The 46,880-nt window shown below is 72.8% G+C and carries 52 protein-coding genes (1 of these 52 running past the window's edge); 25 read left to right on the top strand and 27 right to left on the bottom strand.

The window, feature by feature from the left end; all coding sequences use genetic code 11:
* From MKK68_RS06290 to MKK68_RS06280, 3 genes are all read right to left on the bottom strand, one after another.
* Window positions 1–1,241 (bottom strand): mannose-1-phosphate guanylyltransferase/mannose-6-phosphate isomerase (locus tag MKK68_RS06290; RefSeq protein ID WP_244029309.1); only part of this gene is annotated, 1,241 nt, incomplete at its 3' end.
* Between the two features lie 157 nt (window positions 1,242–1,398).
* Window positions 1,399–3,198, bottom strand: a complete 1,800-nt coding sequence (locus MKK68_RS06285; protein ID WP_244029307.1) for a nucleotide pyrophosphatase/phosphodiesterase family protein — start codon at window positions 3,196–3,198, stop codon at window positions 1,399–1,401.
* A gap of 146 nt (window positions 3,199–3,344) precedes the next feature.
* Window positions 3,345–4,016, bottom strand: a complete 672-nt coding sequence (locus MKK68_RS06280) for a metal ABC transporter permease (RefSeq protein ID WP_244029305.1) — start codon at window positions 4,014–4,016, stop codon at window positions 3,345–3,347.
* A 222-nt stretch (window positions 4,017–4,238) separates the two neighbouring features.
* Here MKK68_RS06280 and MKK68_RS06275 point away from each other — a divergent pair, with 222 nt between their 5' ends.
* The 9 genes from MKK68_RS06275 to MKK68_RS06235 all read left to right on the top strand — a co-directional run bounded on the left by MKK68_RS06275 (window position 4,239) and on the right by MKK68_RS06235 (window position 12,286).
* Complete coding sequence (locus MKK68_RS06275; RefSeq protein ID WP_244029303.1) at window positions 4,239–5,555, top strand: LarC family nickel insertion protein; 1,317 nt, start codon at window positions 4,239–4,241, stop codon at window positions 5,553–5,555.
* Window positions 5,552–6,382: an adenine nucleotide alpha hydrolase gene (locus tag MKK68_RS06270; protein WP_244029301.1), complete on the top strand. Its 831-nt coding sequence runs from the start codon at window positions 5,552–5,554 to the stop codon at window positions 6,380–6,382. The genes MKK68_RS06275 and MKK68_RS06270 overlap by 4 nt, the downstream gene beginning before the upstream one ends.
* A complete protein-coding gene (gene larB, locus MKK68_RS06265; RefSeq protein ID WP_244029299.1) occupies window positions 6,379–7,059 on the top strand; it encodes a nickel pincer cofactor biosynthesis protein LarB in 681 nt (226 codons plus the stop codon). Before MKK68_RS06270 ends, larB begins: the two co-directional genes overlap by 4 nt.
* A 32-nt stretch (window positions 7,060–7,091) precedes the next feature.
* Window positions 7,092–8,207, top strand: coding sequence for an aldo/keto reductase (locus tag MKK68_RS06260; RefSeq protein ID WP_244029297.1), 1,116 nt, complete (start codon window positions 7,092–7,094; stop codon window positions 8,205–8,207).
* An 82-nt stretch (window positions 8,208–8,289) separates the two neighbouring features.
* Window positions 8,290–8,892: a HupE/UreJ family protein gene (locus MKK68_RS06255; RefSeq protein WP_147859046.1), complete on the top strand. Its 603-nt coding sequence runs from the start codon at window positions 8,290–8,292 to the stop codon at window positions 8,890–8,892.
* Between the two features lie 178 nt (window positions 8,893–9,070).
* Window positions 9,071–9,631, top strand: coding sequence for an iron transporter (locus tag MKK68_RS06250; RefSeq protein ID WP_405042906.1), 561 nt, complete (start codon window positions 9,071–9,073; stop codon window positions 9,629–9,631).
* Between the two features lie 2 nt (window positions 9,632–9,633).
* Window positions 9,634–10,014 carry a cupredoxin domain-containing protein gene (locus MKK68_RS06245; RefSeq protein ID WP_244029295.1) on the top strand — a complete coding sequence of 127 codons (381 nt, stop codon included), beginning with the start codon at window positions 9,634–9,636 and terminating at the stop codon, window positions 10,012–10,014.
* A 3-nt stretch (window positions 10,015–10,017) separates the two neighbouring features.
* On the top strand, window positions 10,018–11,421 hold the full coding sequence (locus MKK68_RS06240; protein ID WP_244029293.1) for a 4Fe-4S binding protein: 1,404 nt from the start codon (window positions 10,018–10,020) through the stop codon (window positions 11,419–11,421).
* A 40-nt stretch (window positions 11,422–11,461) separates the two neighbouring features.
* Entirely contained in the window at window positions 11,462–12,286 is an 825-nt protein-coding gene (locus tag MKK68_RS06235) for an FTR1 family protein (RefSeq protein ID WP_147859047.1), read from the top strand.
* A gap of 102 nt (window positions 12,287–12,388) precedes the next feature.
* Here MKK68_RS06235 and rplS read toward each other — a convergent pair whose 3' ends face one another.
* The gene (rplS, locus tag MKK68_RS06230) at window positions 12,389–12,784 is read right to left on the bottom strand and encodes a 50S ribosomal protein L19 (RefSeq protein WP_147729513.1); all 396 of its coding nucleotides are present in this window, start codon (window positions 12,782–12,784) and stop codon (window positions 12,389–12,391) included.
* A gap of 284 nt (window positions 12,785–13,068) precedes the next feature.
* Between rplS and MKK68_RS06225 the strand changes: the two genes are divergently transcribed.
* The 4 genes from MKK68_RS06225 (at window position 13,069) to MKK68_RS06210 (ending at window position 16,034) form a co-directional block, all read left to right on the top strand.
* On the top strand, window positions 13,069–13,635 hold the full coding sequence (locus MKK68_RS06225) for a NifU family protein (protein WP_147729514.1): 567 nt from the start codon (window positions 13,069–13,071) through the stop codon (window positions 13,633–13,635).
* Between the two features lie 189 nt (window positions 13,636–13,824).
* Complete coding sequence (tsaB, locus tag MKK68_RS06220; protein ID WP_147844002.1) at window positions 13,825–14,514, top strand: tRNA (adenosine(37)-N6)-threonylcarbamoyltransferase complex dimerization subunit type 1 TsaB; 690 nt, start codon at window positions 13,825–13,827, stop codon at window positions 14,512–14,514.
* A 115-nt stretch (window positions 14,515–14,629) separates the two neighbouring features.
* Window positions 14,630–15,151, top strand: a complete 522-nt coding sequence (locus MKK68_RS06215; RefSeq protein ID WP_147844003.1) for a GNAT family N-acetyltransferase — start codon at window positions 14,630–14,632, stop codon at window positions 15,149–15,151.
* 7 nt (window positions 15,152–15,158) lie between these two features.
* On the top strand, window positions 15,159–16,034 hold the full coding sequence (locus MKK68_RS06210) for a lysophospholipid acyltransferase family protein (protein ID WP_147729195.1): 876 nt from the start codon (window positions 15,159–15,161) through the stop codon (window positions 16,032–16,034).
* 6 nt (window positions 16,035–16,040) lie between these two features.
* Here the strand turns inward: MKK68_RS06210 and MKK68_RS06205 are convergent, their stop codons facing one another.
* Both MKK68_RS06205 and MKK68_RS06200 read right to left on the bottom strand, forming a co-directional pair.
* Window positions 16,041–16,340 (bottom strand): addiction module antidote protein, encoded by a 300-nt coding sequence (locus MKK68_RS06205; protein ID WP_147729194.1) that lies wholly within the window; start codon window positions 16,338–16,340, stop codon window positions 16,041–16,043.
* Entirely contained in the window at window positions 16,337–16,597 is a 261-nt protein-coding gene (locus MKK68_RS06200; RefSeq protein ID WP_409567179.1) for a type II toxin-antitoxin system RelE/ParE family toxin, read from the bottom strand. The genes MKK68_RS06205 and MKK68_RS06200 overlap by 4 nt, the downstream gene beginning before the upstream one ends.
* Before the next feature lie 148 nt (window positions 16,598–16,745).
* On the opposite strand from MKK68_RS06200, the gene miaB reads away from it, so the two are divergent.
* From miaB to MKK68_RS06165, 7 genes are all read left to right on the top strand, one after another.
* Window positions 16,746–18,128, top strand: coding sequence for a tRNA (N6-isopentenyl adenosine(37)-C2)-methylthiotransferase MiaB (gene miaB, locus MKK68_RS06195; RefSeq protein WP_147729193.1), 1,383 nt, complete (start codon window positions 16,746–16,748; stop codon window positions 18,126–18,128).
* Window positions 18,129–18,198: 70 nt separating this feature from the next.
* Window positions 18,199–19,281, top strand: coding sequence for a PhoH family protein (locus MKK68_RS06190; protein WP_244029322.1), 1,083 nt, complete (start codon window positions 18,199–18,201; stop codon window positions 19,279–19,281).
* Window positions 19,281–19,787 (top strand): rRNA maturation RNase YbeY, encoded by a 507-nt coding sequence (gene ybeY, locus MKK68_RS06185; RefSeq protein ID WP_147729656.1) that lies wholly within the window; start codon window positions 19,281–19,283, stop codon window positions 19,785–19,787. Before MKK68_RS06190 ends, ybeY begins: the two co-directional genes overlap by 1 nt.
* A 36-nt stretch (window positions 19,788–19,823) precedes the next feature.
* Window positions 19,824–20,996 (top strand): CBS domain-containing protein, encoded by a 1,173-nt coding sequence (locus MKK68_RS06180; protein ID WP_147859051.1) that lies wholly within the window; start codon window positions 19,824–19,826, stop codon window positions 20,994–20,996.
* On the top strand, window positions 20,993–22,654 hold the full coding sequence (gene lnt, locus MKK68_RS06175) for an apolipoprotein N-acyltransferase (RefSeq protein ID WP_409567177.1): 1,662 nt from the start codon (window positions 20,993–20,995) through the stop codon (window positions 22,652–22,654). Before MKK68_RS06180 ends, lnt begins: the two co-directional genes overlap by 4 nt.
* Window positions 22,651–23,895, top strand: coding sequence for an MFS transporter (locus MKK68_RS06170; RefSeq protein ID WP_409567176.1), 1,245 nt, complete (start codon window positions 22,651–22,653; stop codon window positions 23,893–23,895). Before lnt ends, MKK68_RS06170 begins: the two co-directional genes overlap by 4 nt.
* Window positions 23,896–24,017: 122 nt before the next feature.
* Entirely contained in the window at window positions 24,018–24,590 is a 573-nt protein-coding gene (locus MKK68_RS06165) for a YgjV family protein (protein WP_147844555.1), read from the top strand.
* A gap of 57 nt (window positions 24,591–24,647) precedes the next feature.
* Here the strand turns inward: MKK68_RS06165 and MKK68_RS06160 are convergent, their stop codons facing one another.
* Both MKK68_RS06160 and MKK68_RS06155 read right to left on the bottom strand, forming a co-directional pair.
* Window positions 24,648–25,076, bottom strand: a complete 429-nt coding sequence (locus MKK68_RS06160; RefSeq protein ID WP_244029318.1) for an aspartate 1-decarboxylase — start codon at window positions 25,074–25,076, stop codon at window positions 24,648–24,650.
* Window positions 25,077–25,215: 139 nt separating this feature from the next.
* Window positions 25,216–26,646: an RsmB/NOP family class I SAM-dependent RNA methyltransferase gene (locus MKK68_RS06155; RefSeq protein WP_244029291.1), complete on the bottom strand. Its 1,431-nt coding sequence runs from the start codon at window positions 26,644–26,646 to the stop codon at window positions 25,216–25,218.
* Window positions 26,647–26,724: 78 nt separating this feature from the next.
* Here MKK68_RS06155 and MKK68_RS06150 point away from each other — a divergent pair, with 78 nt between their 5' ends.
* Together MKK68_RS06150 and MKK68_RS06145 are read left to right on the top strand one after the other, a co-directional pair.
* Window positions 26,725–26,976 carry a DUF1674 domain-containing protein gene (locus tag MKK68_RS06150; RefSeq protein ID WP_147859053.1) on the top strand — a complete coding sequence of 84 codons (252 nt, stop codon included), beginning with the start codon at window positions 26,725–26,727 and terminating at the stop codon, window positions 26,974–26,976.
* Between the two features lie 78 nt (window positions 26,977–27,054).
* Window positions 27,055–27,363, top strand: coding sequence for a cupin domain-containing protein (locus MKK68_RS06145; RefSeq protein WP_147844212.1), 309 nt, complete (start codon window positions 27,055–27,057; stop codon window positions 27,361–27,363).
* 20 nt (window positions 27,364–27,383) lie between these two features.
* On the opposite strand, the gene MKK68_RS06140 is transcribed toward MKK68_RS06145, so the two are convergent.
* Both MKK68_RS06140 and bluB read right to left on the bottom strand, forming a co-directional pair.
* Window positions 27,384–27,899 (bottom strand): L,D-transpeptidase, encoded by a 516-nt coding sequence (locus tag MKK68_RS06140; protein WP_147844213.1) that lies wholly within the window; start codon window positions 27,897–27,899, stop codon window positions 27,384–27,386.
* Between the two features lie 173 nt (window positions 27,900–28,072).
* Complete coding sequence (bluB, locus tag MKK68_RS06135) at window positions 28,073–28,720, bottom strand: 5,6-dimethylbenzimidazole synthase (RefSeq protein ID WP_244029289.1); 648 nt, start codon at window positions 28,718–28,720, stop codon at window positions 28,073–28,075.
* Window positions 28,721–29,134: 414 nt separating this feature from the next.
* Between bluB and MKK68_RS06130 the strand changes: the two genes are divergently transcribed.
* Complete coding sequence (locus MKK68_RS06130) at window positions 29,135–29,509, top strand: DUF2794 domain-containing protein (RefSeq protein WP_147727234.1); 375 nt, start codon at window positions 29,135–29,137, stop codon at window positions 29,507–29,509.
* A 285-nt stretch (window positions 29,510–29,794) separates the two neighbouring features.
* Here MKK68_RS06130 and MKK68_RS06125 read toward each other — a convergent pair whose 3' ends face one another.
* From MKK68_RS06125 to MKK68_RS06115, 3 genes are all read right to left on the bottom strand, one after another.
* On the bottom strand, window positions 29,795–30,562 hold the full coding sequence (locus MKK68_RS06125) for a Bax inhibitor-1/YccA family protein (RefSeq protein WP_147844215.1): 768 nt from the start codon (window positions 30,560–30,562) through the stop codon (window positions 29,795–29,797).
* A gap of 273 nt (window positions 30,563–30,835) precedes the next feature.
* Window positions 30,836–33,406: an ABC transporter permease gene (locus MKK68_RS06120; protein WP_147859054.1), complete on the bottom strand. Its 2,571-nt coding sequence runs from the start codon at window positions 33,404–33,406 to the stop codon at window positions 30,836–30,838.
* A complete protein-coding gene (locus MKK68_RS06115) occupies window positions 33,406–34,098 on the bottom strand; it encodes an ABC transporter ATP-binding protein (RefSeq protein ID WP_147725813.1) in 693 nt (230 codons plus the stop codon). The genes MKK68_RS06120 and MKK68_RS06115 overlap by 1 nt, the downstream gene beginning before the upstream one ends.
* Window positions 34,099–34,305: 207 nt before the next feature.
* Here MKK68_RS06115 and MKK68_RS06110 point away from each other — a divergent pair, with 207 nt between their 5' ends.
* Window positions 34,306–34,956: an arylesterase gene (locus tag MKK68_RS06110; RefSeq protein ID WP_147725795.1), complete on the top strand. Its 651-nt coding sequence runs from the start codon at window positions 34,306–34,308 to the stop codon at window positions 34,954–34,956.
* Window positions 34,957–34,958: 2 nt separating this feature from the next.
* Window positions 34,959–35,498, top strand: coding sequence for an RNA 2',3'-cyclic phosphodiesterase (gene thpR, locus MKK68_RS06105; RefSeq protein WP_244029287.1), 540 nt, complete (start codon window positions 34,959–34,961; stop codon window positions 35,496–35,498).
* 8 nt (window positions 35,499–35,506) lie between these two features.
* Here the strand turns inward: thpR and coaA are convergent, their stop codons facing one another.
* The 14 genes from coaA to MKK68_RS06035 all read right to left on the bottom strand — a co-directional run.
* Complete coding sequence (coaA, locus tag MKK68_RS06100) at window positions 35,507–36,517, bottom strand: type I pantothenate kinase (RefSeq protein WP_244029285.1); 1,011 nt, start codon at window positions 36,515–36,517, stop codon at window positions 35,507–35,509.
* Window positions 36,514–36,837, bottom strand: a complete 324-nt coding sequence (locus MKK68_RS06095; protein WP_147725798.1) for a phosphoribosyl-ATP diphosphatase — start codon at window positions 36,835–36,837, stop codon at window positions 36,514–36,516. The genes coaA and MKK68_RS06095 overlap by 4 nt, the downstream gene beginning before the upstream one ends.
* A 191-nt stretch (window positions 36,838–37,028) precedes the next feature.
* The gene (gene hisF, locus MKK68_RS06090; RefSeq protein WP_244029283.1) at window positions 37,029–37,805 is read right to left on the bottom strand and encodes an imidazole glycerol phosphate synthase subunit HisF; all 777 of its coding nucleotides are present in this window, start codon (window positions 37,803–37,805) and stop codon (window positions 37,029–37,031) included.
* Between the two features lie 11 nt (window positions 37,806–37,816).
* Entirely contained in the window at window positions 37,817–38,302 is a 486-nt protein-coding gene (locus MKK68_RS06085; RefSeq protein WP_147725800.1) for a DUF29 domain-containing protein, read from the bottom strand.
* 37 nt (window positions 38,303–38,339) lie between these two features.
* On the bottom strand, window positions 38,340–39,086 hold the full coding sequence (gene hisA, locus MKK68_RS06080; protein WP_147725801.1) for a 1-(5-phosphoribosyl)-5-[(5-phosphoribosylamino)methylideneamino]imidazole-4-carboxamide isomerase: 747 nt from the start codon (window positions 39,084–39,086) through the stop codon (window positions 38,340–38,342).
* Window positions 39,087–39,130: 44 nt separating this feature from the next.
* The gene (gene hisH / locus MKK68_RS06075; protein WP_147725802.1) at window positions 39,131–39,793 is read right to left on the bottom strand and encodes an imidazole glycerol phosphate synthase subunit HisH; all 663 of its coding nucleotides are present in this window, start codon (window positions 39,791–39,793) and stop codon (window positions 39,131–39,133) included.
* 22 nt (window positions 39,794–39,815) lie between these two features.
* A complete protein-coding gene (locus MKK68_RS06070) occupies window positions 39,816–40,295 on the bottom strand; it encodes a DUF2628 domain-containing protein (RefSeq protein WP_147725814.1) in 480 nt (159 codons plus the stop codon).
* Window positions 40,296–40,382: 87 nt separating this feature from the next.
* Complete coding sequence (gene hisB / locus MKK68_RS06065; protein ID WP_147842693.1) at window positions 40,383–40,970, bottom strand: imidazoleglycerol-phosphate dehydratase HisB; 588 nt, start codon at window positions 40,968–40,970, stop codon at window positions 40,383–40,385.
* Window positions 40,971–41,058: 88 nt separating this feature from the next.
* Window positions 41,059–41,934 carry an S-methyl-5'-thioadenosine phosphorylase gene (locus MKK68_RS06060; RefSeq protein ID WP_147725804.1) on the bottom strand — a complete coding sequence of 292 codons (876 nt, stop codon included), beginning with the start codon at window positions 41,932–41,934 and terminating at the stop codon, window positions 41,059–41,061.
* A 263-nt stretch (window positions 41,935–42,197) separates the two neighbouring features.
* Complete coding sequence (locus MKK68_RS06055) at window positions 42,198–43,109, bottom strand: cytochrome c1 (protein ID WP_147725805.1); 912 nt, start codon at window positions 43,107–43,109, stop codon at window positions 42,198–42,200.
* Between the two features lie 20 nt (window positions 43,110–43,129).
* Window positions 43,130–44,416 carry a cytochrome b gene (locus tag MKK68_RS06050; RefSeq protein ID WP_147725806.1) on the bottom strand — a complete coding sequence of 429 codons (1,287 nt, stop codon included), beginning with the start codon at window positions 44,414–44,416 and terminating at the stop codon, window positions 43,130–43,132.
* Between the two features lie 17 nt (window positions 44,417–44,433).
* Window positions 44,434–45,006: a ubiquinol-cytochrome c reductase iron-sulfur subunit gene (gene petA / locus MKK68_RS06045; RefSeq protein ID WP_147842694.1), complete on the bottom strand. Its 573-nt coding sequence runs from the start codon at window positions 45,004–45,006 to the stop codon at window positions 44,434–44,436.
* A gap of 214 nt (window positions 45,007–45,220) precedes the next feature.
* Window positions 45,221–46,657: an MATE family efflux transporter gene (locus MKK68_RS06040; protein ID WP_244029281.1), complete on the bottom strand. Its 1,437-nt coding sequence runs from the start codon at window positions 46,655–46,657 to the stop codon at window positions 45,221–45,223.
* A gap of 98 nt (window positions 46,658–46,755) precedes the next feature.
* Window positions 46,756–46,880 carry the end of an ABC transporter ATP-binding protein gene (locus MKK68_RS06035; protein ID WP_147859056.1) on the bottom strand. The gene runs 1,759 nt beyond the window's last position, so the window shows 125 of its 1,884 coding nt (coding positions 1,760–1,884); its start codon lies beyond the right edge, outside the window — the gene reads right to left on this strand; it ends in the stop codon at window positions 46,756–46,758.

Below are 46,880 nucleotides of genomic sequence, written 5' to 3'. Positions count from 1 at the left end.
GCCGCGGCCTTCAGCACCACCCAGTACATGGGGCGGTGTCGATGCTTCTGCAGCGACGGGCGCCCGCCCGGCGTCACCATGATGCGCTTGACCTGGAAGAGCTCGCCGATGTCGACCCTCTGGTACCAGCCCCAGGGCCGGTACATCCGCCGGTGCGCGTCGGCCTCCGGATGGGACCGGGCCCGCAGCACCCCGACCAGCTCCTTGAACCGTCCCGACTGCGCCTTCGCGGCGACCAGCACCGCGTCGGGGGTCGCCACCACCACCACGTCGTCGAGGCCGACCACCGTGGTCAGCCCCTCGCCCTCGCTGTGCACCAGACTGTTGGTGGTGCCCAGCACCTCGACCCGGCCGCGCACCGCGTTGCCGGCGGCGTCCTGCGGCAGCACCTGCCAGACCGCGTCCCAGGTGCCGACGTCCGACCACGGGAACGATACCGGCAGCACGCCGGCGCGCGTCGTGCGCTCCATCACCGCGTAGTCGATCGAGATCTTGGGCGCCTGCCCGAACGCCGCCGCGTCCAGGCGGACGAAGTCGAGGTCGACGCCGGCCCGCTCCAGCGCCGCGCGGGCGGCGGAGAGCACCGCGGGCGCGTGCGCCTCGAGCTCGGCCAGCATCAGGTCGGCCCGGAACAGGAAGTAGCCCGAGTTCCACAGGGCGCCCTCCGCGATCAGCGCGGCGGCGCCCTCCGCATCCGGCTTCTCGACGAAGCGCGCCACCGCGAAGGCGCCCTCGGCCTCCGGCAGCGCCCCCCCGCGGCGGATGTAGCCGTAATCGGTCGCCGGGCGCGTCGGCTCGATGCCGAGCGTCATGGTGTAGCCGGCCCGCGCGCCGACCGCCGCCGTGCGCACGGCGGCGGCGAAGGCCGGCACGTCGCCGATCACGTGGTCGGCGGCCATGATCAGCACCACCGCCTCCGGGTCTGCCTTGGCCGCGTGCAAGGCCGCCACCGCCACGGCGGCGGCCGAGTCGCGCCCCTCCGGCTCCAGGATGATGTCGGCGGACATCCCGGCCTGGGCCAGCTGCTCGGCGACGATGAAGCGCGACTCGGCCGCCGCGATCACCGCCGGCCGGGCGAAGACCGCCGCGTCGCCCACCCGCCGCGCGGTGGCCTGGAACGTCGATTCCGACGCGTCCACCAGCCGCGCGAACTGCTTGGGCATGCTCTCGCGCGATACCGGCCACAGCCGCGTGCCCGAGCCGCCGCACAGGATCACGGGCAGGATGCGGACGGTGCTCATCGGACGACTCCTGTTCCTGGGACCGGGCCGCACGGCCCGGTCTCGGCGAACCCACGGTAGCGCCCGCGCCGCCGCGAGGCGACTCGATGCCGGTCCGGCCGGCCGCGAATCCGTCGTGATGGCAAACGCCCGGCGTCGGGCGCCTCGGCCGGCGGCCTCACTCCAGCCCGAACGTCCGCCCCGGGAACCCGGCCGCATCGAAGTAGCGCTGGTCCCCGACCTGCTGGAAGCGCAGCACCGTGGTCAGGCCCGCCGGCGACGGTTCCGAGCGGAGCGTGCCGGCCTGCGCCTGCGGCACCGGCGCCTCCCGCATCGCCTCCCGCATCGGGCGGCCGATCAGGCGGCCCTTGGCGGGGATCTCGAGCTTGAGCAGGGCGGCGAGCGTCTGCCCGACATCGGCGTTGCTCACCGGCAGCGGGTCGACGAAGCCGGCCTTGAAGCTCGGGCCGATCGCGGCCATGAAGTTGTGGGTGTCGGCCCGGCTGAAGCTGCCGTGCATGCCCTGGCCCTGCTGCAGCGCCGTGTCGGCGACCTCGACGACGCAGGTCTCCGGGTTGGCGCAGCCGGTGCTGTACGAGCGGAAGTTGACGACGATCGCCGGCGTCGGCGTCGCGGCCTCGCCCTTCAGGTTCACCGCCGAAAGCGGCAGCGTGCCGGGGAAGCGCCCGAGCGCGTCGTCGACGAAGAGGCCGCTGACGTAGTCCTGCGCCAGGAGCGCCGCGATCGTGCGCGCGGCGAGCGCCGTGTCGCCCTTCGGCAGGTAGACGAGGTCCGAGCCGCCGTTGACCGCGACGACGAGGTCCGGCGCCTTCGGGTCGGGGCCGAGCAGGGCGTTGCCGAGCTTCGGCCGCTGGCCGGCGAGGACGGGGGCGGCGCTCGCATCGGGCTCGTGCAGCGGCAAGCCGAGGGCGGCCGCGAGGTCGAGCGCGAGGAAGCCCGGCGGCAGCTGCCCCGCGGGCACGCCGGGAAGCGCGGTCTTCGCCGACGGGCTCGTCGCGCTCTCCTTCGAGATGGTCGAGAAGCCGTGGTCGGCGGCGACGACGATGTCGGTGGTGTCGGCCAGCCCGAGCGCGTCCAGCGCCCGGCGCAGCGCCGCGAGGTTGTCGTCGGCGTTGCGGATGCCGGCGAGCGAGGTCGGCCCGTTGATGCCGGGCACGAGCTTGCCCAGGCTGTCGCCGTGGTTGTGCTGCACGGCGTCCGGATCGCGCGACCAGTAGACCAGCACGAACGGTTTTCCGCGGGCCTTGAACAGCGGCAGCACGACCTTCGTGGCGACGTCGACGAAGTAGGCCTGCTGCGCGACGTTGGCGACCAGCGTGCCCGGCGTCGTCGCGTCGCCGGCCTTGCCGTTCTCCCCGCGCGAGGGGGCGGCCAGCGGCAGGCCGCCGGCCGCCAGCAGGCCCCGCATCTCGGCGCTGAAGTGGATGCCGCGCGCCGAGCCGGTGTCGTCGTCGACGATGATCGTCGGGGCGCCGTCGCGGCTGGTGTTGTCGAAATTGAGGGTCGGCCCGAGCTTGCCGATCGCCGCGGTGCTGATCCCGGCCTTGGCGGCGGCCCGCAGCACCGTCTCCTCGTTGAGCCAGTCGCCGTTGAAGAAGCCGTTCATCTCGCCGAGCACCGCATCGTTCTCGACGAAGGGCGTCACCGTCCCGTTCTGCGCCGCGACCGGCTTGCCGACGTAGATCGTGTTCGAGAAGTCGCCGGTGTCGCCGAGGTGGTGGCCGGTCGCCATCGCCGAGCCGTTGGCGGTGGTGAAGGTCGGGAACAGCGAATGGCTGTTGGCGAGGTTCACGCCCTGGTCGCGCAGCGCCGCCATGGCGGGCGCGGTCTCCGGGGTGACCATCCCGGCGCGCATCCCGTCGGGGACGAACAGGATCACGTTGCGGGGGCGCTCGGCCGCCGCGGCGGCGGTGCCGAGCAGGCCGGCGACGATGACGCCGTTGAGGATCGCACGCATCGCCGTCGTCTCCTGAAGCGCCGGCTGGAACGCGGCTCGGGGCCGCTTCTCCCCACGTCCCCATGACGTCCGTGTGACGACGAACGCGGGCGGGGCGGCGGGCGGGTCGGAATCCCCGGCCCGCCCGCGCGATCGGGGCGCGACGCCTACATCGGCGGTGTCAGCCCGTCCTTGCCGACGGCGACCCGGCGGGCGCTCAACGCGCTGCCGTCGCGGGCCGCGGTGACGAAGGCCTTGGCGCCGGGCTTCAGGACCGCCCGGTCGGCCGGCTCGAAGGTCACCACCGGCACCTGGAGCGGCACGACCACCGTCTGCGCGCCGTCCTTGTAGGTCACGGTCAGCGTGCGCTCCCCGCCGCCGGCGGCGCTGGCCGACACGGTGCCGTTGGTCATCGCGCTCTTCACCCGGGGGGCCGGGGCGTCGGCCTTGACCGTGCCGTTGGTCATGGCGCTCTTCACCCGGGCGCCGCCGGCGGTGGTGTCGGGGATCGCGTCCCAGCCGTAATGGCCCTCGCCGGTGCCGCGCATGGCTTCGGGGAACAGCACGACCTCGATCGCGGTGCGCGGGCTCTCGCCCTTGGTGGCGGCGCCGATGAAGGTGCCCTCCTTCACGTCGTCGAGGCTGGCCTTGACCACCGAGACGAACTTGGTGTCGTCGCCGAGCGCGATCGTCTCCGACACGCCGTCGATGGTCTTCAGGGTGATCGCGCCGGGCGCGACCGCCTCGATCGTGCCGCGCAGGCGCTCGACGACCGGGGCGGCCTGGGCGCCGCCGATCGACAGGAGGCCGGCGAGGGCGAGAAGCGGGAGGCGTGTCATGAGGGTCCTGTCGTTGGGAAGGCCCGACCATCCGGCACGATCGTCCGAAAGCCTGCGGCTGCGGCCCGACCGCTATCATGCCGGCGCCGGGCCCGGCACCCGCTGGCCGGCGCGGCCATCCGCCTCGCCGGGGCTCGGCCGCGGGGCCTTGCCGCGAAACCTTTCCGGCCGATCTGGTGTTCGAACCGACGGGCCTTTCGCCCGCTCCACCATCGGACAGGCATGCAGATCCACCTCGACGCGGTCGGCGGCATGGCCGGCGACATGTTCGTCGCCGCCCTCCTCGACGCCTTTCCCGAGCACGCCGAGGGCGTGTCGGCGAGCGTCCGCGCGGCGAGCCGGGCGGGCGTCGCCTGCCGCGTGCTGCCGCACAACGACGGCGTGCTCCAGGGCAGCCGCTTCCTGGTCTCCGGGCCCGGCGAGCCCGGTCCCGCGCCGCAGGGCGCGGACCGGCACGCGCACGGCCATCACGCGCACGGCCCCCACCATCACGATCCTGCGCACGGCTCGTCGCACGCCCACGCCCACGCCCACGCGGGCGACCACGGTCACGATCACCGCCCGTGGTCCGAGATCCGCGTCGCGCTCGAACGCGCCGATCTCGAAGCGGCGGTGCGCGGGCACGCGCTCGCGATCTTCGGCCACCTCGCCGAGGCGGAGGCGCGCGTGCACGGCATCGCGGTCGAGCAGGTGGCGTTCCACGAGGTCGGCGCCTGGGATTCGATCGCCGACATCGTCGCCGCCGCCCACCTCGTCGCCGCGCTCGGCGCCACGCGATGGAGCGTCGGCGCCCTCCCCCTCGGCTCCGGGATGGTGCGCACGCAGCACGGCCTGCTGCCGGTACCGGCCCCGGCGACCGCGCTGCTGCTCGACGGCTTCCCGACCCGCGACGACGGCGTGCCGGGCGAGCGGGTGACGCCCACCGGCGCCGCGATCCTGCGCCATCTCTGCGGCGGGGCCGGATCGGCGCCGAGCGGCCCGCGCCGTCTCGGGCGCTCCGGCGTCGGCTTCGGCACCAGGCGCCTGCCCGGCCTGAGCAACTGCGTGCGGGTGCTTGCCTTCGATGAAGCGGCGCCGGAGACGCATCCGGACCATCGCACGATTGCGGTGATCGAGTTCGAGGTCGACGACCAGTCCGGCGAGGACTTGGCCATGGGGCTCGACCGCCTGCGGATGCGGGACGACGTGCTCGACGTCGTGCAGATGCCGGTCTTCGGCAAGAAGGGCCGGATGATGGTGCATGTCCGCCTGCTCGCCCGCGCCGACGCCCTCGATGCCGTGGTCGCCGCGTGCTTCTCCGAGACCGCGACGATCGGCCTGCGCCACGCGCTCGTCGCCGGCCGCGCCCTGCCCCGCCGGGCCACGACCGTCGCGGTCGAAGGCCGGGACGTGCGGGTCAAGCTCGCGGAGCGGCCGGGCGGGCCCACCGCCAAGGCCGAGGCCGACGACGCCCGGTCGCTTGGCGGCCACGCCGCCCGGGCCGCCCTGCGCCGCGAGGCCGAGCGGATCGCCCTCGAGAGCCCGGAGCTGACGTCGTGAGCGCCCTTTCCACCCGGCTCGAGGCCGTCCTGCGCGAGATCGGGTCCGTCGCCGTGGCGGTGAGCGGCGGCGTCGACAGCCTGACGCTGGCGGCGCTCGCCCATCGCGTGCTCGGCGCCGACGCCGCGCTGATGGTGCATGCCGCCTCCCCCGCCGTGCCGGCGGAAGCCACCGCCCGCGTCCGCGCCGAGGCGGCGCGCGCCGGCTGGAGCCTGCGGGTGATCGAGGCCGGCGAGTTCTCCGATCCGGCCTATCGCGCCAACCCGGTGAACCGCTGCTTCTTCTGCAAGACCAATCTCTACGGCGCGATCCGCGGCGTCACCGACCGGCCGATGGCCTCGGGCGCCAACCTCGACGACCTCGGCGAGTACCGGCCCGGCCTCGACGCCGCGGCCGGCTACGGCGTCCGCCACCCCTACGTCGAGGCCGGCCTCGACAAGGCGGCGGTGCGGCGGCTGAGCCGCGATCTCGGCCTCGGCGCGGTGGCCGAGCTGCCCTCCGCCCCCTGCCTGTCGAGCCGGGTCGAGACCGGCATCCGCATCGAGCCGGAGGTGCTGGCCTTCATCCACGCGGTCGAGCGCCGCGTCGGGGCCGCGCTGGCGACCCGGGCGGAGCCGGGCCGCGCCGTGCGTTGCCGCGTGCGCGCCGCGGGGATCGTCGTCGAGCTCGATCCGGCGAGCCTCGCGGCGCTCGATGCCGGCGGCCGGGACGCGCTCGAAGGCTGGATCGCCGCGCAGGCACCGGGACGCCTCGCCGCGAACGCGATCCGCTTCGAGCCCTACCGCACCGGCAGCGCCTTTCTCGTCGGCGGCGGGGCCCGGGCATGAGCGTTTCCGACGAGTTCACCCTGGATTTCGCCCGCGCCGACCGGATCGGCCTCGAGGAGGCGGTGTTCTGCGCCGGCAAGTCCGCCGCGCAGATCGACGCGATCCTCGCTGCCGCGGCCGAGCGGGAGGCGCGCTTCCTCCTGACCCGCCTCGACGCGGACAAGCACGCCGCCCTGCAGGCGGCCCACCGCGTGGCGCTGGATTACTGCCCGGTCTCGCGCACCGCCGTCTTCGGTGCTGCCCGTCCGGTCGAGGGGCCGGCCCGCATCGCCGTGGTCGCGGCCGGCACCTCCGACGTGCCGGTCGCCCGCGAGGCGCTGCGGACGCTGGCCTACCAGGGTTGCGCGGCGACCCTCGTCGCCGATGTCGGCGTCGCCGGCCTGTGGCGGCTGACGCGCCGCCTCGACGAGATCCGCGCGCACCCGGTGGTGATCTGCGTCGCCGGCATGGACGCGGCGCTGCCCAGCGTGCTCGGCGGCCTCGTCGCCGGCGCGGTGATCGGCGTGCCGACCTCGGTCGGCTACGGCGTCGCCGAGGGCGGCCGCACGGCGCTCGACGCGATGCTCGCGAGCTGCGCCCCCGGTCTCGCGGTCGTCAACATCGACAACGGCTACGGCGCGGCCTGCGCCGCCCTGCGCCTGCTCCACACCGCCGAACGCCTCCGGGCGGCCGGCTGAACCGATCCGTCGCCCGAACTCAGGAGAATCCCATGGAACGCCGCAGCTTCCTTCAGAGCGCCGTCGTCGGCGCGGGCCTCGCCGCAGCCGGCGGCAGCACCGCCACCGCGGCCGTCGACCCGACGGCCCTGCCCGGCAATCGGCCGTCCGATCTCGCGAGCCTCCCCCTCGTCACCGATCCGGGCGAGCGCCGCGGGGAGATGCTCTATCGCGCCTTCGGGCGCCATTCCGACAAGATCTCGGCCATCGGCATGGGCGGGTTCCACCTCGGCAAGAGCGCGGTAACGGACGACGAGGCGACGCGGCTGATCCACCAGGGGATCGAGCGCGGCATCACCTTCATGGACAATTGCTGGGACTACAACGAGGGCCGCTCCGAGCTGCGCATGGGCGCGGCGCTGCAGGAAGGCAGCCGGCGCGACAAGGTGTTCCTAATGTCCAAGATGGACGGGCGCACCAAGGAGGAGGCGACGAAGCAGATCGACGCCTCGCTGCACCGCCTGCGCACCGACCGAATCGACCTCGTCCAGCACCACGAGATCCTGCGTTACGACGACCCGGACCGGGTCTTCGCCGAGGGCGGCGCGATGGAGGCCTTCGTCGAGGCGAAGAAGGCGGGCAAGCTGCGCTACATCGGCTTCACCGGGCACAAGGACCCGCGCATCCATCTGCAGATGCTGGAGGTCGCCCACGAGCGCGGGTTCCAGTTCGATTCGGTGCAGATGCCGCTCAACGTCATGGACGCGCATTTCCGCTCGTTCGGCCACCTCGTCCTGCCCTACCTCGTGCAGAACGGCATCGCCGCGCTCGGCATGAAGACCTTCGGCGACGGCGTCATCCTGAAGAGCGACGCGCCGATCAAGCCGATCGAGTACCTGCATTTCGGCCTCAACCTGCCGGTCTCGGTGCTGATCACCGGCATCCAGAGCCAGCGCGACCTCGACCAGGCGTTCGAGGCGGTGAAGACCTTCCGGCCGATGGACAAGGCGGCGGTCGCCGAGCTGCTCGGGCGCAGCCGCCCCTACGCGCTCGAAGGCAAGTACGAGCTGTTCAAGACCAGCGCGACCTTCGACGGTACCGCCAAGAACGCGGCGTGGCTCGGGGAGGACGTCCCGGGGGTGAAGACCCTCGCCCCGACGATGGAGTGATTTTTGCCAGGGTGTCGGTGACCCCTGGCGCCCGCCGCCTATCCATCCGATGATCGACCCGACCAGACCGTCAGGACACCCCATGAAGCGTCTCGCCGCCCTCGCTCTTCCCGCCCTCGTCCTGCTGCCGCAGGCCGCGCTCGCCCATCCCGGCCACGGCGAGGCCGCGGGCCTCGTGCACGGCTTCCTGCACCCGGTGAGCGGAGCCGACCACGTCCTCGCCATGGTCGCGGTCGGGCTGCTGGCGGCCCTGCGCGGCGGCCGGGCCCTGTGGGCGCTGCCCGCGGCCTTCCTGGCGCTGATGGCGGCGGGCGCCGGGCTCGGCATGGCGGGCGTCGAGGTCTCCGGCCTCGGCCTGCCGGTGGCCGAGACCGGGATCGCCCTGTCGGTGGTCGCCTTCGGCCTCGCGGCCGCGTTCGGCCTCCGGCTTCCGGTCGCCGCGCTCGGCGCCCTCGTCGGCGGCTTTGCCGCGTTCCACGGCTATGCCCACGGCGCGGAGATGCCCGAGACCGCCTCCGGCCTCGTCTACGGCCTCGGGTTCCTCGCCGGCACCGCCCTGCTCCACGCCGCCGGCCTCGGCCTTGGCCTGGCGATCGCGGCCGGCACCCGCCGTACGGTCATGGCTCCCATGCTCGGCGGCGCGGTGGTCGCCTCCGGCGTCGTGCTGCTCGCAGGGCATTTCTAAGTCGAGACCTCCGGCGGGGCAGGCACCCGCCGGAGTTCGAGCTTCCGAGATCTATGATTCATCTTTCAAGCCGGCTGATTTTCACCAACCTGGACTTTATAGTTCCCAGTTTGGAACGATTATGATTTGAGCATGTGACGAACAAGCCTCTTCCAATTTCGGCGCGGCCGGGTATGCGATGCATCCCATGCGCGCGCTCCGTCTCACCCTCCCCCTGCTCGCCGGCCTGGCCGGCCTCACCGCCTCCGCGGTCGCCAAGGAGATCCCCGTCGGGCCCCACGTGACCCAGAACGGTCTCGAGGTCGCGGCGGTGTACCTGCAGCCGATCGAGATGGACCCGCCCGACATGATGCGCGCGGCGGCGCAGTCCGACCTGCACCTCGAGGCCGACATCCGCGCCGCCAAGGACAACCGCAACGGCTTCGCCGAGGGCGACTTCGTGCCGTCGCTGACCGTGACCTTCGAGGTGGTGAAGCTCGACGGCGACAAGCCCACCGACCAGAAGGTCTCGGGGCCGCTGATGGGCATGGTCGCCAACGACGGCCCGCATTACGGCGACAACGTCAAGCTGTTCGGGCCGGGCCGCTACCGCCTCAAGCTCACCGTGGCGCCCCCCGGCCCGCACGCCCATTTCGGCCGCCACGTCGACAAGGAGACCGGGGTGGCCGAGTGGTTCAAGCCGTTCGACATCACCCAGGACTTCACCTTCGCCGGCATCGGCAAGAAGGGCGCGTACTGAGGATGCGGGCCGCGACCGGTCTTCCCGCCCGCTGGGCGCTGCTCGCCCTCGCACCGCTTCTCCTGGCGCCGCTTCTCCTGGCGCCTCGGGCCGCGCGCGCCGACGACATGCCCGTGATCAAGGTCGAGATGAAGGACGGCGTGATCCTGCCCGCGATCATCGAGGTTCCGGCCAAGACCCGCTTCAAGCTGGAGATCTCGAACACCGGAACCTCGCCGGTGGAGTTCGAGAGCCTCGAGCTGAAGCGCGAGAAGGCGCTCGCCGCCGGCTCGACCTCGTCGATCATCTTCCGCACCCTCGATCCTGGCAGCTACGACGTCTTCGACGACTTCCATCCGGAGGCGAAGGCGACGCTGGTGGCCAAGGACTCGTTGGCGAAGTAGCCGGTGGCCGGCGCGACCCTCAGCCCCGGCCGGGAGGCCTGGATCGACGGACGCCTCGCCGACTTCGGCGACTGGCTCCGCCGGCACGGCGGCGTGCTGCGCACCATCCAGTGGGCGGTGGTCGGCATCTACGTCGTGCTCGTGGCCGTGCCTGCCTTCCTGCCGCTGCCCGACCGCGGCGCCCATCTCTGGTCGAACCTGACGCTGGCGGCGCAATTCGCGTTCTGGGGCATCTGGTGGCCGTTCGTGCTGCTCAGCATGGTCATCGCCGGGCGCGCCTGGTGCGGGGTGCTGTGCCCCGAAGGCACGCTCACCGAGTTCGCCAGCCGGTGGAGCCTCGGCCGCGCCGTGCCGCGCTGGATCACCTGGGGCGGGTGGCCGTTCCTGGCGTTCGCCGGCACCACGGTCTACGGCCAGATGGTCAGCGTCTACGGCTACCCGAAGCCGGTGCTCGCCGTGCTCGGCGGCTCGACCGTGGCGGCGATCCTCGTCGGCGCCGTGTACGGGCGCAACAAGCGGGTGTGGTGCCGCTACCTCTGCCCGGTCAACGGCGTGTTCGCGGTGCTCTCCAAGCTCGCGCCGGTGAGCTTCCAGGTCGACGGCGCCGCCTGGAGCGCCTCGCCGAAGCCGAAGCCGGGGCAAGGCTTCAACTGCGCGCCCCTCGTGGCGGTGAAGACCATGCGCGGCTCGGGCGCCTGCCACATGTGCGGGCGCTGCAGCGGCTATCGCGGCGCCGTGCGGCTGGCCCGCCGTTCGCCCAACCACGAGATCGTCCACGTGGCCGGCGACGAGCCCTCCCTCGACCAGACCGTGCTGATCCTGTTCGGCATGATGGGCCTCGCCGTTGGCGCGTTCCAGTGGTCGTCGAGCCCCTGGTACATCGACGGCAAGCAGTGGCTCGCCACCTGGCTGATCGAGCGCGGCGTCACCTGGCCGCTGGAGACCTCGGCGCCGTGGTTCGTGCTGACGAACTACCCCGAGCACAACGACGTGCTCACCCTCCTCGACGGCGCGATGCTGCTCGCCTACATCGTCGCCGCCTGCCTCGGCATCGGGCTCGCGCTGACCGGCCTGGTCGCGCTCGCGACCCGCGCGGGCGGGCCGTGGTCCACCGCCCGCTTCCACCACCTGACGCAGGCGCTGATCCCGATCGCCGGCTGCGGCGTCTTCCTCGGCCTCTCGGCGCTCACGGTCACCTTCCTGCGCGGCGAGGGCTTCGTCCTGCCCTTCGTCGACGAGGTCCGCGCCGGCCTCCTCGGCGGGGCCAGCCTGTGGAGCCTCTGGCTGGCCTGGCGGATCGCCGGCCTGTCGGCCGGCGGCCCGCGCCGGGTCGCCACAACCCTGTGCATCGGTGCCGCCGCGGGCCTCGCGGTGGCGAACTGGGCGCTTCTGTTCTGGATCTGGTAGCGCGCGAGCGCCCCATCAACGCGAAAGCCGGGATATCCGCATGATCGGAGCCTTCGTCATCGCCTTCCGCGAGGTCATCGAGGCGGGCCTCATCATCTCGATCGTGCTGGCGGCCACCCGCGGCATTCCCGGGCGCGGCCGCTGGGTCGCGCTCGGCATCGTCGGGGGCCTGGCCGGCGCCGCCCTCGTCGCGCTGTTCGCCGAGAAGATCTCGGACGCGTTCGAGGGCGCGGGGCAGGACCTGCTCAACGCCGCCGTGCTCATCGTCGCCGTGCTGATGCTGGTCTGGCACAACACCTGGATGGCGGCCCACGGGCGCGAGCTCGCGGGCGAGCTGCGGGCGGCGGGCGAGGCCGTCCGCTCCGGGCAGCGCACCGCGGCGGCGCTGGCGCTGGTCGTCGGCGCGGCGATCCTGCGCGAGGGCGCGGAGCTGGTGCTGTTCCTCTACGGCCTCGTCGCCTCGGGGGCGTCGGGGGCCGACCTGCAGGCCGGGGCGCTCGCCGGCGTCGGCGCAGGCGCCCTGCTCTCGGGCATCAGCTATTTCGGCCTCGCCGCGATCCCGAGCCGCTACGTGTTCTCGGTGACGAGCGCGCTGATCATCTTCCTCGCCGCCGGCCTCGCGGCGCAGGCGGCGCAGTTCCTGTCGAACGCCGGCATCGTCACCGGGCTCGACCAGATCCTGTGGAACTCGTCCGGCCTGATCCCGGAGAACGGCTGGCCGGGCCGCGTGCTGCACGCGCTCGTCGGCTACACCGACCGCCCGACCGCGCTCCAGGGCATCGTCTACGTCGGCACGATCCTGGTGATGGTCGGGCTGATGCAGGTGACCGCCTCGAGCAAGCGCCGGGCCCTGCGCACCGCCTGAGCGCCTCGGCCGGCACGCAACCGCGGCAACGAAAAGCCCGCCGCGATCGGATCGCGGCGGGCTTTTCTCGTCGCGTCCGCTCCCCGTACGGGGAGGCGCGGACTACTCGGCGGCGGCCGGCGCGGCCTTCGCCTTGCCCTTGTTCTTGTCGGTGCGCTCGGCGATGCGGGCGGACTTACCGCGGCGATCGCGCAGGTAGTACAGCTTGGCCCGGCGTACCTTGCCGCGGCGCACCACCTTGATCGAATCGATCAGCGGGCCGTGGACCGGGAACAGGCGCTCGACGCCCTCGCCGTAGGAGATCTTGCGGACGGTGAAGCTCTCGTTGAGGCCGCCGCCGGAGCGCGCGATCACCACGCCCTCGTAGGCCTGGACGCGGGTGCGCTCGCCTTCCTTGACCTTGACGTTCACGATCACCGTGTCGCCGGGCTGGAAGTCGGGGATGGTCTTGTTCAGTCGAGCGACTTCTTCCTGCTCGAGCTGCTGGATGATGTTCATGAATAGCTCCGGCCGTCGCGCCGCGCTGCCCCGGATGGGCTTGCGGGCGTCAGGATTTCGGCATCCTGTTTTGAGTTGGCGCCGCGATACACCAAGCCCACGCGCTTGTCGATTGCCGGCCGCGCCCGTCGATTGCCGGCGGCGATTGCCCATTGCCGGCGGGGCCCGTCGATTGCCCGCCCCGGTTGAGAAAATCCGGTCCGCGGTCCACATGGAGGATGGCGCGAGACGCGCCGTTCCCGGCCGGCCTTGAACCGGCGCAGCGGACGAGGATCCTGTCAGACATGTTCATCCAGACCGAAGCGACCCCGAACCCCGCCACCCTGAAGTTCCTGCCCGGCCGGGTGGTGCTGCAGGAGGGCACCTTCGAGGCCAAGGACGCGGACGGCGCCGCCCGCTCGCCCCTGGCGCAGCGCCTGTTCGACGTGCCCGGCGTCGCCGGCGTGTATTTCGGCCACGACTTCATCTCGGTGACCAAGGCCGACGGCGTCGACGAGTGGCCGCAGGTCAAGCCGGCCCTTCTGGGCGCGATCATGGAGCACTTCCAGTCCGGCGCGCCGGTGATGGCGGAAGGCTCCGCGCAGGCCGACGACGACGCCGAGGAATTCTACGACGCCGCCGACCACGACACCGTGGTGACGATCAAGGACCTGCTCGAGACCCGCGTGCGCCCGGCGGTGGCGGGCGACGGCGGCGACATCACCTTCCGCGGCTACAAGGAAGGCGTCGTCTACCTGGAGATGAAGGGCGCCTGCTCCGGCTGCCCGTCCTCGACCGCGACGCTCCGGCACGGCGTGCAGAACCTGTTCAAGCACTTCCTGCCCGAGATCCGGGAAGTCCAGGCGGTCTGAGACCGGCGCTTCGAAATCGCGGCGCTTCGGGTGCGCGCCCAGCCGGCACCCGAAGCGCCTTTGCAACACCTTCTCCCGAACCGCGCGCCGACGGCCGCCCCGCACTGACGGGCGCGGCCGTTTTGGCTTAGGCTCGCGGCTTCCTTCAGAGGGCGGACGGGAGCGAAGCCCCGGCGAACGGGAGTGGGCGTGCATATCCTGGCCATCGACACGGCACTCGAGCTCTGCTCGGCCTGCGTCGCGACCGAGGCGGCCGACGGGTCCGTCGATCTGCTCGCGCAGGAATCCATGACGCTCGCCCGCGGCCACGCCGAGGCGCTGCTGCCGCTGGTCGAGCGGGTGATGGCCCGGTTCGAGGCCGGGTTCGAGGGCCTGTCCCGCGTCGCCGTCACCGTCGGCCCCGGCAGCTACACCGGCCTGCGCGTCGGCCTGTCGGCGGCCCGCGCCGTCGGCCTCGCCGCCGGCATTCCCGTGGTCGGGGTCACCACCCTCTCGGCGCTGCTGGCGCCGCAGCTGGCGCTGAACGGCGACGGCCTGATCGCCGCCGCGATCGATGCCCGCCACGGTGCGGTCTACCTCCAGGCGATGAGCGCGGGCGACGGCATCGTCGTGCCGCCGACGCACCTGCGCCTCGAGGAGGCCGCCGACCGGCTCGGGGCCGGCCCCGTCACCCTCGTCGGCTCCGGTGCCGCCCTCCTGGCGGCCGTGCTCCGGGCCCGCGGGATCGCGGTCGACGTCGCGGGCGCCGGCGGGCCCGACATCGCCTGGGTCGCCTCGCTCGGCCTGGTCGCCGACCCGGCCCAGGCCCTGCCCCGGCCGATGTACCTGCGCGGGGCCGACGCCCAGCCGCAGGACCACGCGCGGATCGCCCGCCGATGACACGCAAGCCTCATCGCTCGGACCGTTCCAGCGGACTTCGGCCGCCGGCAAGCGCGAAGGCGCGCCGCCGATGCGGCGGATCGCCCGCGATGCGGCGGCATCGAGGGCCACAGGCATGAGCCGCCCGGTCTCGCCCTTCTGGCCGCTGGAATGGTGGCTCGCCTGGTGGGAGGCCTGGGGCCCCGAGCCCTACGTCGCGCCCTTGCGCGAGGCCGACCAGGCGCGCACGCTCGCCCGGCTCCACGCCACCGCCTTCGCGCGGCCCTGGGACGCGCACGAGTTCGAGCGGATGCTGTGCGAGCGCGCGACGCAGGGGCACGCCCTGTGGCGGGCCGGCGCGATGCAGGGCTTCATCCTGTCCCGCAAGGTCGCCGACGAGGCCGAGATCCTCACCGTCGTGCTGGCGCCCTCCGCCCGCGGCGGCGGCCTGAGCCATCGGCTGCTGCGCGAGCATCTCGGGCACCTGGCGCTGATCGGCGTCGCGCAGGTCCACCTGGAGGTCGACGAGGGCAATGCGCCCGCGCTCAAGCTCTACGCCCGGCACGGGTTCACCCGGGTGGGCACGCGGACCGGCTACTACGCGCAGGCCGACGGCAGCCGCGCGACCGCGCTCACCATGCGCGCCGACCTGACGTGAGCGCCCGGTGACGCGCGTCGGGGTGGCCCTGCGCCTGGTCGTCTGCGCGCTGGCCTTCGCGCTGCTCGCCGGTCCGCACTGGCTGGCCCTGCGCTTCGGCGAGCGCCGCGGATGGGGCCTCGCGCCGGCGCTGTTCCACCGGGTGTTCCTGGCCCTGTTCTCGGTGCGCGTGACGCAGAGCGGCACCCCGCCCCGCCCCGGCGAGGCCGCGCTGGTGCTCGCCAACCACGTCTCCTGGCTCGACATCATCGCCGTCGGCTCGCTGCGGCCGCTCTCCTTCGTGGCGAAGTCCGAGATCGCCGGCTGGCCGGTGATCGGCACGCTCGCCGCCCTCCAGCGCACGGTGTTCATCGACCGGGCGCGGCGCGGCGCGACCGCGACCGTCAACGCCGCGATCGGCGACCGGCTGGCGCGGGGCGAGCTCGTGGTGCTGTTCGCCGAGGGCACCACCGGCGACGGCACCCGCCTGCTGCCGTTCCGCTCCTCGCTCGTCGGCGCGGCGCGGGCCGCGATCCAGGCGCGAGGGGCCGACGGCGGCCTCGACCGCATCCGCCTGCAGCCCCTGGCGATCACCTATCCGCGCCGCAACGGCCTGCCCGTGGGCCGGGCCGAGCGCCCCGAGATCGCGTGGTACGGCGACATGGACCTCGCCCCCCATCTCGCCCTGTTCTTCGAGCGCGGGCCGATCGACGTCCACGTGGTCTGGGGCCAGCCGATCGCCTTCGAGGCCGGCACCGACCGCAAGGCCGTCACGGTCCAGGCCGAGGCCGCCGTCCGCGCCGCGATGAAGGGCCCGGGGGCGATGCAGGGCCACGCGGGGGTGCCGGGCCACGCGCCCGCCCGGCCGCTGCCGGGCCTCACGGACGGCACGGCGGCCGCCTGAATCCCGTCAGGCCGGTTCGGTCGCGTGCGGCACGGTCGCCGTCAGCCGCAGGTTCATCGCCCTCAGGACGCGCACCGTCGTATCGAGGCTCGGATTGCCCTCCTCGGAGAGGGCCTTGTACAGGCTCTCGCGCGACAGGCCGGAGGTGCGGGCGATCCGCGTCATGCCGCGGGCGCGGGCGGCGACGCCGAGCGCGTGGCGGAAGAGCGCCGTGTCTCCTTCCTCGAAGGCCGCGGTGAGGTATTCCGCCAGCGCCTCGTCGGTCTCGAGATAGTCTGCCGAATCGTAGGGCTGCGTCTCGGTCATCCGCCGTCTCCATCCTTCAGATCTGCGGCCAGCGCCCTGGCCCGCACGATATCCCGTTGCTGGCTGCCCTTGTCTCCGCCGCAGAGCAGAACGATCAGGGCTTCGCCGCGACGGATGAAGTACAGTCGGTAGCCAGGTCCGTAATCGATGCGCATCTCGCTCACCCCGGAGCCGACCGGCTTCGCGTCGCCGGCATTGCCCAGAGCGAGACGGTCGATCCGGATCGCGATCCGCGCCTTGGCACGCGGATCCCGCAAGGCGCCGAGCCAAGCATCGAAATCAGCCGTGCGTCGGACCGGAATCCTAAATGTTCGTATTCTATAGGATACGGACTGGCAAGCGCTCGGACCGGGTCGCGACGGCGGGCCGGATCTATGATAGAGGCGTGCCGCCTCGGCCGCAGAGATGTTCGCGCGCCGTATCCCAAGGAACCCGGGACCCGACGCGGTGTCGAAAAAAGCCTTCGTCAAATCCTACGGCTGCCAGATGAACGCCTACGACGCCGCCCGCATGGCGGACGTCCTGGCCGAGCAGGGGTTCTCCGCCACCGACGCCGTCGAGGAGGCGGACGTGGTGGTGCTCAACACCTGCCACATCCGCGAGAAGGCGGCCGAGAAGGTCTATTCCGAGCTCGGCCGGCTGCGCGTGCTCAAGGACGCGCGGAAGCTCGAAGGCCGCGACACCCGCATCGTCGTCGCCGGCTGCGTCGCGCAGGCGGAAGGCTCCGAGATCCTGCACCGCGCGCCCGTGGTGGACGTGGTCGTCGGGCCGCAGAGCTACCATCGGCTGCCGGACCTGCTCGCCCGCTCGCATGCCAGGCGCGTGGTCGACACCGAATTCCCCGTCGAGGACAAGTTCGACCACCTGCCGGCGCGCCGCACCGCGGGCGTCTCCGCCTTCCTCACGGTGCAGGAGGGCTGCGACAAGTTCTGCGCGTTCTGCGTGGTGCCCTACACCCGCGGCGCCGAGGTCTCGCGTTCCGTCGCCGCCGTCGTCGCGGAGGCGGAGAAGCTCGCCGCCGGTGGGGTCCGCGAGATCGGCCTCGTCGGCCAGAACGTGAACGCCTATCACGGGCTCGGGGCCGACGGCGGCGCGGCGACGCTGGCCGATCTGATCCGCGCGGTGGCGCGCGTGCCGGGCATCGCGCGGATCCGCTACACCACGAGCCACCCCAACGACATGGGCGACGACCTGATCGCGGCCCATGCCGAGATCCCGGCGCTGATGCCCTACCTGCACCTTCCGGTGCAGTCGGGCTCCGACCGGATCCTGTCCGCGATGAACCGGCGCCACACCGGGGACGCCTACCGGCGGATCATCGACCGCGTCCGCAGGGCCCGCCCCGACATCGCCCTGTCCTCGGACTTCATCGTCGGCTTTCCCGGCGAGACCGACGCCGAGTTCGCCGACACGATGCGGCTCGTCTCCGACATCGGGTTCGAGAGCGCCTATTCCTTCAAGTACAGCCCGCGCCCCGGCACGCCGGCCGCCGAGCGCAGCGACGCGGTCCCGGAGGACGTGATGACCGGCCGCCTGCACGCGCTGCAGGCGCTGCTCGACGCGCAGCGCCACGCGTTCCAGCGCGCGGCGGTGGGGCAGGTGGTCGAGGTCCTGGTCGAGAAGGCCGGCCGCAGGCCCGGCCAGGTCGCGGGCAAGACGCCGCACCTGCTCGCCGTTCAGTTCGACGCCCCCACCTCCCGTATCGGGCAGGTCGTGCCCGTGCGCATCGTCGAGGCGGGGACCAACAGCCTGTTCGGCGCGGCGATCGAGGCCGCGGCGGCCGCGTAGGGCGGCGGGCCGGGCGATGAAGGGAGTGTTCGTGGCGTCATTCGACGGAACGGCCGGGCGCAGCGGCCCCTTGCGCGGGCGCGGGCCCGCCGCGCGGCCGCTCGGCCCGGGCTTCGGCCACGACGAGCCGGTCGAGGTCTCGCTGACCTTCGACGACAACCGCCTCGCGAGCCTCGTCTTCGGCCAGTACGATCAGAACGTCGCGCATATCGAGCGCCGGCTGGAGGTGACGGCCACCGCGCTGGGCAACCACGTCGTGCTCAAGGGCTCGCCGGACGCGACCGAGCGTGCCCGCCGGGTGTTCGAGAAGCTCTACGCCCGCGTGCGGACCGGCGGCAGCGCCCTGACGCTGGGCGACGTCGACGGCGCGATCCAGGAGGCCACCGTCCAGGGCCAGCTGTTCCCGGCGGCCGCCATCGCCGCCGAGCCGGACCGGCCGCATTTCGAGCAGATCGCCACGCGCAAGCGCGGCGCGGTCCGCGCCCGGAACGCGGCACAGGACGCCTACATCAAGGCCCTGCGCGCCAACGAGCTCGTCTTCGCCGAGGGTCCGGCCGGCACCGGCAAGACCTGGCTCGCCGTCGGCCACGCGGTCTCGCTGCTGGAGCAGGGCCACGCCGAGCGGCTGATCCTCTCGCGCCCGGCGGTCGAGGCCGGCGAGCGCCTCGGCTTCCTCCCCGGCGACATGCGCGACAAGGTCGACCCGTACCTGCGCCCGATCTACGACGCGCTCTACGACTTCATGGAGGCGCGCCACGTCGACCGCGGCCTGCAGACCGGGGTGATCGAGATCGCGCCGCTGGCCTTCATGCGCGGGCGCACGCTCACCAACGCGATCGTGCTGCTGGACGAGGCGCAGAACACCACCTCGATGCAGATGAAGATGTTCCTGACCCGGCTCGGCGAGAACTCGCGGATGATCGTCACCGGCGATCCCTCCCAGGTCGACCTGCCGCCGGGGCAGAAGTCGGGGCTGGTCGAGGCGGTGCGGGTGCTCGACGGCGTCGAGGGCATCGGCCGCATCAACTTCCGGGACAAGGACGTGGTCCGCCACGACCTCGTGCGCCGCATCGTCACCGCCTACGAGGGCGCGGCCCACGGCGAGGCGGATGCCGACCGCAACCCGAACCCGCGGCGGCGGCCGCTCGCGTGATGGGGCACGCGATCGACATGGTGGTCGAGGTGGCGATCGAGGACGAACGCTGGAGCGGCGCGGTCCCCGACCTCGAAGCCTTCGTGATTCGCGCCGTCGAGGCCGGTCTCGCCGCGGCCCCCGAGCCGCCCGCCGGCCCGGTCGAGGTCAGCGTCCTGCTCGCCGACGACGCCACCGTGCAGGCGCTCAACCGGACCTGGCGGGGCAAGGACCGGCCCACCAACGTGCTGTCGTTTCCGTCCTCGCCGCAGCCCGCCCATGCCGGCGTCGCGGTGCCGCTCGGCGACGTCGTTCTTGCGTACGACACGTTGGTGCGCGAAAGTGCCGAGCAGTCGAAGCCGCTCGTCCACCACCTCGCGCATCTCCTGGTTCATGGCACCCTCCACCTGCTCGGTCAGGACCACGAGACCGGCGACGCGGACGCGGAGGCCATGGAGGCCCTGGAGGTCGCGGCGCTCGCGACCCTCGGCGTGCCCGACCCTTACGCGGACTCCGCGGCCGGCTGAGCGACGACGTCCCAACCGATCCCAGACACGAGAGACATGACCCACGATCGAAGTCGCGGCGCGGCCCAGGCCGCGCTCAGTTCCAACGAGGCGGAATCGGGTGCGCGCGAGCCCTGGTACGACCGCCTCCTCCAGGTGCTGCACCTGAAACCGCGCGATTCGCTGCGCGGCGACATCGAAGAGGCCCTGGCCGAGCCCGATTCGGGTGAGAACGCGTTCTCGCCGCTCGAGCGCGCCATGCTCAAGAACGTCCTCGGGCTGCACAAGGTGCGCGTCGACGACGTGATGATCCCGCGGGCCGACATCGTCGCGGTCTCGGTCGAGACCAGCCTCGGCGACCTGCTGAAGCTGTTCCGCACCGCCGGCCATTCCCGCCTGCCGGTCTACGGCGAGACGCTCGACGACCCGCGCGGCATGGTCCACATCCGCGACTTCGTGGACCACATCGCCGCGCGGGCCGAGGCCGCCCCGCGCCGCAGCGCCGCGGCCGCCGCCAACGGCGCGACGCCCGCCCCCGCCGAGGCCGAGGCGGCCAAGGATGCGCTGAAGGACGCGCAGAAGCCCGCCCCGCGGGTGCGCCGGGCGCCCGCCCGCGCCCTGCGCACGCTCAACCTCGGCAACGTCGACCTCACCGCGACGCTCGCCTCCACCCGCATCCAGCGGCCGGTGCTGTTCGTGCCGCCCTCGATGCCGGCGATCGACCTGCTGGTGCGGATGCAGGCGACCCGCACCCACATGGCGCTCGTCATCGACGAGTACGGCGGCACCGACGGGCTGATCTCGATCGAGGACCTGATCGAGATGGTGGTCGGCGACATCGAGGACGAGCACGACGTGGTCGAGGGCCGCCTCGTCCAGCGCCTCGAGGGCGAGGCCGAGGTGTTCGTGGCCGATGCCCGTGCGCCGCTGGCGGAGGTCTCCGAGGCCACCGGCGTCGACCTCGTCGCGGCGGTGGGCGAGATGGCCGAGGAGATCGACACGATCGGCGGCATGATCGTGACGCTGGCCGGCCGCGTGCCCTCGCGCGGCGAGCTCATCGCCGGCCCCGGCGACCTCGAGTTCGAGGTGCTCGACGCCGACCCGCGCCGCCTCAAGCGCCTGCGCTTCCAGCGCGGGCCCGCACGCATCGCGGCCTCCGCCGTGCCGCTCGCCCTGCCCCCGCCCGCCGCGCCCCCTGCCGTCAACGCGATCGAGACGCCCGCACCGTGACGCCGGCTCCCGAAGCGCCCCCAGCAGCCACGCTGCCGGGCGGCGCGGCCGCGCGCCTGGCCAACGGCGTCATGCTGCTGCGCGGCTGGCGCCGGCTCGCCCTGAGCTTCCTCGCCGGCAGCGTCGGCGCGCTGGCGATGCCGCCCTTCGGCCTCCTGCCCGCGCTGGCCGTGTCCCTCGTCGTCGCGGTCTGGCTGGTGGACGGGGCGGCGGGCTCGCGCAGCACGGTCGCCGCCCGGCTCCGCCCCTGCGCGCTGGTCGGCTGGGCCTGGGGCTTCGGCTACCTGTTCGCCGGGCTGTGGTGGCTCGGCTCGGCCTTCCTCGTGGAGGCCGACGAGTTCCTGTGGGCGCTGCCGCTCGGCGTCGTCGGCCTGCCGCTGGCGCTCGGGCTGTTCTACGCCGCGGGCTTCGCCGTCGCCGGCCTGCTCTGGGTCCGCGGCCCGGCGCGCATCGCCGGCCTCGCCTTCGGGCTGGCGGGCGCCGAGTGGGTGCGCGGGCACGTCTTCACCGGCTTCCCCTGGAACACCCTCGGCATGGCGCTCGGCCAGAACCTCTGGCTGATGCAGTCGGCCTCCCTCGTCGGGCTCTACGGCCTGACGCTGCTCGCCGTCCTCGTCTGCGCCGCGCCGGCGACGCTCGCCACCGGCTCGCATCCGCGCAGCCGCCTCGGCCCGACGGCCGCCGCCGCGATCGTGCTGGCCGCCATGGCGCTCCACGGCGCGGAGCGGGTCGGGCCCGATCCCGACCCCACCGTCGCCGGGGTGCGCCTGCGGCTGGTGCAGCCGAACTTGCCTCAGGACGCGAAGTTCCGCCCCGAGAACCGGCAGGACATCGTCGACCGCTACGTCGAGCTGAGCCGGCGCCCGCCGGAGGCCGGCGAGGCGGCGCCGACGCACATCCTCTGGCCGGAATCGGCCTTCCCGTTCCTGATCCAGCGCGATCCCGCGGCGATGGCGCAGGTCGGCGCCGGGCTGGAGCCCGGCCAGCACCTGATCACCGGCGCGGCCCGCGCCGAGGAGCCGCTGCCCGGCGAGCGCCTGCGCTACTTCAACGCGATCATGGCGATCGAGCCCGGCGGCCGCATCGTCGACAGCTACGACAAGGTCCACCTCGTGCCGTTCGGCGAGTACCTGCCCGCGCCCCTCGACGCGGCCCTGCGGGCGGTGGGCCTGCGCCAGTTCGTGGCCGTGCCGGGCGGCTTCTCGGCCGGGACGCTCGCCGGCCAGCGCATCCTCAACGTGCCGGGCCTGCCGCCGGTGGCGGCGACGATCTGCTACGAGGCGATCTTCCCCGGCGCGATCCTGCCGGCCGGCGCCACCGCCGCCGATCGGCCCCCCGGCCTGATCCTGAACGTGACCAACGACGCCTGGTTCGGCGACACGCCTGGCCCGCGCCAGCACCTGGCGCAGGCCCGCCTGCGCGCCGTCGAGGAGGGCCTGCCGCTGGTGCGCGACGCCAACACCGGGATCTCGGCGGTGATCGACGCGCACGGGCGCGTCGTCGCGCAGCTGCCGATCGAGCAGGAGGCGGTGCTCGATGCCGACCTGCCCGTCCGCATCCTCGGCGGCACCCTCTACGGCCGGGCCGGCGACTGGCCCTTCGCGGCGATGCTCGCCGCCTGCCTCGCGGGCGCCCTCCGGGCCCGGCGGCTCGCGTGAGGGCGGCGCGGCGCATCCCGCCCCTCCTGCTGACCTGCGGCCTGATGGCGGTGGCGTTCAACCTGCGCCCGGCGCTGAGCACCGTCGGGCCGCTGCTCTCGTCCATCCGCGCGGCGACGGGTCTCTCCGCGGCGGGGGCCGCGGTGCTGACCACCCTCCCCGTCCTCTGCCTCGGCCTCGCCTGCGCGCTGACGCCGCTGATCCTGCGACGGCTCGGCGCCGACCGCGGCGTGCTCCTCGGCATCGTCGTGGTCGCGGCCGGCCTGGCCCTGCGCGGCCTCGGCGGTGTCGCGGCGCTGTTCGCCGGCACCGCGGTCGCCGCCTTCGGCATCGGGCTCGCCAACGTGCTGCTGCCGGCCGTGGTCAAGCGCGACTTCCCCGGCCGCGCCGGGGCGATGACCGGGCTCTACACCATGACGCTCTGCCTCGGGGCCGCCGCCGGCGCCGGCCTCGCGGTGCCGCTGGAGCAGGCGATCGGCCGGGGCTGGCCGCTGGCGCTCGCGGTCTGGGCGCTGCCGGCGGTCGTCGCCGCCCTCGCCTGGGCACCGTTAAGCCGGGCCGTGCCGGAGCGGTCGTCGGCGGCCGCGCCGGGCCGGCTCCTGCGCGATCCGCTGGCCTGGCAGGTCACCGCCTTCATGGGCCTGCAATCCTCGCTCGCCTACGTGCTGTTCGGCTGGCTGCCGGCGATCCTGCAGGGGCGCGGGCTCCCGGCGCTGGATGCCGGCCTCGTCGCCTCGGTGGTGACGCTGCATCAGGCGCCGGGCGCCCTCGTCGTGGCGATGCTGGCCGCGCGCGTGCGCGACCAGCGCGGCTGGATCGTCGCGGTGCTGGCCGCGACGCTGACCGGCTTCCTCGTCCTCGCCTTCGGACCGGAGAGCCTGCGGTTCCCCGCCTCCGGGCTCCTCGGCCTCGGCATCGGCGGCTGCTTCGGGCTGGGCTTGAGCCTCCTCGTCCTGCGCACCCGCGACGCCGCCTCGGCCGGCGCTCTCTCGGCGATGGCGCAGGGGATCGGCTACGTCTTCGCCTCGCTCGGCCCCCTCGGCTTCGGCCTCGCCCACGACGCCACCGACGGCTGGGTCCTCCCGGCCGCCCTGTTCGCGACGATCATCGCGGCGGCGGGCGTCGCCGGGATGGGCGCCGGGCGCGACCGGGCGGTCGGCGCGGCGGCCCGAGCCGCCGGCACGGCGTGGAGGCTTCCGGCCCCCGTCGGAGGGTCCCGCCCGCGCCGCCCCACGCGGTGATCTGCGGTTGCGCCGCAGCGACGGGGGCGGGCACCCGAAATGCCCGTTAACCGACCGGTTACCATGACGACCTAGCGCCTGCCGCCAGTGCGGCGCGCTTCCGCGCCGACCGGGCGCGGACCATGACCCTGATGACGTTGGCCCTGAGCGGATGGGCCGCGGCGAAGCCGCATCTCGACCTCTTCGGAACCCTCGGCCTGCTGCTCGGCTTCGCCGCCGGGATCCTGCCGCATCGGCGCGGGATGCTTCTCGCCTCGGCCGGATGCGCCGCCGCCTTCGGCCTGCACTACCTGCATCTCGGCGCGCTCACCGGCACGGCGATGTGCGCCATCGCCCTGCTGCAGAACCTCGTCTCGGCGCAGGCGATCGGGCCCGCGGGCCGTGCCGCCTGGGTGGCACCACTCTTCGCCGCGACGACGCTGGTCGCCGCCGGGACGACGCTGGCGACCTGGTCCGGCTGGCCGTCGGCCTGCGCCGGGCTCGGCGCCCTCCTGGCGACGGCTGCCCGCCTCCAGGGCGATCCGCAGGGCATGCGGCGCCTCTTCCTCGGCGCCAGCCTGTGCTGGGCCGTCCACAACGGCCTCGTCGGCTCGGTCTTCGGGCTCACCTGCGACCTGCTGACCCTGTCGGGGCTGGCCCTGTCGCTGGTCCGGCATCAGCGGCGCCCGGCGCCGCGGGCGCTCCCCGCCACCTGAGGCCGCGCCGCGGCGGGCGACGCCGCTTCCCTCCTCCGTCCCGAGGGGGCGCGACGCTCACGCCACGCGGATGTGGGTCGCCACCCGCGGCGGCTCCTCGGCGCCCGTCTCCGCTTCGAGGATGCGCATGTCGAGCCAGCCCTCGTCGTCGCGGAACACGTCGTAGACGACCCGGTCGACCACGGCGTTGCCGTCGCCGAAGATCAGCACGCGCGGCTTGTGGGCGATCACGTCGTCGACGCCGCCGTAGCTCGCCGAGGCGATGATGACCTCGTCCCCGACCTGGCAGGTGCGGGCGGCGGGGCCGTACAGCACGTAGGTGCTGATCCGCGCCCCCGACATCTTGTTCCAGATCTCGACGAATTCGAGCGGGTCGAGCCCCGCCTCGCGGCAGAGGTCGGCATCGAGCGTGATCGAGCCGTGATAGTTCAGGTCGGCGCCCGTCACGCGGATGCCGTGCAGCTTGGCCCGAACGAAGCTCTGCATCATGCTCCCCCGAGCCGGGCGACGTCGGCCCGGCGATGCGCGGCCGCACCTCCGAGACGGGGCGGTCGCGTCGCGCTTCCTACGGCGGCGCATGCCTGCGTGGCAATCGGCCGGTCGGGACGCTCCCCTGCCCCCCGCGCTACCCCTTGTGCCGCAGCCGGCTCGCGAAGAAGCCGTCGAGGCCGCCGCGCCGGATGTCCGAGCCTTCGAGGTCGGCCGGGAGCGTGCGCAGGTCGCCGTCGGCGTTGATCACGCCGTCGAGGCCGCCGACCTCGTCCGCCCGCACCGGCACCCGCTCGAAGGCGCCGTTGCGCTTCAGGAAGGCGGCGACCTGGCGCTCGCCCTCCTCCTGCTCCAGCGAGCAGGTGCAGTAGACGAGGCGCCCGCCCGGCCGCACCAGGGTCGCGGCCTTGTCGAGCAGGCGCGCCTGGAGGAGGTGCAGGCGGATCAGGTCGGATTCGGTCTTGGTCCAGGCGACGTCCGGATGGCGGCGGATCGTGCCGGTGGCCGAGCACGGCGCGTCGAGCAGCACCGCGTCGAACGGCTTTGGGGGCTCGAAGGCGAGCGCGTCGCCGACGACCACCTCGGCGGTCAGCCCGAGCCGGGCGAGGTTCTCGGACAAGCGCTCCAGGCGCGGGGCCGAACGGTCCAGCGCGGTCACCACGGCGCCCCGGCTCGCGAGCTGCGCGGTCTTGCCGCCCGGCGCGGCGCAGAGGTCGGCGATGCGCTCGCCGGGCTGCGCGCCGAGGAGCCGCGCGGGGATCGCGGCGGCGGCATCCTGCACCCACCACGCGCCATCGGCGAAGCCGGGAAGCTCGGAGACCGGCACCCGCAGGTCGCCGAGCCGGAGCGAGCCGGTGGGCAGCGCCGCCGCGCTGAGGCGCTCGGCCCAGTCGCCGGCCTCGCCCTTCAGCGTCAGGTCGATCGCGGCGCCGGCCAGGTGCGCGCGGGCGATGGCGGCGGCTTTCTCCGGCCCGTAGGCCTCGCGCCAGCGCGCGGCCAGCCAATCCGGGGTGTTGGCCTCGAGCGGGTCGTCGCATTCGGCCAGGATCGCCTCGCGCTCGCGCACGACCCGGCGCAGCACCGCGTTGACGAGGCCGGCGAGATGCCGCGCCTGCGGATCGGCCTTGGCCAGGCGCACCGCGAGGTCGACCGCGGCATGGTCGGGAACGGCGAGGTCGAGGATCTGGGCGGCGCCGGTGGCGAGCAGCGCGACGAGGCGCGGCTTGTCCTCGGGCAGGCCCTGCTCCATCCGCGCGGCGAGCGCGCGCCGGAGGAAGCCGAGGCGGCGGAAGGTGACCGTGGCGATGGCCCGCGCCAGACCGGCATCGCCGGCGTCGAGCCCCGCGACGCGGGACGCCTGGGCCAGCGCATCCTCCAGGGCGAGGGCGCGGTTCTTGCCCAGCAGGTCGGCGACGACGGCGTGCGCCACCCGGCGCGCGGCGAGGCCGGCGACGTCCGCCTCGACCGCCTCCGGTGCGGATTTCGGCGGCGATTTCGGCCCCGGGCGCGGACCCTTGGTCGCGCCCGCCGCCCGCGCCGGCCCGGACGCGTTGCGCCCTCTGCCCATGGATGCCACTTCTCGAAAGACCCTTCGTGCCGGCGTGCTGCCGCCGGACCCCGATGCCCTCCCACTTGAGCGAGTCCGATGCAAGGTGAAACCAGCCGCGACGGGACCGACGAAGCCCGGACCGAACACGTCGAGGACGGCGGCGGGACCGCCCCCCGTCCCCTCACCCCGGCGGCCGCGCGCGCCCTGGCGGAGGCGGCCGAGCGCCGCAGGGCGATCGACGCGCGGGCCGCCGCGGTCTCGGCCGCCCCCGAGCGCCTCGGGCGCGGCGGCCTGGAGCCGGTCCGCTACGACGACTGGGAGGTGAAGGGGCTCGCCGTCGACTTCTGACGTCGCGCCTCGCCGGCCGGAACGACCGTGCCGGCCCGCTGTTGGGCTCGCGAAGCATACGGCGAGACGAGGGACCCGATGACGACCAAGGTATCGAGCAAGGATGCGCCGAGCGGCGCCGACGGCGAGATCGCGCTCGCGAAGGGCGCGCTGGTCGCCATGCGGATGTGGCGCGACGAGCCGCCGACCGACGACAAGCCGAGCACCACCTCGGAGCACGAGACCGTGGGCTACGTGATCGCCGGCCGGGCCAAGCTGGTGCTCGAGGACCGGACGGTCGCGCTGGAGCCCGGCGATTCCTACTGCGTGCCGGCCGGCATCGCGCACACCTACCACATCCTGGAGACCTTCACGGCGATCGAGGCGACGGCCCCGCCCGCCGCCTGATCCCGCGGGCTCCGGGGCGTTCAGCGCGTCACGTAGACCGGGGTGCCGACCGAGACGCGGTCGTAGAGGTCGACCACGTCCTGGTTGTACATCCGGATGCAGCCGTAGGAGGCCCAGGTGCCGACCGAGCTCGGGCGGTTGGTGCCGTGGATGGCGTATTCGCCGCCCGACAGCGTCATCGCGGCGGCGCCCATCGGGTTGTGCGGCGAGCCGCCGGCGATCAGGTTCGGCAGGCGCGGGTTGTCGCGCTTGACTTCGCTCGGCGGCGACCACGCCGGCTGCACGTACTTGCCGTCGATCGCCTTGGTGCCGAACCACTGCTTGCCCGGCTTGCCGACCGCGACGGGGTAGCGGATCGCGGTTCCGTCGCCGTTCACGAGGTAGAGCCGGCGCTGCGAGACGCTGATCACCACCGAGCCCGGCATCACCCCGTCCGAGAACGGCACCACCTCGCGTGCCAGGGCCGGCGCCCCCGCGACGAGACCGGCCAGCAGCGCGCCGCCGAGGCTCGTGGACACGTACTTCCTGACCGACATCTTGGGATCTTCCTGCAGAGCGTGACCGTTCGCTGCAGCAATAATCCACGGCCAAGCTCGGCGTTCCAGCTCATCCTGCGACGACTGCGGGCTTGCTCACCGTCTTCGGGGAAGACGGTAAAAAGCGCCGGGCTTCATCGTGATAAAGGCGATCGTCCGTCGAAAGACCTGCTTTACCGCTCGATCAGATCCAGCGCCGTCGCGTCCTGGGACTGCCAGCCGTGGCGGACGAGCTCGGGGTCGGCATGCTCCTCGACGGGCCAGCCGACGCAGAGGTAGGCGACGAGGTGCCAGCTGCCCGGCACGTCCAGCAGCGCCGCGATGCGGGCCGGCTCGAGGATCGAGACCCATCCGGTGCCGAGGCCGTGGGCGCGGGCGGCGAGCCAGAAGGTCTGCACGGCGCCGACCACGGAGTAGCGCAGCATCTCCGGCATGGTCGCGCGACCGAGGCCGTGGCCCGCCTCGGTCGCCTCGTCGCAGAAGACCGCCAGGTGCACCGGCGCCTCGCGCAGGCCCGCGAGCTTCAGGGCGCGATACTGCGCCTGGCGGGCGTCGGCGTAGCGCAGGGCCGCATCGGCGTTGCAGCGCTCGAAGCTCGCGACCACGCCGGCGCGGCGCTCGGGGTCGGCGACGCGCACGAAGCGCCACGGCTGGCTGTTGCCGACGGAGGGGCTGCGATGGGCCGCCGCCAAGCTCTGGCGGAGCAGGGCCTCGTCCACCGGGTCGGGCCGGAAGCGGCGCACGTCGCGACGCCACGCGAACAGGTCGTCGAGCGCCTGCCGGAAGTCGTCGTCGAAGCGGGGCGGGCGGGGGTCGGTCATGGTCGGTCCGCCTCATAGCGGGTTTTGCGCCTTCCCGCTGCCCGTGGGCCCCGGGGAGATCGAACGGGCCGGGCGGGCACAAAAAAAGGCCGCCCTCGCGGGCGGCCTGAAGTCCTTGGGTCTCGAAACCTCTGGGATGTCGCGTCGTGGGATCCGGTGACGCCCGAGGGCTGGGGAGCTCGGGATTCGGGCATCGACGGGCACGACCCGACGAGGGTTCGGCCTTCGTTGTCGCGCCGCAACGCGGCTCGGGAAAGGCGTGATCGGGGCGAAAGCGCGGCATTTGTTTCTTGGGCGTGTCCCATCCGCAACGAATCGGATCGCCGCCGCGGGACTCTTGCGGGCCGGCCACCCGAGGCCCATCCTCAGCGGCTGACGGCAAGACGACGGCGGCAGGCCGACGGCGGAGGAACGATGACCGAGCGGACGAGCGGCGAGATCCGGACAGACGATTCGACGGCCCGCGTGGTCCCCTTCCCGAGCCCATCCACCGCACCGCAGATCGCGTTCGATCGGCACGAGCTGCGCACGATCTTCAACCTCTACGGCCGCCGGGTCGCGGAGGGGGAGTGGCGCGACTACGCCCTCGACTTCCGCCGCGACAAGGCGGTGTTCTCGATCTACCGCCGCACCTCCGAGATGCCGCTCTACCGGATCGAGAAGGACCCGAAGCTCGCGCGCCGCCAGGGCGCCTACGCCGTGGTCGCCGCGACCGGCGTGGTGCTCAAGCGCGGCACCGACCTCGCCCGCGTGCTCGCGGTGCTGGAGAAGCCCCTGCGGGCCGTGTGAAGCGTTCGGATTTCTGCGCGGCGATCCTTCGTCCGGTGCCGTCTTGGCCGATGGTACGCTCGCTGCGCGCCCGGATCGCGGCGCGGGGGGGCCTTCCCCCGAGCAGGCGATCGGCCTCGCACATCTTCAGATTCCTTTTCCGGACCCTCCCCGTCATCCCGGGGCTGCGCAGGGCGGACATTGCCCGCTGGGGGAAGTGGCGCGGCGTAAGCGTAGCTCCCCCGGAACGAAGAAGGCCCCGGCGTTTCCGCCGGGGCCTTCTTCGTTCGTCCGGTCCGTCTTCGCTCAGCGGCGGTCGCCGAGGAGCGAGAGCAGGAACTGGAACATGTTGATGAAGTCGAGGTACAGCGTCAGCGCGCCGTTGACCGACATCTTGGCCGCCGCTTCGCCGTCGAAGCCGCTGGAGAGATACATCTCCTTCAGCTTCTGGGTGTCGTAGGCGGTGAGCCCCGCGAAGATCAGCACGCCGAGCACCGAGACGGCGAACTGCAGCGCCGACGAGGCCAGGAAGATGTTGACGATCGAGGCGATGATGATGCCGATCAGGCCCATCATCAGGAACGAGCCCATCCCCGAGAGGCTGCGCTTGGTGGTGTAGCCGTAGAGGCTCAGCGCGCCGAAGGTCGCCGAGGTGATGAAGAACACCCGCACCACGCTGGCGCCGGTGAACACCAGCAGCAGCGTCGACATCGAGGCGCCCATCACCGCCGCGAAGGCGAAGAACATCGTCCGCGCCGACGAGGCCGACATCCGGTCCATCCGCATCGAGAAGACCAGGATGAAGGCGAGCGGGGCGAACATCAGAACCCACTTGAGCGGGCTGTTGTAGAGCGTCTGGCCGAACGGGGTCAGGGCCAGGCGGCCGGTCGCGGTCGCGGTGGTGGCGGCCATGTTGAGGCCGAGCGCGACGAGGCCGGAGATGCCGAGCCCGACGACCATGTTGTTGTAGACGCCGAGCATGAAGGTCCGCAGGCCCTGGTCGAACGCGACCTGGGTGCCGGCCTGCGACGGCGCCTGGGCGCCGTAGCGGAAGGGAGAGTTGTCGAATGCCATGGGAGTGACCTCGGAAGGCTCGCTCGTGCGTGGTGTTTGAGACGAGGCCCACGCAGGGGACCTCTGGCGCCATCGAGCGCCTCGTGTCGGAATATGTTGCTTTCGGCCGCCCCGCACAAGAGCCCGGCAGAGCTTGAAAAAGCGCTTTCGATGAATCCCCGCGGGTGAAATTTGTTCACGAAGTCTGGGATTAAAGTTCGCTGCTACTTCGCCGACGGCTCCCGATGCCGTCGTTCACGATCGCGGCAAGCTCACGCGGGGGATACGCAACGGTCACGACTGCCGCAGGTACGGTGCAGGCTTCTGGCCGAGGATGCGCCAGGTCCCGGCGAGCCCCAGCACCACGGCGAGCACCACCGCGGCCGCGGCCGCCGCCAGCGCCCCCGACAGGTCGAGGACGAAGTCGAGGCGCATCACCCGGGTGACGATCACCCAGCCGGCGAGCGTGCCGGCGAGCAGCCCGAACAGGGCGGTGACGAGGCCGAGCGCCCCGTATTCGAGGCCGTAGGCGGCCAGCAGCCGTCCGCGGGTCGCGCCGAGCACCTTCAGCACCACGGCGTCGTAGAGCCGCGCCCGGTGCCCCGCGGCGATGGCGCCGGCCAGCACGAACAGGCTCGCCAGCACCGCCACCGCGCTCGCGCCGCGGATCGCCAGCACCAGCCGGCCGACGAGGTCGCCGACGGCATCGAGGGCGTCCTTCACCCGTACGCTGGTGACGGAGGGGAACGCCTTGGCGACGTCGCGCAGGATCCGGTTCTCGACCGCGCCGTCGGTGCCCCCGGGCAGGGTGAGCGTCGCCAGGTCCGAGTGCGGCGCGCCGCGGAAGGTGCCGGGGGAGAACACCATCACGAAGTTGATGCCGAGGTTGCGCCACTCGACCTTGCGCAGGTTGGCGATGGTGGCGGTGAGGTTCCGCCCGAGCACGTTGACGGTGACGCGGCTGCCGACCTTGAGGCCGAGGTTTTTCGCGAGATCCGCCTCGAACGAGACCAGCGGCGTCCTGGCTTGCTCCGCGTTCCACCACGTGCCTGCGGTGAGCGTCGAGCCCTCGGGCACGTCCTCGGCGTAGGTGATGCCCCGGTCGCCGTCGAGCACCCAGGCGGCGTCCTCCGGCGGGCGGATCTTCTCGGCCGGGACGTCGTCCAGCGCCACGATGCGCCCGCGCATCATCGGCACCCGCTCGATCTTGGCGCTGGGCGCCTGGCGCGCGAGGAAGTCATGGAAGGCGCCCGAATCGGCGGCCGGGATGTCCAGGAAGAACAGGTTCGGCGCGCGCGCCGGCAAGGTCGCCGAGATGGTGCGGCGCACGTTCACGTCGATCAGGCTCAGGGTCACCAGCAGGGTCACGCCGAGGCCGAGGGAGAGGACGATGGCCGGCGTCAGGGCGCCGGGGCGGTGGAGGTTGGCCAAGGCCATCCGCGGCGCGGCCCGCCGCGGATGCGGCAGCCGGCGGGCGAGCGCCATCACGCCGACCGCGACCAGCCGCAGCAGGCCGAAGGCGAGGCCGGCGGCGGCGATGAAGATCAGCGCCACGCGCCGGTCGAAGGCGGTGCCGACGGCGAGCCCCACCAGGGCGGCGAGCGCCAGCGCCAGGGTCGCCCGGTAGCGCGGGCGGATGCCGCTGGCTGCCGGGTCGACGGCGTCGCGAAACAGCCCCGAGACCGGGACGTCGTGGGCGCGCCCCAGGGGCGTGATCGCGAAGGCCAGGGCCGTGAGGAGCCCGTAGGCCGCCGCCTGGAGCAGCTCGAGGGGCGCCAGCGTCGGGTTCAGCGGCAGGGGCAGGCTGTCCCGGAACAGCGCGTCGAGGGCGAAGGGCAGCGCGGCGCCCACAGTGAGCCCGATCGCCGTGCCGAGCCCGGCGATCAGCATCACCTGCGTCAGGTACAAGGCGACGACCTTCGAGCCCGGCGCACCGACGCTCTTCAGGGTCGCGATCGAGGGGCGCTTGCGCTCGACGAAGGCGTTGACGGCGTTGGCGACGCCGACCCCGCCGACGATCAGCGCGGTGAGGCCGACCAGCGTCAGGAACTGGGTGAAGCGCTCGATGCTCTTGGAGAACCGCGGGTCGGCATTGGTGCGCGCCCGCATCTCCCAGCCGGCCTGCGGAGCGGCCGCCGCGATCCGGGCGGCGGCGGCGTCGAGGCCCGCATCGTCGGCGCCAGGCAGCAGCAGCCGGTAGCTCCAGCGGTTAAGGCTTCCCGGCTGGACCAGGCCGGTGCGGCGCAGCGCATCTTGCGACACGATCAGCCGCGGCCCGAAGCCGATGCCGCCGGCGATCTTGTCGGGCTCCGAGACGAGGGTCGCGCGGATGGCGAAGGGCCGGCCGGCGAGCGTGATCCGGTCGCCGACCTTGAGGTCGAGGCGGGTCAGCAGCGCCGGGTCGGCGAGCGCGCCGTCGATCCTGTCACGCTCGGCCAGCAGGTCGGCGAGGGGCGCCTGCGGCTCGGTGACGAGCTCTCCGGCGGTCGGGTAGCCGGCATCGACCGCCTTCAGCTCGACCAGCGCCGCGCCCTCGCCCGCCACCGCCATGGCGCGGAGCGAGGCGACCACGTCGACACGCCCCTGCGCGTCGAGCACCGCGCGCTCCGGCTCCGTCGCCTCGCGGTTGATCAGGCTGTAGCTGAGGTCGCCGCCGAGGATGCGCTTGCCCTCGCGGCCGAGCCCGTCCGACAGCGAGCGCGAGATCGAGGCGACCCCGGCGATCGCCGCGACGCCGAGCGCGATGCAGGCGAGAAACACGGCGAAGCCGCGCAAGCCCCCGCGGAGCTCGCGCAGCGCGAGGCGCAGGGTCAGCGGCAGGCGCGAGGCGGGCGTCGGCCGGGGCTGGGAGAGGGTGCCGTGCATCAGGCCGCCACCGGCTCCTCGATCCGCCCCGAGCGCAGGCGCACGGTGCGGTCGCAGAGGCGGGCGAGCCCCGGATCGTGGGTGACGAGGACGAGCGTCGCGCCGCGGTCGCGCTTCAGCGCGAACAGCAGGTCGACGATCTGGCGGCCGGTCGCCTCGTCGAGATTGCCCGTCGGCTCGTCGGCGACCAGGATCGCCGGGTCCGGTGCCACGGCGCGGGCGATGGCGACGCGCTGCTGCTCGCCGCCCGAGAGCTGGGCCGGGTAGTGGTGCAGCCGGTGGCCGAGGCCGACGGCTTCGAGTTCCCGCCGGGCGCGGGCATGGGCGTCCGGCTTGTCGGCCAGCTCCAGCGGCAGGGCGACGTTCTCCAGGGCGGTCATCGTCGGGACGAGGTGGAAGGCCTGGAACACGATGCCGATCCGCCGGCCGCGGAAGCGCGCGAGCGCGTCCTCGTCGAGGGCGCCGAGGTCGGTGCCCTCGATCCGGATCGCGCCGGCATCGGGCCGCTCGAGGCCCGCCATCACCATCAGCAGGGTCGACTTGCCGGAGCCCGACGGCCCGACGAGGCCGACCGCCTCGCCGCGGCCGACGTCGAGCGAGATGCCGCGCAGCACGTGGACGCGGGCGGCCCCCCGCCCGAGGCTGAGGTCGATGCCAGAGAGAGCGATGGCTGGCGTCCCGGACGCGGACATGGCAGGCGAGGTCTTGCCGGGAGAGGGGTTGTCGGCGGTCACGGTCGAGCCGATCTGTGGCGGATGGCGAACATGCGGGACGGAGATCACGGTTGGCGGACGAACGTTCGGTGCGCTCCGGCACGACCCGTGCCGGGCGATGCGCGCGGGCCCAATATGGCGAGCGCGACGGAGCCACGCCATGATGGCCGGCGCAGGGCGGCGCTGATGGCGCTCTTTGCCGCAGCGGGGCTGGTCCTGTCGATGGCGGGCCTCGCGCCGGCCAAGGCGGATCCGAAGCCCGAATCGAAGCCGATCCGGCTCGTCGCGCTCGGCGACAGCCTCACCGCGGGCTACCGCCTTCCGGCGAGCTCCGCCTTCCCGGCGGTGCTGGAGCGGGCGCTCGCGGCGAAAGGCCGGACGGTGACGGTCGCCAATGCCGGCGTCTCGGGCGAGACCGCCACCAACGGCCTCGACCGGGTCGACTGGTCGGTGCCCGACGGCACCGACGGGGTGATCCTGGAGCTCGGCGCCAACGACATGCTGCGCGGCACCGATCCCGCCGTGACGCGGAAGGCGCTGGAGGCGATCGTGACGCGGCTGAAGGCGCGCGGCATCCCGGTGCTGCTCGCCGGCATGCGGGCCTCGACCAACCTCGGGCCCGACTACGTCGCGCGCTTCGACGCGATCTACCCGGATCTCGCCCGGACCTACGACCTCGTGCTGTACCCGTTCTTCATGGCCGGCATGGTCGGCGACCGCGCCTACACCCTCGACGACGGGCTCCACCCGAACGCCAAGGGCGTCGACGTGATCGTGGCCGGCATCCTGCCCTCGGTCGAGACCTTCCTCGGGCGGCTCCCGGCCGGGGCTCGTTAGCGATGCCGCGCCTGTTCACGGCGCTCGGCCTCCCGCCTGAGATCGCCGCCGGGCTGGCGCCGTTCCGCGGCGGCCTGCAGGGCGCACGCTGGATCGAGCCGTCGGATCACCACGTCACCCTGCGCTTCCTCGGCAACGTGCCGGTCGCGCTTGCCGAGGACGCGGTCGAGGCGCTGTTGGAGATGCGGGCGCGGCCGGCGCTCGAGGTGGTGCTGGACGGCCTCTCGGTGTTCGGCGGCGACAAGCCGCGCGCGCTGCTCGCCAGCGTCGCCGCCAACGCCGATCTGATGGACCTCCAGGCCGAGCAGGAGCGCCTGATCCGCCGGGCGGGCGCCGAGCCGGAACGGCGCAGGTTCGTGCCGCACGTGACGCTGGCGCGCCTGCGCCGCGAGGCCACGCCCGAGGCGGTGGCGATGTACCTGTCGCAGGCGCCGATCTTCACGCCGCTGCGCTTTTCCGCGACGCAGGTGGTGCTGTACTCGGCGCGCGACTCGACCGGGGGCGGGCCCTATGTCGCGGAGGCGGCGTTTCCGTTCGCCTGAGCGGGGTCCTACAACCGCCGCAGCGCGACGCTCTCGATGCGGTGGCTCGCGCCCTTGGCCAGGATCAGGCTGGCGCGCTGGCGGGTCGGCAGGATGTTGTCGCGCAGGTTCGGCAGGTTGATCGTCGTCCACAGCCGGTCGGCGATGGCGAGCGCTTCCGATTCGGGCACCTCGGCGTACTTGCGGAAATACGAGCGGGGGTCGCGGAACGCGGTCTGCCGCAGGCGCATGAAGCGCATCACGTACCAGCGGTGCAGATCGTCCTCGTGCCCGTCGAGGTAGATCGAGAAGTCGAAGAAGTCGGAGACGAACGGAATCGCGGTGCCGTCGCGCGGTAGGCGGGCCGGCTGCAGCACGTTCAGGCCCTCGACGATCAGGATGTCGGGGCTCTCGCCCACCCGCTCCTCGCCGTCCACCCGGTCGTAGACGAGGTGCGAGTAGAGCGGAGCGGTGACGCGCTTCCGGCCCGATTTCACGTCGTGCAGGAACTGCAGCAGGGCGGCGGTGTCGTAGCTCTCGGGAAATCCCTTCCGGTCCATGATGCCCTGCGCGGCGAGCGCGGCGTTCGGCAGCAGGAACCCGTCGGTGGTGACGAGGTCGACCTTCGGGGTGTTCGGCCAGCGCGCGAGCAGCGCGGCGAGCACGCGGGCCGTGGTCGACTTGCCCACCGCCACCGATCCGGCGAGCCCGATGATGTAGGGCGCCTTGGTCTCGCGCTCGGCCATCAGGAAGCGCTGGGTCGCCTTGAACAGGCCCTGGCTCGCCGCGACGTAGAGCGCGAGCAGCCGCGACAGCGGCAGGTAGATCGCGACCACCTCCTCCACCGAGATCGGGTCGTTCAGCGATTGCAGGCGCTCGATGTCCTCCTGCGTCAGCGTCAGCGGCGTGTCGGCGCGCAGCTGCGCCCAGGATTCGCGGCTGAACAGGCGGTAGGGCGACAGCCGCTCCGACCCGTCGCCGGTGACCGGGTTCTGCCCCGTCACCGGGGTCTGGCCGGCGGCGAGCGCGGCCGCCTTCATGCCGGCGGCCTCGACGCCTTCTCGGCGATGCCGCTCTGCGCCGTGCGGCGCTCCAGCTCCGCCATCACCGCGGAGAGCTCGACGCCGCCGGCGCGCAGCAGCACCACGAGGTGGTAGAGCACGTCCGCCGCCTCGTTGGTCAGCCCGGTCTTGTCGCCCTGCACCGCGGCGATGGCGGCCTCCACCGCCTCCTCGCCGAGCTTCTTGGCGGCCTTGGCCGGGCCGCCCGCGAGCAGCTTGGCCGTGTACGATTGGTCGGGCGCGGTGCCGGCGCGGCTCGCCACCAGGCGGGCGAGGTCGTCGAGGGTGTAGGCGGACATAGAGGACCCGTGCGGCAGGGTTCGGAAACGACGATGCCGTCGCCGGAACCTGCGTCAACGGCGGGCGCCGGGCAAGACGGGAGCCGGCACAGCAGCGCCTCGCCACCCGCATTTGCGCGACGGGCGGGTGGAATTGTCGGAAAAATGGTGCCGGATCCGGCCGCGGCCCCCGGCGTCTTCCCGATCTCGGGTCAGGCGTCCAGCCGCATCGCGAGGCCGGCCGCCGCCATGTGCGCCTTGGCCTCGGCGACGCTGGCTTCCCCGAAATGGAAGATCGAGGCCGCGAGCACCGCGCTGGCATGGCCTTCGGCGACGCCGGCCACGAGGTCGTCGAGCCCGCCGACGCCGCCCGAGGCGATCACCGGCACGGTCACCGCGTCGGCGACGGCGCGGATCAGCGCGAGGTCGTAGCCCGAGCGCGTCCCGTCCCGGTCCATGGAGGTGACGAGCAATTCGCCCGCTCCCTTGGCCGCCACCGTGCGGGCGAAGGCGATCGCGTCGAGGCCGGTGGGGGTGCGGCCGCCATGGGTGAAGATCTGCCACGCGTCCGGCTCGCCCGGCGCGGAGGTGCGCTTGGCGTCGATCGCCACCACGACGCATTGCGCGCCGAACTTCTCGGCGGCCCGAGCGACGAGGTCGGGATCGTTCACGGCCGCGGTGTTGATCGCGACCTTGTCGGCGCCGGCGAGCAGCAGCGCGCGCACGTCCGTCACCGCGCGCACGCCGCCGCCGACGGTGAGCGGCATGAAGCAGGCCTCCGCCGTGCGGCTCACCACGTCGAGCAGGGTGCCGCGCGCCTCGTGGCTCGCGGTGATGTCGAGGAAGCAGAGCTCGTCGGCCCCGGCCGCGTCGTAGGCCTTGGCCGCCTCGACCGGATCGCCCGCGTCGCGCAGCTCGAGGAACTTCACGCCCTTGACGACGCGGCCGTCCTTGACGTCGAGGCAGGGGATGATGCGGGTCTTGAGCACGCTGGGAGCCTTCAGGCGGTCGTGTCGTCGGGGTCGATCGCGAAGGGACGCGTGAGCATCTCGTCGTGGGTGTAGGGGCAGGTTTCGGGAAAGGTCTTCAGCGGAAGGCCGGTCTCGTCAGCCGCTTCGAGACGGGCGCGGCGGTAGGCGCGTTCCATCGCTTCCACCCGACGGCTCTTCAGGCCGGGACTGTCCGCCAGCTCGTCGGCCGCAGCCACCCGATGCGTCGCGATCGAGATCACCCAGCTTCGCGTCCGTCGCGATGGCTGGTGATCCCACTTGAGCATATGCAGCAGGACGATGCGCCACGCGCCGACGAGGCTGCTGAACTGGCTGCGACCCAAGCTCTCGATCTCCTCGGCGAGGTTCTCCCGATCGAGGCCGGTCAGGTCGCCCGCCCGGAGGCGTGCCCCCTGCTCCTGCGTCCAGGTGTAGAAGTCGTCCGCGTAGGCCGTCCCGGTCTCGGCCGGTCGCGCCGCCTTCGCCGAAGCCGTCATCGCCGCCTCCCGGCAAACCCTTGACCGGGCGAGCCTATCACGAAGCGCCGCCTCCGCGCGCCGCCCTGATCGCGAACAGCGCCGCGCGCGGGTCGATGCGGCCGTCGTAGAGGGCGCGCCCCGTGATCGCACCGGCCAGCATCGCGCAATCGGGCTCGAGCAGGCGGTGCACGTCCTCGATCGAGGCGAGGCCGCCCGACGCGATCACCGGGATGCTCACGGCTTCGGCGAGCGCCACCGTCATCTCGATGTTGAGGCCCTTCAGGATGCCGTCGCGGGCGATGTCGGTGTAGATGATCGCCGAGACGCCGGCATCCTCGAACCGGCGGCCGAGGTCCTCGGCGGTCATGCTCGAGGTCTCGGCCCAGCCCGCCACCGCGACGCGCCCGTCCTTGGCGTCGATGCCCACCGCGATCCTGCCGGGATGGCGCCGCGCCGCCTCGTGGACGAAGGCCGGGTCGCGCACGGCCGCCGTGCCGATGATCACCCGGGCGACGCCCTTCTCGAGCCAGCCCTCCAGCGTGCGCATCTCGCGGATGCCGCCCCCGAGCTGCACCGGGATGTCGACCTGGGCGAGGATCGCGTCGACGGCGGCCGCGTTCATCGGCGCCCCGGCGAAGGCACCGTCGAGGTCGACCACGTGGAGCCAGGAGAAGCCCTGCTCGGCGAAGGCCCGGGCCTGCGCCGCCGGGTCGTCGTTGAACACCACGGCCTGGGCCATGTCGCCCTGCACGAGGCGGACGCAGTGTCCTTCCTTGAGATCGATGGCCGGATACAGGATCACGCGGACGCTCGTTTCTTCTGGTCGTTCGACGGAGGGCGCGGCGGTTACGGCCGCCAGCGCAGAAAGTTCGCAAGCAGGGCCAGCCCGAGATGCTGGCTCTTCTCCGGGTGGAACTGGGTGCCGGCGAGGTTGTCGCGCGCCACCATCGCGGTGACGGGACCGCCGTAGGCCGCCTCGGCGACGACCTCGTCCGGGCGATCCGCCTTCAGGGCGAAGCTGTGCACGAAGTAGGCGTGCAGCCCGTCCGGCCCGGTGCGGATGCCGTCGAGCAGCGGATGGTCGCGGGACGGCGTCAGGGTGTTCCAGCCCATGTGCGGGATCTTGAGCGTGGGGTCGGACGGCCGGATCGGGCCGACGTCGCCGGAGATCCAGCCGAGGCCTTCCGTGGTCTCGTATTCGAGGCCGCGCGTTCCCATCAGCTGCATGCCGACGCAGATGCCGAGGAAGGGACGCCCCGACCCGATGGCGGCATCGGTCATCGCCGCCACGAGGCCGGGGACGGCGTCGAGCCCGCGGCGGCAATCGGCGTAGGCGCCGACCCCGGGGAGCACGATCCGGTCAGCGCGCGCGACCGCGTCCGGATCGCCGGTGACGACGATGCGGGTCTCCGGCAGCCCGGCCTCGCGGGCCGCCCGCTCGAAGGCCTTGGCCGCCGAGTGCAGGTTGCCCGACCCGTAATCGATGATCGCGACGGTCTCGGCGCTCACGGTCGTTGTTCCTCGAAGACGCTCACCGGCCGCCCTGCGCGGGAAACAGGCCGATCACAGGCTCGGCCGCGCGGTTGCCCGCGAACGCGGTCGAGGCCCGGACGGTCGGCGCGGGGGCGGGGTCGAGCCAGCGCGTCATCGCCTTGGCTTCGGCCTCGTCGGCGTTGAAGGCCACCACCGCGTCGCGCGCCGGCCGGCCGTTGCGGGCGAGCGTCCAGCGCCGGAGCGAGGACGCCTCGAGCCCGATCAGCACCAGGACCAGCAGCGTGATCGCGGTGCCGGCGGCGGGCGACAGGCCGAGGCCGTAGCCGACGAGCGCGGTGGCGCCGAGCCCGGCCAGCACCAGCAGGGCTGCGAGCCAGAGGCGGTGATAGAGGAACCACAGCACCGAGAAGGCGAAGGCCGCCCACGAGAACCCGTCCGGCACCAGCTGCGCCCGGTCGAGGTCGTGCGCCTCGCCGGAGCGGGCCTCGTGCGGCAGATGGAGCGTGTAGCTGCGCATCCTCATGGCGACCCCTTCCCTTTCCTGTCGGCCGAACGCCGGAGGCGGCTGCGCGAGCCCGCCGCGACGGCCGTCCGCGATCCTCGCCTAGAGCGAACCCTTGGTCGAGGGAACGCGTCCCTCCTCGCGGGGATCGACCGCGACGGCCTTCCGCAAGGCGCGGGCCAGCCCCTTGAAGCAGCTCTCGGCGATGTGATGGGCGTTGTCGCCGTAGAGCGTCTCGACGTGGAGCGTGATGCCGGCGTTCATGGCGAAGGCCTGGAACCACTCGCGCACCAGCTCGGTGTCGAAGGCACCGATTTTCTCGACGCGGAAGGCGGTGCGGAACACCAGGAACGGCCTGCCCGAGATGTCGATCGCGACCCGGCTCAACGTCTCGTCCATCGGCATGTGGATGTCGGCGTAGCGGGCGATGCCGCGCTTGTCGCCGAGCGCCTTCGCGAAGGCCTGGCCGAGCGCGATGCCGCAATCCTCCACCGTGTGGTGCTGGTCGACGTGCAGGTCGCCGGTCACCCGCGCCTCGACGTCGAACAGGCCGTGCCGGGCGAACAGCTCGAGCATGTGGTCGAGGAAGCCGACCCCGGTGGCGATCCCGGCCTTGCCGGTGCCGTCGAGGTCGATCGAGACCGACACGTCGGTCTCCGCCGTCTTCCGGCTGATGCTGGCGCTGCGCATGGTCTTCGTGAGTGTTCGTTCGCCGGGCCGACGCGGCCGGCTTTCGTGCCTTCTAGTGCGGAAGCCGTCGCCGGGGGAAGGGCTCGGCTCAATCCTTGAGCACGCGCCCCGCCACCGCGTCGAGCTTGGCCAGCAGGTCCGGGTCGCGGTGGGACGGCGCCGTCATGATCGCGCCGTCGAGCGCCCGGTGCGAGCCGGCCGGGCAATCCTCGCGGGTCGCGGGCAGGTCGCGGGCGAGCCGCGCCACGAGGCGGGCGGCCTTGTCGGCGTTGGCCCGCGCCACCGCGACGACCGAGGCCACGTCGACCGCGTCGTGGCCCGGATGCCAGCAGTCGAAGTCGGTGACCATCGCGATGGTGGCGTAGGTGATCTCGGCCTCGCGGGCGAGCTTGGCCTCGGGCATGTTGGTCATGCCGATCACGTCGAACCCTTGCGCCTTGTAGCTCTTCGATTCGGCGAGCGAGGAGAATTGCGGCCCCTCCATGCAGACGTAGGTGCCGCCGCGATGCACGGCGATCCCCTCCGCCTCCGCCGCGTTCGCGATGCGCTTCTGCAGGTTCGGGCCGACCGGGTGGGCGAGCGAGACGTGGGCGACGCAGCCGTTCCCGAAGAACGAGGACGCGCGCCCCACCGTCCGGTCGACGAACTGGTCGACGAGCACGAACAGGCCCGGATGCAGCTCGTTGCGGAACGAGCCGCAGGCCGACAGCGCGACGAGGTCGGTGACGCCGGCCCGCTTCAGCGCGTCGATGTTGGCGCGGTAGTCGATGCCGGACGGGGAGAGGCGGTGCCCGCGGCCGTGGCGGGCCAGGAACACCACCTTGGTGTCCCCGATGCGCCCGATCCGCAGAGCGTCGGACGGCTCGCCCCAGGGCGACGCCACCCGCTCCTCGCGCACGTCCTCGAGCCCCGGCAGGTCGTAGACCCCCGACCCGCCCATCACACCGAGCACCGCTGCCGTCATGTCGATCGTCCGTTGTCGAAGGTGGCGCGTAGGAGCCGCTGCGGGGCTCCCTCTCCATGGGAAGAGGGGTGGGGTGAGGGGCGTGACCTCTCCGGACGGCGCACACCCCTCATCCTGTCCTCCTTCCCCCGGGGGAAGGGACCCGCGCAGGTCTCGGCGAGGTCGAGATCTCCGCGTCCCGCTATCACGAACTGCGCGCGCGGCAAAAACGCGAACGGGCCCCGCGAGGGGCCCGTTCGGTCGTCCGTGGATCGATCGGGCGGTCAACCCGCCTTGTGCAGCTCGGGCTGGAGGCCGTGGACCTCGCCGCCGACGTCGGCCCAGACCCGCTTCTTGACGTAGTACAGCAGCCCCGAGAGCAGGATCAGGAACAGGATCACCCGGAAGCCGAGCGCCTTGCGCGCCATCATGTGCGGCTCGGCGGCCCAGGCCATGAAGGCCGCCACGTCGCGGGTGTACTGGTCGACCGTCTCCGGCACGACCGGCTGGCCGGCCTCGTTCTTCGGGTAGGTCACCTGGCCGTCGCTGATCGGGTTCGGCATCGCGATCAGGTGGCCGGGATAGTACTTGTTGTAGTGCACGCCGTCCGGCACGTCGGTGCCCTTCGGGGGCTCCTCGTAGCCGTTCAGCACCGCGTGGATGTAGTCCACGCCCTGCTCGGAATAGCCGACGAAGGGCAGCGCGTCGGTGATGAACCACGGGAAGCCGCGCTCGAAGGTGCGGGCCTTGGCCAGCACCGAGAAGTCCGGCGGCGCCTTGCCGCCGTTGGCCGCCGCCGCCGCCTGGTCGTTCGGGAAGGGCGGCGGGAACTTGTCGGCCGGGCGGCCGGGCCGCTCGAACATCTCGCCGGCGTCGTTCGGGCCGTCCTTGACCTGGTAGGTCGCGGCGAGCGCCTTGACTTGGCTCTCCGAGAAGTCGGGACCGCCCTCCTCCGCGAGGTTGCGGAAGTCCACGAGCTTCATCGAGTGGCAGGCGGAGCAGACCTCCTTGTAGACCTGGAACCCGCGCTGGAGCTGCGCCTGGTCGAAGCGGCCGAACACGCCGGCGTAGCTCCACTGGAGGCGGGGCGGCTGGTTGCCGCCATGCGCGTCCTCGGCGGAGGCCGCCGAGGAGCCCAGCGGGGCGCCGAGGGAGAGCGCCAGCAGGGAGGCGGCGAGAAGGCTCGAGAGTTTCATCGTCGGTTCCGGTCCTGCCCTCAGCCCTTGGTCGTCGGCGCCGCGGCGGCGCCCGCCGGCAGCCCGGACCCGCTCACCTGCTTGCCCGGCCCGGTCACGCTCTCCAGGATCGACCCGGGCAGCGCCTTCGGCGTCTCGATCAGGCCGACGATCGGCATCACGAGGAGGAAGTGGGCGAAGTAGTAGAAGGTGCAGATCTGCGAGGCGATGACGTAGCCGCCTTCCGGCGGCTTGGCGCCGAGCCAGCCGAGGATGACCGTGACCGCCAGGAACAGCCAGAAGAACTGGCGGTAGATCGGCCGGTAGTTGCACGAGCGCACCCGCGAGGTGTCGAGCCACGGCGCAAGCGCGAGGATCAGCACCGCCGAGAACATCAGGATCACGCCGCCGAGCTTCGACGGCACCGCGCGCAGGATCGCGTAGAACGGCAGGAAGTACCATTCGGGCACGATGTGGGCCGGGGTCACGGCGGGGTTGGCCGGGACGTAGTTGTCGGCGTGGCCGAGATAGTTCGGCTGGTAGAAGATGAACCACGCGAACAGGATCATGAACACCACGGTGGCGAACACATCCTTGATCGTGGCGTAGGGGGTGAAGGGCACCGCGTCCTTCGAGGACTTGATCGGGATGCCGGTCGGGTTGTTCTGGCCGGTGACGTGCAGCGCCCAGACGTGGAGCACCACGACGCCGGCGATCATCCACGGCAGCAGGTAGTGCAGCGAGAAGAAGCGGTTGATCGTCGGGTTGCCGACCGAGTATCCGCCCCAGAGCAGGCTCTGGATGGTGTCGCCGACCACGGGGATCGCGGCGAGGATGTTGGTGATGACGGTCGCGCCCCAGAAGCTCATCTGGCCCCAGGGCAGGGTGTAGCCGAGGAAGGCGGTCGCCATCATCAGGAGGTAGATGATCACGCCGAGGATGTAGAGCACCTCGCGCGGGGCCTTGTACGACCCGTAATACAGCGCCCGGAAGATGTGCACGTAGACCGCGACGAAGAACATCGACGCGCCGTTGGCGTGGGCGTAGCGCAGCAGCCAGCCGTAGTTCACGTCGCGCATGATGTGCTCGACGGAGTTGAACGCCTGGGTCGCCGAGGGCTCGTAGTGCATCGCGAGCCAGACGCCGGTGACGATCTGGATGCCGAGGAAGGCGATCAGGATCGCGCCGAAGGTCCAGAAGTAGTTCAGGTTGCGCGGCACCGGGAAGGCGACGAACGACGAGTGCACCAGCCCGACGATCGGCAGGCGGGCCTCGAACCACTTCGCGAGGCGGCTCTTGGGGACGTAGGCGTTGGCGTGAGCGCTCATGGGCGGTCCCTCGTGTCTCAGGCCGCGGCCTTGGCTTCCTCGCCGATGCGGATCTTCGCGTCGGTCTGGAAGGAATAGGGCGGGATCGGAAGGTTGATCGGGGCGGGGCCGCGGCGGACGCGGCCGACCGCGTCGAACTGCGAGCCGTGGCAGGGGCAGGCCCAGCCCTCGAAGTTGCCCTGGTGGCCGATCGGCACGCAGCCGAGATGGGTGCAGTTGCCGTAGACCACGAGCCACTGGTCGTGGCCCTTCTTCACCCGCGTGCCGAAGGGAGCCGGATCGGAGAGCTGGCTCTCCGGGATCGCCTTCATGTCCGTCACCTCCTTCTCGGTGAGCTTGCGGACGAAGATCAGCTTGCCGCGCCAGAACACGTTGATGATCTGGCCGTCGGTGATCGGGGCGAGGTCGACGTCGATCGGCGCGCCGGCGGCGATGGTGGCGGCGTCCGGCGCCATCGAGGCGACGAAGGGCCAGGCGACGGCGCCGACGCCGACGGCGGCGCCCGCGCCGGTGGCCAGGTACAGGAAGTCGCGGCGGGTTCCGTCCGGGGCGGCGGTGCCGGTGGACGCGGCGGCGGAGGTGTTCGCCAAGGTCGTCAATCTCCCAGTGTGCCGTCGCCCGATCTCGTGGCGTCGGGCAGGTCGGCGGAGCGCTCCCGGGCGGATGGGAATCCGATCTCGCCCGCCGCGTCGGACCGCCCGTGCGGAGCGGACCAGAGCATCATCGTTCTAATCTGTGCAATGCGACCGCACGTCGCCCGAAGTCAAGCCAAGCTGTGCCGGAGGACGACACGGATCGGGTTTCCTATCGCGCGGGCGGCCCGGCGGGCCCGGGCCTGCGGTCCCGAAGCGCGATCAGGCGGCGCCAGCGGGCGGTGAGCAGGATCGCGACGACGAACAGGCCGGCGCAGAAACCGAGCCAGATCCCGTAGCCCTGCAGCCCCGCCCCCCAGGCGAGCGCCGCGCCGGCGGGTACGCCGATGCCCCAGTAGCCGCCGACGGCGATCAGCATCGGCACCTTCGTATCTTGCAGGCCGCGCAGCATCCCGAGGGCGACGGACTGGACCCCGTCGGCCACCGCGAACAGGGCGGCGAAGCCGAGGAAGCCGACCGCGTAGGGCATCACCGCGGCGTTGGCGGGTGCCTCGACGTCGAGGAACAGCCCGATCAGCAGGCGCGGCGCGCCGAGCTGGAGGCTGGCGCAGGCCGTCATGAAGCCGAAGCCGAGCGCCAGCGCGACGCGGCCGGCGAGCCGCACGCCCTGCGGGTCGTGCGCGCCGTGCCGCAGGCCGACGCGCACGGTGGCGCCCTGCGCGACCCCGTTCGGGACCATGAAGCAGAGCGCCGCGATCTGGATCGCCACCGCGTGCGCGGCGAGCTGGGCCGCGCCGAACAGCCCCATGCCGAGCACCGCCGCCTCGAACAGGCCGGCTTCCGCGAGCCCCGTCCCCGCCATCGGCAGGCCGAGGCGGAACAGGGCCGAGAGGCGCTTCGCATCGAAGCGCCAGACCCGGTGCAGCAGCCGGTACCGGCGCAGGCCGCGGTCGCGCAGGATCACCGCGACGAGCACGAGGAGGGTGAAGAACGCGGCGCAGGTGGTGGCGATGCCGACCCCGACCAGCCCCATGCCGAGGCGTCCGGGGCCCTCGAAGGCGAGCCAGACCCCGAGGCCGATATTGACCGGCAGCGCTATCAGGCTGGCGGCGAGCGGCCAGCTCGGGCGCTCCAGCGCCGCGAAGGTGCCGCGCAGCACCATGAACAGCAGGGCCGGCCACATCGCCCATTGCAGCGCGCGCATGTAGCGGCCGGCATCCTCGGCCAGCGCCGGCGGCTCGCGGATCGCTTCCAGCAGCGCCCGCGTGTGCCACAGCCCGAGCATCAGCGGGATCGCGACGAGGGTCGCGGCCCAGAACCCGGCCCGCACGAGGCGGCGCACGGCGTCCGAATCGGTGCGGTCGCGCCCGAGCGCCTCCGCGATCAGGGGCGCCACCGCCGAGGTCAGGCCGATGCCGCAGATGAACAGGATGAAGTACAGGCTGGTGGCCAGCGTCGCCGCCGCGAGCTCGGGCGCGCCCAGGCGGCCGAGCATCACCGTGTCGGCGGTGATCAGCCCGTGCTGGGCGAGGTTGGTGAGGACGAGGGGCGCGGCGAGCGCGAGGGTCGCGCGCAGCTCCGCGATCCACGCTCGCCGGACGGGAGGCCGCCCCTCCCCGGCCGAGGCCGCGAGGCCGAATGCCGGCATGTCTTGGTCTTTCGATAATTTGGCCGGCGCGGCCGCCCATTTGAATGAAGAGAGGTCCTATGCCCTCCCCGTCATTCCGGGCTCTAGTTCCGCGCGTTCTACCCCGGCAACGCGTCGGAAATCCGACGGGGCTCGGGTTTGGGCGCCCGGTCGGGCAGGAAGCCGCCGGACTGGCGCTCCCACAATCGGGCGTAGAGGCCGCCGCGGCCGATCAGCTCGGCAT

Origin of the sequence: Methylobacterium sp. E-016 (assembly GCF_022829745.1) — a bacterium.
Taxonomy (GTDB): domain Bacteria; phylum Pseudomonadota; class Alphaproteobacteria; order Rhizobiales; family Beijerinckiaceae; genus Methylobacterium.
Note: the sequence above shows the minus strand (reverse complement) of the source record. Positions and strands in the feature narration are given on the sequence as shown.

What these genes read in the sequence shown, in the direction of transcription:
- MKK68_RS06060 (WP_147725804.1), bottom strand. Translation starts at nt 41,934, where the DNA reads ATGACGGCAGCGGTGCTCGGTGTGATGGGCGGGTCGGGGGTCTACGAC.
- larB (WP_244029299.1), top strand. Translation starts at nt 6,379, where the DNA reads ATGAGCGTTTCCGACGAGTTCACCCTGGATTTCGCCCGCGCCGACCGG.
- MKK68_RS06095 (WP_147725798.1), bottom strand. Translation starts at nt 36,837, where the DNA reads ATGTCCGCCTACACCCTCGACGACCTCGCCCGCCTGGTGGCGAGCCGC.
- MKK68_RS06155 (WP_244029291.1), bottom strand. Translation starts at nt 26,646, where the DNA reads ATGGGCAGAGGGCGCAACGCGTCCGGGCCGGCGCGGGCGGCGGGCGCG.
- MKK68_RS06255 (WP_147859046.1), top strand. Translation starts at nt 8,290, where the DNA reads ATGAAGCGTCTCGCCGCCCTCGCTCTTCCCGCCCTCGTCCTGCTGCCG.
- hisB (WP_147842693.1), bottom strand. Translation starts at nt 40,970, where the DNA reads ATGCGCAGCGCCAGCATCAGCCGGAAGACGGCGGAGACCGACGTGTCG.
- MKK68_RS06040 (WP_244029281.1), bottom strand. Translation starts at nt 46,657, where the DNA reads ATGCCGGCATTCGGCCTCGCGGCCTCGGCCGGGGAGGGGCGGCCTCCC.
- MKK68_RS06050 (WP_147725806.1), bottom strand. Translation starts at nt 44,416, where the DNA reads ATGAGCGCTCACGCCAACGCCTACGTCCCCAAGAGCCGCCTCGCGAAG.
- MKK68_RS06120 (WP_147859054.1), bottom strand. Translation starts at nt 33,406, where the DNA reads ATGCACGGCACCCTCTCCCAGCCCCGGCCGACGCCCGCCTCGCGCCTG.
- coaA (WP_244029285.1), bottom strand. Translation starts at nt 36,517, where the DNA reads ATGAAGGCGGCCGCGCTCGCCGCCGGCCAGACCCCGGTGACGGGGCAG.
- MKK68_RS06215 (WP_147844003.1), top strand. Translation starts at nt 14,630, where the DNA reads ATGAGCCGCCCGGTCTCGCCCTTCTGGCCGCTGGAATGGTGGCTCGCC.
- MKK68_RS06115 (WP_147725813.1), bottom strand. Translation starts at nt 34,098, where the DNA reads ATGTCCGCGTCCGGGACGCCAGCCATCGCTCTCTCTGGCATCGACCTC.
- MKK68_RS06125 (WP_147844215.1), bottom strand. Translation starts at nt 30,562, where the DNA reads ATGGCATTCGACAACTCTCCCTTCCGCTACGGCGCCCAGGCGCCGTCG.
- MKK68_RS06180 (WP_147859051.1), top strand. Translation starts at nt 19,824, where the DNA reads ATGACCCACGATCGAAGTCGCGGCGCGGCCCAGGCCGCGCTCAGTTCC.
- MKK68_RS06145 (WP_147844212.1), top strand. Translation starts at nt 27,055, where the DNA reads ATGACGACCAAGGTATCGAGCAAGGATGCGCCGAGCGGCGCCGACGGC.
- miaB (WP_147729193.1), top strand. Translation starts at nt 16,746, where the DNA reads ATGTTCGCGCGCCGTATCCCAAGGAACCCGGGACCCGACGCGGTGTCG.
- MKK68_RS06110 (WP_147725795.1), top strand. Translation starts at nt 34,306, where the DNA reads ATGGCGCTCTTTGCCGCAGCGGGGCTGGTCCTGTCGATGGCGGGCCTC.
- MKK68_RS06260 (WP_244029297.1), top strand. Translation starts at nt 7,092, where the DNA reads ATGGAACGCCGCAGCTTCCTTCAGAGCGCCGTCGTCGGCGCGGGCCTC.
- MKK68_RS06070 (WP_147725814.1), bottom strand. Translation starts at nt 40,295, where the DNA reads ATGCGCAGCTACACGCTCCATCTGCCGCACGAGGCCCGCTCCGGCGAG.
- thpR (WP_244029287.1), top strand. Translation starts at nt 34,959, where the DNA reads ATGCCGCGCCTGTTCACGGCGCTCGGCCTCCCGCCTGAGATCGCCGCC.
- MKK68_RS06235 (WP_147859047.1), top strand. Translation starts at nt 11,462, where the DNA reads ATGATCGGAGCCTTCGTCATCGCCTTCCGCGAGGTCATCGAGGCGGGC.
- MKK68_RS06150 (WP_147859053.1), top strand. Translation starts at nt 26,725, where the DNA reads ATGCAAGGTGAAACCAGCCGCGACGGGACCGACGAAGCCCGGACCGAA.
- MKK68_RS06250 (WP_405042906.1), top strand. Translation starts at nt 9,071, where the DNA reads ATGCATCCCATGCGCGCGCTCCGTCTCACCCTCCCCCTGCTCGCCGGC.
- MKK68_RS06245 (WP_244029295.1), top strand. Translation starts at nt 9,634, where the DNA reads ATGCGGGCCGCGACCGGTCTTCCCGCCCGCTGGGCGCTGCTCGCCCTC.
- MKK68_RS06160 (WP_244029318.1), bottom strand. Translation starts at nt 25,076, where the DNA reads ATGCAGAGCTTCGTTCGGGCCAAGCTGCACGGCATCCGCGTGACGGGC.
- MKK68_RS06165 (WP_147844555.1), top strand. Translation starts at nt 24,018, where the DNA reads ATGACCCTGATGACGTTGGCCCTGAGCGGATGGGCCGCGGCGAAGCCG.
- MKK68_RS06130 (WP_147727234.1), top strand. Translation starts at nt 29,135, where the DNA reads ATGACCGAGCGGACGAGCGGCGAGATCCGGACAGACGATTCGACGGCC.
- bluB (WP_244029289.1), bottom strand. Translation starts at nt 28,720, where the DNA reads ATGACCGACCCCCGCCCGCCCCGCTTCGACGACGACTTCCGGCAGGCG.
- MKK68_RS06225 (WP_147729514.1), top strand. Translation starts at nt 13,069, where the DNA reads ATGTTCATCCAGACCGAAGCGACCCCGAACCCCGCCACCCTGAAGTTC.
- MKK68_RS06055 (WP_147725805.1), bottom strand. Translation starts at nt 43,109, where the DNA reads ATGAAACTCTCGAGCCTTCTCGCCGCCTCCCTGCTGGCGCTCTCCCTC.
- MKK68_RS06285 (WP_244029307.1), bottom strand. Translation starts at nt 3,198, where the DNA reads ATGCGTGCGATCCTCAACGGCGTCATCGTCGCCGGCCTGCTCGGCACC.
- MKK68_RS06140 (WP_147844213.1), bottom strand. Translation starts at nt 27,899, where the DNA reads ATGTCGGTCAGGAAGTACGTGTCCACGAGCCTCGGCGGCGCGCTGCTG.
- MKK68_RS06280 (WP_244029305.1), bottom strand. Translation starts at nt 4,016, where the DNA reads ATGACACGCCTCCCGCTTCTCGCCCTCGCCGGCCTCCTGTCGATCGGC.
- MKK68_RS06275 (WP_244029303.1), top strand. Translation starts at nt 4,239, where the DNA reads ATGCAGATCCACCTCGACGCGGTCGGCGGCATGGCCGGCGACATGTTC.
- MKK68_RS06085 (WP_147725800.1), bottom strand. Translation starts at nt 38,302, where the DNA reads ATGACGGCTTCGGCGAAGGCGGCGCGACCGGCCGAGACCGGGACGGCC.
- rplS (WP_147729513.1), bottom strand. Translation starts at nt 12,784, where the DNA reads ATGAACATCATCCAGCAGCTCGAGCAGGAAGAAGTCGCTCGACTGAAC.
- ybeY (WP_147729656.1), top strand. Translation starts at nt 19,281, where the DNA reads ATGGGGCACGCGATCGACATGGTGGTCGAGGTGGCGATCGAGGACGAA.
- MKK68_RS06205 (WP_147729194.1), bottom strand. Translation starts at nt 16,340, where the DNA reads ATGACCGAGACGCAGCCCTACGATTCGGCAGACTATCTCGAGACCGAC.